Consider the following 41,612-nt stretch of genomic DNA (forward strand, 5'->3'; position numbering starts at 1 on the left):
GCGCTTGTCGACGGCGAGTCTGCGCAGAACGTCGCGTACCACGGCGGTACCGACCCCGAAGCGCGCTGCGGCGTCGTCGAGGGTGAACGGTCCGTGGGTCCGGGCGTACCTGCTGATCAGGTCGACCAGCGGATCGTCGACGGGTTCGATGAAGGCAGCCGGAGTTCCGATGGGAAGAGGGACGCCCAATGCGTCGCGCAGCCGAGCAGCGTCCTCGATCGCCGTCCACCAGTTCTTGCCGGCGAACGAGACCTCCATCGCCCGCTTGGCATCGGCGAGCTCGGCGAGCCACTGCGGGTACTCGTCGCCGTCGGTTCGAAGGCCGACTTCCTCGACGGTCAGCGGACCGAGCAGCCGCAGCAGGTCCGCGACGCCTTCGATGTCCTTGGCGTGGCGGTCCTCGGGGAGGCGCTGCAGTTCGAGTTCGGTGGTGGTGATGACGCTGTCGTCGAGGAGCTCTCGCAGTTCGACGCGTCCGAGCAGCTCGGCGAGGAGCGCCGAGTCGAGTGACAGTGCGGCGGCACGGCGTTCGGCCAACGGGCTGTCGCCCTCGTACATGAATGCGCCGACGTAGTTGAACAGCAGCGAGTTGGCGAACGGCGACGGCGACGGCGTCTCGACGTCGACGATTCTGATCTGGCGTCTGCCGATTCTGGCCAGGATGTCTTCGAGGGCGGGTAGGTCGTAGACGTCCTGGAGGCACTCGCGAACGGTCTCGAGCAGGATCGGGAACGTCGGGTACTTGCGTGCCACGTCGAGCAGCTGAGCCGAACGCTGGCGCTGCTGCCACAGCGGCGCACGCTTGCCCGGATTTCGGCGGGGGAGAAGCAGTGCGCGAGCGGCACATTCGCGGAATCTCGATGCGAACAGAGCCGATCCGCCGACCTGCTCGGTGACGATGTCGGCGATCTCGTCGCGCTCGAACACGAACAGTTCTGCGCCCGGTGGCTGGTCGTCGGTGTCGGGAAGCCGAACGATGATGCCGTCGTCGGACGCGGTGGGGGCGGCGTCGATGCCGTATCGCTCGATCAGCCTCGCGCCGACTGCGAGCGCCCACGGCGCGTGCACCTGCTGACCGTAGGTGGAATGCAGGACCAGCCGCCAGTCGCCCAGTTCGTCGCGGAACCGCTCGACGATCATCGTCTTGTCGGTGGGGAGTTGGCCGGTGGCCTCGAGTTGCTCGTCGAGCAACGCAATGAGGTTGTTGACCGCGTTGGCGTCGAGACCGTCGGAGCTCAGTCGCTCGGCCAAGTTGCTGCGATCGGTGGTGCTACGCAGGAACTCACCCAGGGCCTGGCCCAGCTCGGCGGGCCGACCCAGGCCGTCGCCGTGCCAGAAGGGGAGTCGACCTGGTTGGCCGTACGCCGGGCTGACGAGCACCCGATCGTGGGTGATCTCCTCGATGCGCCAGCTGGTGGCACCGAGGGCGAACACGTCACCGACTCGCGATTCGTAGACCATCTCCTCGTCGAGTTCGCCTACCCTGGACTGCTTTTCGCCCACCATGTACACGGTGAACAGGCCGCGGTCCGGGATGGTGCCACCGGAGGTGACCGCCAGTCGCTGCGACCCGGGGCGGCCGGTGAGAGTGTTGGCGTCGCGGTCCCATACGAGCCGTGGCCGTAGTTCGGCGAACTCGTCCGAGGGGTAGCGGCCAGAGAGCAGGTCGAGAGTCGACTCGTAGGCAGATCTGGGCAGGGTGGCGAAACTGCCTGTGCGACGGACCGAATCGAACCAGTCCTCGGCGTCGATCGGTTCGAGAGCGCAGGCCGCCACGGTCTGCTGTGCCAGCACGTCGAGTGGGTTGGCGGGAACGAACAACGCCTCGATCTTGCCCGACGTCATGCGTTCGACGGTGACGGCGCAGTGGATCAGGTCGGTGCGGTGCTTGGGGAACAGCACACCCTTGGAGATCTCGCCGACCTGGTGACCCGCGCGTCCGACTCGTTGCAACCCGCTCGCCACCGAGGGCGGCGCTTCGACCTGGACCACCAGATCGACTGCGCCCATGTCGATTCCGAGTTCGAGGCTGCTGGTGGCGACGACGCAGCGCAGCCTGCCGGTCTTGAGATCGTCTTCGATCAGCGCGCGCTGATCCTTGCTGACACTGCCGTGGTGGGCTCGGGCCAACAACGGATCGGCACCGTGATTCACGTCGTTGGGGGTGCCGACCTGCGAGGGCGGTTTGTGCTGTGTCTCCACGCCGTCGCCGATCCGTTCGGCATACACCTCGTTGAGCCGCGCGGTGAGTCGTTCCGCGAGCCGTCGCGAGTTGGCGAAGACGATGCAGGATTTGTGCTCGAGGATGAGATCGACCATCTTCTCCTCGACGTGCGGCCAGATCGATCCCTGAGCCGGGGGAGCGGCGGAGGTGTCCGCATTCGGGTCGGTGACGCCCAGTTCGGTCATGTCCTCCACGGGCACCTGAACCGTCAGGTCGAAGGTCTTCGGGGCGGGTGGAGCGACGATCTCGATGGGAGCGGCACCGGCGAGGAACCGGCCCACTTCTTCGTGGGGTCGCACCGTCGCGGACAGGCCGATGCGTTGCGCAGGCTTGTCCAGCATCGCGTCGAGTCGTTCGAGAGACACCGCGAGGTGCGCGCCACGTTTGGTGCCTGCGACGGCGTGCACCTCGTCGACGATCACGGTGTCGACCTCGGCGAGGATGTCTCGCGCGGCGGAGGTGAGCATGAGGAACAGCGATTCCGGGGTGGTGATCAGAATGTCCGGCGGCGTCTTGATCATGTTCCTGCGGTCGGCGGCGCTGGTGTCACCGGATCGCACGCCGACCGAGATCTCCGGCGGGTTCAGGCCGAGTCGCTTGGCGGTCTGGGTGATGCCGACCAGCGGCGCGCGCAGGTTGCGCTCGACGTCGACGGCGAGGGCCTTGAGCGGCGAGATGTAGAGGACCTTGGTCTTGCGGGTGCTGTCCGCACCCAGTTGCGCCAGCTCGTCCAAGGCCCAGAGGAACGCCGAAAGCGTCTTGCCCGAGCCCGTCGGAGCAACCACCAGGGTGTGCGAACCACTCGAGATCGACGACCATGCGCCCAACTGCGCGGACGTGGGAGCAGGAAAAGCGCCGGTGAACCATTCACGGGTCGGCCGCGACAACTTCTCCATCACCGACAGCTCGCTCGCTGTCTCGGTGCCCGTACTGTGCCTGGCCATCCCATCATCATGCCCCCGGGCGCCGACAGATAATCCTCACGCAGTTCCCCGATCGCGCGGCGGTGTCGATTCGAGCGATTCGGGTACACCGCTTCCATGACCGACGACCTAGAGACCATGCAGAAGATTTCCGCGAAACTCGACGCTCTGCTCGGCAGCAAGACCAACGGCCTGCAGAACGAGGTGCCGCCGGGTGCGAGCATCCAATCGGACGAGGACGATGCCGAGCACGGCCCACTCGGTCGCGACTACCACCTGGCGAGCAAGTACGCGCAGGCTCTGGCCATCAACGAGCCCCAGGTCATCGACCGCGAAGAATTCGATCGCCTGGTCGCCGAATACGGCTGACCAGCATCGCTGTGTGACACCAGCCCCGGCCCGCGTATCGGGTCGGGGCTTCGTCGTGCTCGCCGGCCGCACCCGACCGTTCACGATCGAGCAGAACCGGCAGAATCCCGCGCTCGGCGTCCGATGGTGAACGCTTCGGTGCGGAAGACGTGGCGCGGAGCCCGGCTCCGGATCTACAGTCGACGGGGTGACCGAACGCAAGAAACCAGGAGTCACGTTCGAGTCCTGGGTGGACAAGCAGATTCGTGAGGCGCAGGACAACGGTGCGTTCGAGGGGCTCGAGGGCACCGGTAAGCCGATTCCGGTCGGCGATCCCGGCGACGAGCTGTGGTGGGTGCGCGGCTACCTGAAACGGGAGAACCTGCCCGCCGATGCGTTGCTGCCCACCGCATTGCAGTTGCGCAAGGAGATCGAGCGGTTGCCGTCGACACTGATCGGCATTCGGCGTGAGGATTCGGCGCGAGACGTGTTGGACGAGTTGAACGCTCGCATCGTCGACTGGATCCGGTTCCCGACGCCTCCGGTCGTGCCGCTGGCACCGGTCGACGTCGAGACCTGGATGGAGAGCTGGCGAACCAACCGAGCCGAGGTGGACCGACTCGAGCGCGAGCATCGCTCCCAGTCGGCCGAACCCCCGACTGCAGGACTCGATACAGCGGGAGCGTCGTGGTGGACGCGCGTCCGTCGGACATTCACCCGGCGACGCTGAGCCCCGTCGTCGCTGTGCACTGGGCCAACGCATCGGCGGCCGTCGACACGAACCGAATGCCGGCTGTTCCGTCGACCCGGATCTTCGACGGCAGCAGCGCGTCGGGCCGGGTCGGTTCTTCCATCGTCTTCCAGCCGGTGGCCCGCCTGAGAATGCCTCCGACCAGAGTGTCCGCCGCATGACGGGTTCCGCTACGTACAGCGATCGGCGCGGTATCGAGTTCGATTCGAGCGAATCGTAGTGCTGCATCCACGGCCTCGGTGGTCTGCGCTGCCGACGATCGCCCGCGCGGACCGGTGCTCAAGCCGTGCCCGGGTAGATCGAGCACCACAGTGTGGGCACCCCCGGCGGCGATGTCCGAGGCCAGCGACGTGAGATAGCGCGCATGCAGACCGGCGTCGGCGACGAGTACCACCGACTGTCCGGATCCGACGGATGCTCGATGGATCTCCACGTGCACGCTTCCGTGGCCGGTGTCGAGCTGCCGATGTTCGACCCGCAGTGCTGCGACATCCTCGCGGCTCAGCGCAACGGCCTCCGATGCCGGGCGCAGCGCCGCCTCGCAGGCGATGCCGCGAGCCAGGGCGTCGCCGCGTCGCACGAGCGACTTGCCTTGCAGCAGAATCATCACCGCCGCGCTCTCGTGTGCCGTGAGCGTCGGTGCCCAGCCGGTGGCTCGGCCGAGAGCAGAGGAATCGACGATGGGTTCCCCTGGTGTGACCCACTGCCCGGAGAAGGGTGTCAGGCCGAGTCTGAACGCGACGTTCGCGACGCGGGTTGCGGCCTTCTGCGGTACGTCGAACATCAACTGGCCCTGCATCGCAGCGAGTTCGCGCACACCGACCCAGTCCACCGGACCCAGGTTGTACGGGCCGATCAGGTCGGTCTTGACCGCGCGGTGGAAGGCGTCGGCCATGTCGTCCTGGTACAGGAATTGGTACGACGCCCGATCCGCCTCCGGGAATGCACCGATCGGCCCGGTGAACTGGTCGATTCCGTCGTTGGCGAAGTCGGGTCCGATGATGTACGTGCACCGCAACATGGAGATGGTCATCTCGCCGGGGTGCCTACGGAGCCACCACTCCGCGTAGTGCTCCACCTCGGCCTTGTCGTAGAAGTAATAGCGGTTGGGATCGCCTGCGGGATAACTGTTCTCGGTGAGCGGCTCGGGAGCGATGTCGGCACCGTATGCGTTGATGCTCGACGCGATCACCACTCGCGCCACGCCCGCTCGATATGCCGAATCGATGACGTTGCGTGAGCCGCGGAGGTTGATGTCGTGAGTCTCGGCCTTGTCTTTGAGCTCCTCGACCACGAACGCGAGATGCATGACGACGTCGCAACCGGTGAAGATGACCTCGAGGTCCGGTGACCTGATATCGGACCGGAGCGAGGCGAACTTGGGGTGTTCGAGTCGAGCTGGGCGACGAGAGATACCGACTACCGAATCCACCTCGGGATCATCGAACAACCGCGGCAGTATCGCGGCCGCGAAATCGCTCGTTGCCCCGGTGACCGCAATGCGCAGGCCACGAGTGTGCTCACTCATTCGGGCAGCCCTGCCACGGCCTCGATGATCTGCTCCGTGGCGGTCGCCAGCTGCTGTTCGGTGTGGGTGGCCATCGCGCACAGGCGAAGAATCGCACCGGACTTCGGCACGGCGGGATGCAGGGCGGCGCTGGTGAAGATGCCACGGTCGTACAGGTTCTTCCACAGATTCATGGCTACGAGATCGTCGCCGACGTGGAGAGAGACGATGGGGGAGGCGGTATCTCCGTGCGGGGTGGCGGAGCGGCCTGCCACGTCGAGCCCAGCCGATTGCAATCCGCCGCGAAGGATCTCGGCATTGTCGAGTACGCGCCGAGCTCGATCCTTACCCTCGTCGCTTCGGATCAGACGGACGGATGCCAACGCGGCACCCACTGCAGCAGGCACGCCGGAGGTCGTGAACAGGAAGGCGCGGGCCTTGACTCGGAGGGTGTCGATCAAATCGCTCGAACCGGTGACGAACCCGCCGGTGGAGCTGGGGCTCTTCGACAGCGATGCCATCGTGACGTCGACGTCCTTGGTGATGCCGAAGAGTTCGGCGGCTCCGGTGAGTTCCGGCCCGTAGATGCCGAGGCTGTGTGCTTCGTCGACCATCAGTGCCGAGTGATAGCGGATACACAGCTCGGACACCACATCGAGCGGTGCAAGGTCGCCCTCCATGGAATAGAGGCCGTCGACGATGACCAGCACGGCTCCGTCGTCGACGACGGGCTGTTGAAGTTTGGCTTCGAGATCGGCCATGTCGTTGTGCTTGAACTTGACCACCGAAGCGCCGGAGAGAGTGCTGCCGTCGCGAATGGATGCATGTGCCGCCGAGTCGACGATGATGGTGTCGCCGGGTCCGACGATCGCACTGATGGTTCCGAGGTTGGTCTGATATCCGGTGGTGAAGACCAGCGCGTCGTCGGTTCCGTGCCACTGGGCAATTTCGTTCTCCAGCTCGAGATGCAGATCCATCGTTCCGTTGAGCAGCCGGCTACCGGTCACCGCGCTTCCGAAGGTGTCCAACGCATGCTGAGCTCCCTCGACGACCTTGGGGTGGTCTGCGATCCCGAGGTAATTGTTGGAGCCGAGCATGAGCTTGTCTTTGCCCTCGACTCGGACGACCGGCGCCACGGCGGACTCCATCCTGCGAAAGTACGGAGCCACGTCTGCTTCCCGAACGGCGCGCAGCAAGTCCACACGCTCGTCACCGCCGAGTCTTTTCATCAATCTGTTGACAGCCATTATCGACCAGAACTCCTCACAGAGTCGGATTTGGTTTTGTCTTCAATCTGTCGCGAATTCATCAGTCATTCGGCGCGGTCGACAAACGCGATGGGTTTACAGGCGAAGAATAATCATCGAATGTTTCGGTCGAACAAATCAGGAAGCGCTGTCAGGAAAATTCCTCGAAAAGTGATCGAAGTATCTTTTCGGCTCAGGCGATTCTCAGAAAAAGGGTGTTTGTATCCGCAGGTCGAGGGGTATCGTCGACGATCAGCGCGAATTCGACTTCTGCATTTCTTCATCCGCCAATTTGTATCCGTGACCGTTATGTCGCGATCAAACTATGGCACAACCGTAACAATCGATGACACAGGAGATTAGCTATGACCGGCCTGATGGTGCGCGAAAGAGAAACTCTCGAAAAGTACATTCCGGGTTTGTTGGCATATCTGGACGAGGCACCGCTTGCACAATTGGAAGCGCGCGATTCCAACGCTGTCGACAAATTTCGCGAATTCGGCGGCACCGGTTTGGTGGTCCCGGCCGAACTGGGCGGTCTCGGCGCTCCGGCCATCGACGCGGTCCGGGCACAGAGGGCCATCGGGTCTCGCTCGCCCTCGCTGGGCGCGGGAACCACGATGCACCATCTCTCGCTGGCCTCGCTGACGGAGTTCGCTCGCGGTGCCACCGAGGACGACCGCGCGTTGATCAAGGGATTGGTCGAGCAGAAGGCGATCGTCGCGTCCGGATTCTCCGAGGGCGTCACCGGTGGCAGTGTGTTCATTCCGACGATGACAGCCGTGAAGAAGGGTGACAACTACATAGTCAACGGAAGCAAGAAGCCCTGCAGCCTGGCTCGTTCGATGGATCTGCTGACCTGCAGTGTCGAGATCGACTCCGGCGACCGCGCCGTCGCTCTGATTCCGGCAAGCCTTCCCGGTATCAGCGTGAAGCCGTTCTGGACCACCGACATCCTGGCCGGCGCGCAAAGCGAGGAAGTCGTGCTCGACGACGTCGAAGTGCCCGCGAGCCTGGTCCTACCCAACAAGGACGACGATCCCGATGGCGTGCACGAGATGACCGGTTACCTCTGGTTCGGCATGTTGATCTCGGCGAACTACATCGGTGCAGCGACATCACTGCTGGAACGCATGATCGAGCAGGACAAGGGCGACCACGAGGGCTACGTTCGCGCAGCGGCCGAACTCGAGACATCGATGGCGGCCATCGAGAACGTGGCTCGCGCCTTCGACGAAGGCGAACGCGGACAGGACATCTCGGTGAGGTTGTTGTTCAACCGCATCGCAATTCGCGACGCTCTGGTGCGGAGCAGTTCGGCTGCGATCGAATCGCTCGGCGGAATCGGCTTCATCAAGTCTCCCGAAATCGCGTACGTCGCAGCGGCATTGCACGCCTTCGCATTTCATCCGCCGTCACGGCGGTCCATCTCGGAGACCCTGGCCCGCTTCCACGCCGGAGACGAGTTCGCATTCGTGAAGTAGGGACTACCGCTCTTCGTCTCGCAACTCGTCGTTGAGCTTGTCCTCGCCGCGATTGCGGAAGAACTTGAACCCTGGAATGCCGATGACCGCGCGTCGAACGTCCTTGGTGACTCCGAGGAGCTCGTGAATCTCGGGGGACACCGTGTCGAGCGTGGCGAGAATGGGAAGCAACGCTTCCATGTGATCGAGGAGCCCGGGCAGTTGATCGACCATGGCGATCGCGGCGTCGACTTCCTCCTCGGAGAGGTTGTCGACGAACTTTCGCGCCATGGGTTCGGATTTCTTGGCGATGGGATCGAACAACTCGATCAGCTCCAGCGCGGTGTGCGAGGCGACCGACGCCGACGCGACCACCTCGTCCGCGGCACCGGTTGTCCGCTGCACGCTGGCGACCACGGCGTCGGCGGAGTCGATCACGTGATCGATGCGTGTCATCAACATCTCAATACGCGTCAACAGTGCTTCGATTCGGCCGGGCAGGGTAAGCGCGAAAGCGGTCGTGGTGAGCATCCAGCCCGCACCGGCCCGAGCGACCGCGACTCCTCGTCGGAGCACCGTTTCGGTACCGAGGGGATCGGGGAGAACCACACCTGCCAAGACCAGAGCCATAGGAGCGACAATGCCACACCGACACAACGCCTCGAGTGCCGTTAGCCTCGAAGCATGAGAGCTCTCGTCACCGGTGCCAGCGGGTACATCGGGTCGCGGTTGGTGGCAGCTCTGTTGGCCGACGAGGCCGAGGTCGTGGTCGGCTCCCGAACGCCGGACAACCTGCGGACCTTCGACTTCTTCGACTCCGTCACCGCAGTATCGCTCGATGTGACCGACGACCGGTCCTGCGCTGCCGCGTTCGCGGAATCCGGCGACATCGATGTGGCCTATTACCTCGTGCACGCGATCGGCGAGTCCGATTACCGCGCGCAGGACCGACGTTCCGCCGAGCAGTTCGCCGCAGCGGCCGCGCGGGCGGGAGTACGCCGAATCGTCTACCTCGGCGGTTTCGTACCCGACGACGACCAGCTGTCGGAGCACCTCGCCAGCCGGGCGGACGTCGGCGAGGCTCTGACGGTGGACGGTGTCGAGCTGGTCTGGCTCAGAGCGGCCATCGTTCTGGGTGCAGGTTCGACGTCGTACGAGATGTTGCGCTACCTCGCCGACCGCTTGCCGGTGCTGCCGCTGCCCAGTTGGCTCGCCGAGCCCGTGCAGCCCATCGCCGTCGACGACGTGCTGCACTACCTGGTGGCATCCGCCGACGCCGAGGAAGTTCCCGCGGGTTCCTACGACATCGGTGGGCCGGATGTGGTGCCGTATCGAGATCTCGTGTTCGCGTACGTCGAAGCTGCAGGTCTCCAGCGCATCGGCGTTCCGGTGCCGCTGGTGCCGACCTCGCTCGCAGGCAAGGTCATCGGAAAGATCATTCCGGTTCCCGCCGGACTCGCCGAGGATCTCGTCGGGTCGCTGCACAACACGATGACGACGTCGGAGAGCCGGATTCGTGAGCTCGTTCCCGACCCTCCCCGAGGTCTGACCACGATTGCCGATGCCATGGCCCGTAGTGTGCGGGGAATGGTCGGTGACCCTCCCGGTGTGTGTGCGCTGAAGGATCCGCTTCGGCTCGCGAGCACCGATGCGGCGTGGAGCGGCGGTGACGCTCTGGGGATCAGGCGTCGGGGTGTCGCGGCGTCCTCGGACCGCACCTGGGGGTTGATCGAAGCTCTCGGTGGGCGACGGTTGCTGTACTCGAAGCCCGTTGCGGCAGCGGTGCGTACCAATCTCGACGTGATGGCCGACGTGAATCGACGCGCGAGGTCGGCCGTACGCCGACTGACCGATACCGAGGAGGCGTGATGGGAACGTGGTCCACGACCGCGCTCAACGTGATGAAGTCCGCTCTGGTCGACCCGGTCGAGCGCGATCACAAGGAGTCCGACGCGGCGTTCCGCAAGCGGCGGATCATCGTGCTGATCACACTGGTGATCGGTGCCACCGTGCTCTACTTCTCGCTCAAGGTCGAGCCGGGTGATCCGGCGTTCTACGCACTGACCCTGGTATTGGCGGCAGTGTGGACGGTCGGTGGATTCCTGTCGGGCCCACTGCATCTCGGACGCATTCAGGTCGGGGGATCGATCAGGCGACCGATCGTCACGCCCATCCTGATCGGTCTCGCCGTCGGCGGGGTGTTCATGCTCGGCGGTCTCGTGGTGCGGCAGATTCCGCCGCTCGCCGATTTCACCGAGAACGTATTGGCTCACGCCCGGGTGGGTTCGCTGGTGCTCATCGTGTTCATCGCGCTGCTCAACGGCGTGGCGGAGGAGATCTTCTTCCGAGGAGCGCTGTACTCGGCCATCGGCGTCAAGCATCCGGTGATCATCTCGACGGTCGTCTACGCGATCGCCACCCTCGCGTCGGGCAACCCGATGCTCGGCTTCGCCGCAGTGCTTCTGGGCTACGTGATGGGCCTGCAGCGGCGCGCGTCCGGCGGAATACTGGCGCCGATCCTGACGCACGTCAGTTGGTCGGCGGTCATGGTTCTCGCCCTGCCGCCGCTGTTCGTGTGATCTCTGCCGGCCGGGCAGAAAGAGGCACAAGCACCGATTCGACCAGCAGAAACTGATGTGGGCGCTGATTCGTCTCGGATCTGGGCTACATTGCGCAGGTGAGTGAAAATCTCGATCGCGTCGATCGCTTGATCATCGACGAGCTTGTCTCCGATGGCCGCGCCACTTTGGCGACGTTGGCGGAGAAAGCTTCCCTGTCCGTCTCGGCCGTTCAATCCAGAGTCCGGCGGCTGGAGTCCCGACGTGTCATCCGTGGGTACACGGCGCAGGTCGACCCGGAGGCCCTCGGCCGGCCGCTGTCGGCGTTCGTGGCCATCACTCCGATCGATCCGGCGCAACCGGACGATGCCCCCGCCCGGTTGAAGCATCTGTCGGCCATCGAGTCGTGCCACTCGGTTGCCGGTGAGGAAAGCTACGTTCTGCTCGTGCGGGTCGAGTCGCCGAGGGCGCTCGAGCGCTTGCTGCAGGAGATCCGCGCCACCGCCAACGTGCAGACGCGCAGCACGATCATTCTGCAGACGTTCTACGACCGCTGACCGCCCGCCACACCCGGTCCGACGACATGGGTAGGTCGTACAGTCGAGCGCCGACGGCGTCACGAATGGCGTTGGCCAGGGCCGGTGCCACGGGATTGTACGGAGACTCGCTCATCGACTTCGCACCGAACGGGCCCAGACGGTCGTAGGTGTCGGCGAACAGAACTTCGGTGCGAGGTATGTCCGCGAACTGCGGAACGTGGTAGCTACGAATCGAATCGGTGGTGACGAGACCGGCACCGTCGGTGCGGATCTCCTCGTACAGCGCGCTCCCGATCGCCTGGGCGACGCCGCCCTCGACCTGCCCACGGCACTGCTGCGGGTTCATCACGGTTCCGGCGTCGGCGCTCTGTACCGACTGCAGTATTTTCACGGTCCCGGTGTCCTCCTGGACCGCCACCCGGAACGCGTGCACATTGAACGCCAGCGAACGCGGCAGCCCGCCACTGTTGCCCTCGGTGACGAGGGAGCCTCCCGCCACCGCCAGAATGTCGTCGAGGGTGACGAAGCGATCTCCGCAGCGCACGCCCTCCGGTCCGAGTGTGCAGTCCGAATTTCGGTGCCCGGTCGCGGTGGCGGCCAGATCCAGAATGCGAGCCGACATCGCGCGAACCGCCGCATACAGGGCCTTGCCTGCCACCACAGTGCCCGCCGATCCGAAGGCACCCGTGTCGTACGTGACCGAGTCGGTATCGGATTGATCGACTTCGATGCGGTCGACGGACGTGCCGAGTTCACTCGCCGCGATCTGAGTGTGGACGGTGGTGGTTCCGTTGCCGAATTCCGCAGTCCCGACTCGTATCTCGTACCGACCCTCGGGCAGCAGTGCGACCGAGGTCTCGGCTCGGTGACCACGCGGCGGAATGGTCGCGATCATGGCCACCGCCATTCCTTCGCCGACCTTCCAGCCCGCCGGGGCGTGCTCGCCGTTGCCCCGTCGCAGAGCGGCTTCGGCCAGGTCGATGCACTGATCGAGGCCGTAACTGCCGAACTGCAGGTCGTCTTCTTCGTGATGGGCGGCCACGATGTCGTCGCCGGGGACGATCACGTTGCGTCTGCGGAACTCGAACGGGTCGACGTCGATCTCTCGCGCCAGATCGTCCATCGCCGATTCGATCGCGAACATCACCTGTCCCAATCCGTAGCCTCGGAACGCTCCGGACGGAATGTTGTTGGTGTACACGGTTTTTGCGTCGACTCGCTTGTTGGCGCACCGGTAGATCGCCACCGACTCGCCGCAACCGTGGAACATCACACCGGCACTGTGGTTCCCATAGGCACCGGCGTCGGTGAGAACGTCGATCGACAGGGCGGTCAGCGTACCGTCGGCGCTCGCGGCGGCCGTGACGTCGACGCGGAACGGATGGCGGCACGGCGACACGGTGAACTCGTCCGTGCGGGTGAACTCGAACTGCACCGGTCGACCGGTACGCAGTACCGCCAGAGCCACCACGTCTTCGGTGAGCAACTCCTGCTTGCCGCCGAATCCGCCGCCGACGCGCGCAGTGAACACGCGGACGCGGTCGCGTGCCAAACCGAAGATCTCGCAGATCTCGTCGCGCACCAGAAACGGAACCTGAGTGCTGGTGCGCAGATTCAGTTTTCCGGTCTCGTCCAACCAGCCGATGGTGCCGTGGGTTTCCAGGTGTACGTGCTGAATCCGTTGAGTGGTCCAGCGGCCGGTGACGACCGCCGCTGCGCTGCGAACGGCAGCGTCGACGTCCCCGGTACTGCCGTGCAGCTCGGCCACCAGATTGCGAGACGGATCCGCGATCCGAGCCGTGGCGTCCTTGTCGCCGTGGATCTTCGGCGCATCCGGTGCGAGCGAGGATTCCGGATCGAACACGGCGGGCAGCACGTCGTACTCGACGACAAGAGCGCGGCACCCCTCCTCGGCCGCTGCAACCGATTCTGCGACCACGATCGCCACTCGCTGGCCGATGAAGCGCACGACGGTGTCGAGAACATGGGTGTCGTCCGGATCGTCGACGCGGCGGTCGTGGCGGGCCGTCGAGAAGGCTGTCGCCGGGCTGTCTTTCGCAGTCAGGATCAGGTGCACCCCCGGTACCTGCTCCGCTGCGGTGGTATCGACGGAGACGATCCGGGCATGCGCGTGTGGACTCCCGAGAACACTGGCGTGCAGCAACCCGGGAGGGGTGTGGTCGAGTGTGTAGGGCTCGGTTCCGGTGACGATGCGCGTGCTGGCGGGTGCCGCGAGGGATCGTCCACACGCCGGGCCGTCGACGGACTTCTCGGTGTTGACCACCCCGCAGACGGCGTCGGACACGGCGCGATACCCGGTGCAGCGACACAGGTTTCCCTTCAGCCGTTCGGGAAGCTCGTCCAGATCTTCCTCGGTCAGCGTCGAGGCGGTGACGACCATTCCGGCAGTGCAGAACCCGCACTGGAAACCGGCGGCGTCGACGAATCGCCTCTGCATCGGATGGAGGTCGTCCGGTGTACCGAGCCCCGCGACGGTGGTGACGGACCGGTTGGCGGCACGGAACGCGGGAAAGATGCACGAGTGCACCGGTTCGCCGTCGACGAGCACCGAGCATGCGCCGCAGTCGCCCGCGTCGCATCCTTTCTTCACCTCGAAGTGGTCGTGTTCACGGAGCATGGTGCGCAGGCACTGACCGGGCCGCGGAGTGACATCGGTCGGTACACCGTTGATGTCTACGATCATGACAACTCCTCGCGAATCTGCTGCGCTGCAGTGCAACTGATGTGACGGCGCCAGTCCGGAGCCCCGTGGGGGTCGTCGTACCAGTGCTGGGGACCGATGGTGGCGGCGAGCGCGTCGTCGAGTTCGCCCGCCGTCGGCAGGCTCGGGAAGCGCAGAACGAACGGACGGACGGTCGACGCGCTGACGGTCAGAACGAATTCGCCGCCGTCGTCGACTCGCCCGATCACCACGGCGGCCGATCGCCCGAGCGGTGACAGTGCGAGCTTGCGCATCGCCGTTCTGGACCGGAGCGCGTGCAATGGAATATCGATGCTGCGCAGCACGTCTCCCGATCGAAGTGCGTTGGCGTGCGGGCCCGTGACCAGATCAGCGATCGCGATGCGGTAGTCGTGATCGGGCCCGTCACCCGACCACACCTGCCCGACACCGTCGAGGGCGGCGGTCAACGAGATCATCGCTCCGGCAGGCAGGGCCAGCGCGATGTTGCCGCCGACGGTGGCGGTCTTCCAGATCTTGAACGAGGCCAACAACGCTGCTGCGCAGCGGGGAAACAATGCGGTGGCCGGCCACGGAGAGGTGTAGCGCGCCAAAGTCTCGATGGTGCAGGTCGCCGCGATCTCGAGCCCGGTCTCGGTGACGGTCAACGGCTCCCAGCCCAGGGCAGTGACATCGACGAGGGTGGCCAAGTGGTCCTGCTTCTCCGAGAACAGCCAGGTACCGCCGGCAAGGACCGCGGTGTCCGCGCGTCCGGGCGGAAGGTCCGCGCGGGAGCCGGGAAGCAGAATGTCGTCGACAGTGCCGAGATCCATGGCCTTCGTTCACCTCGTTCTCGCCGGCAGATCCACCACGCCGGCAGATCGACCACCCGATGTGTCATCTCGAACTGTAGTGAGTATCTGTTACCGATCTTCGGTCGTCCGGCGATACGCCCGAAACTCGGAGGAAACAACCCACACATACTGTTTCTTCCTACGAGCTCAGCTGTTTCGAGCACGCTCAGCGAGGGCCGGGGCCGGGGGAGGAACAGCACAGTGCAGGTCAAGGACTTGCTCGACGCCACGCAGCTCGGCATTCGATTGCTCACCTCCGATCCGGACGCCCTGGGTCGCACGCTGCGATGGACGTACACGACCGACCTGCCGGACCCGTCGCGCTACATCGCGGGTGGCGAACTGGTGATCACCGGCCTCGTGTGGCATCGGACGGCCGCAGACAGCGAGGTGTTCGTCCGGGCCGTCACCGAATCAGGGGCCTCGGCACTGGCCGCCGGTGAAGGGCTGCTCGGTCACATTCCACCGGACCTGGTCGACGCATGCGAGCGGCACGGACTACCCCTGCTCGCGGTACCCGACACCGTCTCGTTCGGTGAGGTGACCGAGTTTCTCGTCGGCCGTGTCACCGGAGATCGCATCGCCTCGCTGAACACCTCGCTCGTCCGGCAACGCCAGCTGCTCACCGCGATCGCGGACGGCAGAGCCCTCGACGAGTTGGCGCTGCACACCTCGAGGGAAACCGGGATGGCGTGTCTGATCTTCACGGCGACCGGACGTCGGCTCGTGGCCGAGGTCTCGGCGTTCTCCGACGCCGACGTGGACACGCTGACCCACGCTGCGCTGTCCTCCGAAAGACTGCCCACGACAACCACTCTCAGTGACGGCGATGTGTACAGCATCTTCGGAATCGGGCCGTCGCTCGTGCAGCGGACCACGCGATGGTTTCTCGCGGTCGCCGGAGACATGGCGACGTTCCCACCCGCCATCGCCGATGCGTTCGGCCAGCTCGCCGCCATCGCCGCGCTCGATCGTGCTCGACGCGAGGAGGGACGGCTGGTCCGACGCGAAATAGCCGACCAGGCAGTGGCGTTGATCGAAGCCGACAGCACCAGACCCGAAGCCCTGACGCGGCTGCGCCAGGCAGGAGTCGACCCGGACCGCTCGCTGGTCGTCGTCAGGGTCGTCCACAGCGGACGGATCGACCTGCGCGAGATGCTGCGTACGGTTCTCAGCGACACTCTGACCTCCTTCGGTGGGGGTTGTGTCGGGTGCAGCACGCACGGGGACATCGTCGCTGTCGTGAACACCGACGATCCGAACTTCACACAGACACTACGAACCCGATTGACTCGCTTGGGTTCCGGCATCGGGCACAGCCGGCTGCTGGTGGGGGTAAGTTCCGAAGCGACCGGGATCACCATCGACGGCGCGCTGCGATCGGCCCGTCACGCACTCGAAGTCAGCAGGCAAGGGTCCAGCCCGGTGACCGTCACCGCGGGGGCCCAGCTGACATCGGCTGTGTCGATGCTCTCGGCTCTGCCGGACGACGTCCGTCGGTCCTTCGTCGAACACGTTCTCGCTCCGCTGCTCGACTACGACCGGCGCACCGATGCCGGACTCACGGACACCCTCCGCGAGTTCCTGGCCACCGGTGGATCGTGGAATCGAACAGCCGAGTCGTTGCACGTCCACCTCAACACCGTGCGGTACCGAATCAAGCGCGTCGAGGAATTGCTGGGCCGCGATCTGAGTTCCACCTCGGACCGGCTCGATGTCTACCTCGCGCTTCAATCCATCCCGCGTTCGTCGGCCACCGGGGCCGCATAGGATCGAACGATGACTGGCTTCACCGGAATACCCTTCGCGGCCCTGGACTTCTACGAGGACCTCGAAGCCGACAACAGCAAGCTCTGGTGGAGCGAGCACAAGGATGTCTACGACAATGCGGTCAAGGGACCGATGACCGCGTTGCTCGCGACACTCGAACCGGAGTTCGGTACTGCCAAGGTCTTCCGCCCCTACCGTGACGTTCGCTTCTCGAAGGACAAAACCCCGTACAAGACCCATCAGGGCGGATTCGTCGCTCGCGGCGACAGCCTGGGCTACTACGTCCAGATCGACCCCGCCGGATTGTTCGTCGCAGGCGGCTTCTACAACTCCTCGACCGACGGCGTTGCCCGCTACCGCCGCACCGTCGACGACGACGTCCGCGGAGCCGAGCTCGAGCGGATATTGGCGACGTTGACCAAGGCCGGATACGAGATCGGCGGCGACAAGCTCAAGACCAAGCCGCGGGGATACGAGCTCGACCACCCGCGCATCGACCTCTTGCGCCACAAGTCACTCACCGCGGGCAAGCATTTCGGCTCACCCGCGTGGCTCGAGACACCCAAGGCCGCGACGAAGGTGCGCGATGCCTGGCGAGCTCTCGCACCGTTGGTGGAGTGGACTGCGGCACTGCACACATGAGCTGAGCGCACTATCCGACGACAGAGTATGTCCGCCAAGCACTTCCAGCGTCCGGGGCATCCTCGCGTTCGACGGTTGCCTGAATCAGACCGTACGGCCGATCGTCCGCGTTGAACACCTCGAGATTGTTCTCGATGCCGAACTTGCCCAGGTCGTAGACGAAGTGATGCTTGTTCGGTGCGGACATGGTGATCTCGGCGATGAACGGATACTTCTCCAGCACCGCCTCGCCCATGGCGTAGAGGGTCTGCTGGAGGGCCAGCGACTGTAGATTGGCGAACCGCTCGATCATCGCCGCCTTCACGCCCGCGTAGACGGCGTCCCACTCGACGTCGGTGGTGGTGTATCGCCACTGCGCTGTCAGCGATGTCGCCATCACCCGGTCGGTCGTGGGCTCGAGAATCGTCAGGTCGTCCTCGAGGAATCCGTGGAACTCCGAGCCCGTGGACTTGAGGATCACCATCTCCTTGAAGCCGCTGATCACCCACGTCTGCTGCGCGTCACCCTTGCCCTCGACGGTCACCGCCGACGTACGGATCTCCTCACCCTTGCGTGTCCACGTGTGATCGTGCTCGACGCCGTCGATCACCGCCCGAGCCCAGGCGTATTCCTCGAGTTCGATGCGGGCACCGTCGACGGGCTCCACGTCGTCGACGTAGTGACGAGCCAGATCGAGGCCGTAACTCTCCAGGTGCAGTAGGCCCTTGGTCTTGGCGTACGCATAGGCGGTCTGCTTCTGGGTGTCGGTGGGAAGCACATTGGACTGATCGCCCACCAGGTGCGCGGGAGAGAAATCGCCACGCAGAGCGCTCGACACGTTGATGTCATGGATCTCGTGCCGGGGCGAGTCCCGATAGATCCGCACCACGCGGTTCTCCGCCTTGCCGTACTGATTGGATCCGAGGACGATCTTTCCGGTCAGGTCGGTCATGTCAGCTCCCGCGATAGGTCGAATAAGCGAAGGGGGACAACAGCAATGGGACGTGATAGTGAGCATCGGGATCGGCGACGGTGAAGGAGATCGACACTTCGGGGTAGAAGCTCGGTGTCTTCGTCGCCTCGAAGTAGTCGCCGGTGTCGAACGAGAGTCGGTAGATGCCCGGATCGATCGGCCCCGGTACGACTTCCCCGATGCGTCCGTCCCCGTCCGTGGTGGCGGTGGAGATCTCGCCCTTCTCGGGGTGGAACAGCCGCACCCGCATTCCCACCGCGGGTGTTCCCGAGGTGGCGTCGAGTACGTGCGTCGACAGCCCGGTCACTGCTCCGGACCCAGCATGCGGCCGAGGCGAATTCGATTGATCTTGGCCAGTTCCACGCGGAGCACCCGTCTTTCGGTTTCGGCATCGTTGTCGAGCCTCTCCTCGAGGATAGCGAGCAGGTCCTCCGCGGATCTGCCGGTGGCGCACACCAGGTAGACGTGCCCGAACTTCTCCTCGTACGCACGGTTTCCCGCCGCCAACTTCTCGCGTACCTCGGTACCCGCAGTCGTCACCGCAGCCTGCTCACGTTTCGACGACGGGTTGTCGGCCTTACCGCCGATCCGTGGATGGCCGTCGAGCGCGTGGTCGATCTCCGCCTCGGGTAGCTCGGCGAGCACTCGATCTGCTCTGTCCAACAGCAGGTCTCGACTGTCGAAGGGGCGACCCTGGGCCACTCGACGGGCCCAGATCGACGATGCGCAGCACTCGTAGAGAGCATGCATCGCCTGCCGATCACTGAGTCGATTGAACCCGTCGAGCCCTATCCATTCGTGCAGCACATCTCGCTCGCTATCTGAAGTCGTTGATGCGCCCGAACCGCGCGGCGGCGATCGGGTTGGCATCGGCCACGAGATCGTCGAATCGGTAGTTCGCGATCTTGGCAATCTCGATCATCGCGAACGACCGCTCCGCCGACGGTGCGTTCTCGACGCGCGACCACCCGTTGGCCAGGACTCGATCGTAACGCTCCGTCTCCCGTGCACAGATCACCAGCGGGAAGCCGAAGTGCTCGCGGTATTCGGCGGCGAGTTGGACGATGTTGTCGTGCTCGTCCTCCTCCAGGTTGGACAGGCCGACGTGGTCCGCTGCGTTGAGGGTGCCGGTGGCGTCCTCGCTACCGAGATCGGGGTAGCTGTTGATCAGCTCGATCTGTTCCTCGGTGGTGCCGGCCAACAGTGCCTCCTGGAACGCCTCGCGCAGACCGTGTGCATCGGCGAAAGGCCGCTGCTGGTAGGCGCGTTCGACCACCCACGGCGTGCCCTGCACCAAGCCCCCGAACGTGGCAGCGAAGTCCTCGGAGGACATCTCGTTGACCTTGTCGAGGGTGATGCCCTTACCCGGACCACCGGCGACGGCCTGCCCACGATTGCCGATGTGGAAGAACAAGACGTTGAGCACGATTGCCGAGACCGCGCCGAGAACGATGCCACTGCCGAACAACATTTCGAGCCAGGCGGGCACACCCTCGGAGACCGTCGGTTGAATGGTCACGAGCATCGCGAGACCGAGGCTCGTGGCGACGATGATCAGGTTGCGGTGATCGGTGAAGTCCACCTTCGACAGGGTCTGGATTCCGACCACGGCGACGGTCGCGAACAGGGCGAGCGCGGCTCCGCCGAGCACCGGCGGCGGAATGGATGCCACGACGGCTGCCGTCTTGGGTAGCAGGCCCAGAAGAATCATGATGCCGCCTGCCGTGGCCACCACCCAACGGCTGCGCACGCCGGTCAGGCGCACCAGGCCGACGTTCTCGGAGAAGGCCGTGTACGGGAACGAGTTGAACGTACCGCCGATGACGGTGGCCACTCCGTCCGCGCGCAGGGTTGCTGCGATGTCGTCCTTCTTGATGCGCTTGCCGACGATCTCACCCGTCGCGTACACACTGCCGGTGGTTTCCACGGCGATGATCAGCATGACGACGATCATCGAAATGATCGCGATGACACTGAATTTGGGCACACCGAACAGGAAGGGCTGCGTGAAGCCGATCCAGGACGCGTCGGAGGTGCCGTCGAAGTTCATGTCTCCCAACGCGAATGCGACGGCGCTGCCGATCACCAGGCCCAGAAGCACGGCGATGGTGGCCATGAAGCCCTTGAAGAATCGTTGGATCAGCACGATGATCAGCAGCGTGCCGATCGCGTACGCCATCCACCGTCCGTTTGTCGGATCCTGTTCGTGAGTAGCAGGATTGGTCACCGCATCGTTGACGGCGACCGGGAGCAACGCCACACCGATGATCGTGATGACGGTGCCGGTCACCACCGGTGGGAAGAAGCGCAGCAGCCTACTGAAGTACGGTGCCATGAAGAACGTGACGAGCCCGGCGACGATGACGGCACCGTAGACGTACAGCAACCCCTCGGTGCCGCCGCCGTTCGCCATCGCGATCGCGATCACCGGAGAGACACCGGCGAACGTCACGCCCTGCAGGAGCGGCAGACGGACACCGATCTTCCAGAATCCGACCGATTGAATGATCGACGCGATGCCGCAGGTGAACAGATCCGCATTGATCAGGTGAATCAACTGCTCGTTGGTCAGTCCGATCGCGCTGCCGATGATGATCGGCACCAAGACAGCGCCTGCGTAGAACGCGACGACATGTTGAAACCCGTAGGCGGCAAGTTTCGGAACGGGGAGCACTTCGTCGACAGGATGGACACGTTTGCGTGTGGTGGGCTTGACGGACATGGGTGGGCACCTCGCGGAAGCAACAGGGCAGGATTCCTGCGACGCTGCAGGAGAAGTGCACTAAGAATCAGCCATCACGCCTATCCTCGCTAGTCGAGCGAGCACAAACTTCGGGGCGGACTCGACGTGGACGTTGTGCGAACATCCAAGACTCCACCCACCAGTGAAAGGAGCGACCGTGTCGGACCTTGCCGTCGGAGTGCTACTCGCCGCCGGTGCCGGAACGCGATACGGATCGCCCAAAGTGCTCGCCCACGACGGGCTGTGGCTGAGGACGGCGGTGCAGGCATTGCGCGACGGCGGCTGTGATCGCGTGGTCGTGGTGCTGGGCGCGGCGGATGCGCCCGTGCCCGACGGCGTGATCGCGGTGCACACACCCGACTGGCACCAGGGCATGAGCGCCTCCTTCATCACCGGGCTGTCGGCGGCATCGGACGCGGAGTACGCGGTGGTGCACGTGGTCGATACGCCGGACGTGGGACCCGAGGTGGTGCAGGCAGTACTCGCCGCAGCGCGGGAAACAGGTCTTGCCAGGGCCGTGTTCGACGGCCGTCCCGGACATCCGGTCGTTCTGGCGCGTCGACATGTCGACGCAGCCGTGGCATCGGCGTCGGGAGACGCCGGTGCCCGGGACTTCCTGCGGGGAAGAGACGACGTGATTGCCGTCGAATGTTCGCAATGGGCAACGGGAATCGACCACGACTATCGGTGAGCGGCACCGTCGGCGGTAGCGTGAAAGTCATGGAGCGGCGCATTCCCGATCGCACAGTGGATGCCATCCGCGCCGCGGTCGTGCTCGAAGACTTGATCGGCGAGCGGACGCCACTCGTCCGCACGGGACTGGACTCGATGAAGGCCCTGTGTCCGGTGCACGGTGAGCGGACACCCAGTCTGCATGTGCGACCGAGCCGGCAACGTTTTCACTGTTTCGGGTGCGGAGCAGGAGGCGACGTGTTCGATTTCATCCAGGCGGTCGACGGGGTCAGCAGGATCGAATCGGTCGAACTTCTGGCGAACCGAGTCGGCCTCGTCATCGACTTCGAGGATCGGGGCCAGTAGAAGCGTCCCCGCGGGGACGCTTCCGTCCGAGAATTCGGGCGGCAACGGCGTCGATCATGCCGTCGAACTGGTGACCACCGGTTGGTAACTCGATCACTGTCGCCGACGGGAGAGCCGTCGAGTTCAGCGCGAGGTGAGAAACGGGAACTACGTCGTCGTCCCGGCAGTGGACAAGCGTCAGGTCGGTCTCGGGTTCCGGGTCGGTGAACGCGTAGTCGGCGACGTCCCACCCACACGGAGTCCAGTCCGGCATCGCCAGCAGAGTGGCCTGCATGGGCCATCGGCGGCGATGTTCTGCCAGGACCCTGACGAGGATCGATGCGCCGAAGGAATGCGCCACCACCGAATCCTCCGGTCCGAGCCGGTCCAGGTGTTGCCGAACCGGTCCGGCCCAGTCCTCGAAACCCATGGCGGTGTCGGACAGCTCCGGCATCCGAACGTCGAGACGCAGAGCCCTGGCCAGCCCGTGCGCCAGCTCCGCGTCGTCGAAAAATCTGCCGGCACCGTGAACGAACAGAAGTCGACCGACCATGCTGGGGTCCTTTCCGCGGCAATGCTGTCATCGGAGAAGACCGAATCGCGGTCGTGAAATCACCGGTTGACTCGGATTCGGGCGCCGTGCAAGCACCGACCACGGAGGCCGCGGAGTGTATTTCCGCGACCCGACCGGGCACTTCTTCGAGATGCTGACGCACTCGTACTTGCCGACGCCGGGTGAGCCGGTACCGTAGCCACTGTGGCCGAGCACCAGCATGTTTCGATGACGAGAGCCGCCTACGACACCGTTGCCGAGAGCTACGCAGACATCGTTCGCGACGAACTCGACGGCCGACATCTCGAGCACGGATTGTTGGCTACGTTCGCAGCCCGGGTTACGAGCGGACAGGTGCTGGAGGTGGGGTGTGGATCCGGCCGCATCACCGAGCAGCTGTACCGCCTCGGCCTCGACGTAGCGGGGATGGATTTGTCGCCCAACATGATCGAGGTCGCTCGGCGCGAACATCCGCACCTGCGATTCGGTGTCGGGTCGATGGAGGCACTGGACGCGGGGGAGAGTTCCGTTGCCGGGATCGTCGCCTGGTACTCGATCATCCACACTCCTCCCACGCAGCTGCCTGCGGTGTTCGCCGAACTGCATCGAGCGCTGACGCCGAACGGTCCACTGCTACTGGCGTTTCAAGCCGGCAACGAGCGAGTGCGACTCGAACATGTTTATGGACACTCGGTCTCGTACGACGCGTACCGACTCGACCCCGACGCGGTCGCGGGCATGCTCGTCGAGGCCGACTTCGAGGTGGACGTGCGCGTGCATCGTGCTCCGATGGGATACGAGTCGACATCGCAGGCATTTCTGATAGCACGTAAAAGGAACACCATCGGACCCGACGACCGGTAGCGTCGGTCGGGCGAAAGGTGGCTGTCGATGTCGATCACGGTGACCCACACGTCGGCCGCAGTGCTGTCCGTTCTGGTCGGAGCAGTGGTTCTGTTCGCCCGCAAAGGCACCGTTTTTCATCGGGCGTGTGGACGCACGTACGTCGTAGCGATTCTGGTGATGATCGTGGCGTCCTTCTTCGTCACCGAGATCGGTGACGGATGGAGCGTGTTCCACGCGGTCTCGATCCTGACAGCCGCGCTGGTGCTGTTCGGCTGGTGCCAGCCCTTGTTCGGGCGCTCTCGTACGGGTTGGGTGCGGCGGCACATGCTGTCGATGCAACTGTCCTATCTGGTGCTGATCGTGACCGGAACGGCCCAGTTCTTCGACCGTCTGCCTCTACCGAACGACGCACTCAACGCCATCGTCTTTCTGCAGTTGCCCCTGATGGTCGGGATCGTGGCTATCGTCCGACGTAGTCGACGACCGACCGGCTTCCACGATTCGCTACCGTCGTCTCCGTGATTCTCGGACCGAACGATGCAGTGTCCCGTCGCCCCGCGAGGATCGTCGTTGCTGGGACATCCGGTTCCGGGAAAACGACGCTGTCTGCCCGTCTCGGATCGATTCTGGGAATCGAACACATCGAGATCGACAGCCTCTATCACGGGCCGAATTGGACGCCGCGTGCGACGTTCGAGTCCGACGTGGAGGAGTTCATCGCACGCCCGTCGTGGGTCACCGAGTGGCAGTACGGCGTTGTGCGCGATCGCCTCGCAGATCGTGCGGATCTGCTCTTGTGGCTCGACTTGCCACGTCGAACAGTCATGCGGCAGGTGATGTTTCGGACGCTACGCCGCAGACTCGGTAGGCGCGAGCTGTGGAACGGCAACTTCGAACCGTCACTGCACCGCATCTTCTTCGACCGCGACCACGTCGTTCGATGGGCATGGAACACGTACCGGTCGACTGCCGAGCGAGTGCAGCGACTGAGTGTGCGCCGCCCGGAGCTGACGATCGTTCGCTTCCGTTCGCATAGGGACGTGGACGCGTGGATTGCGCACCAGCTGATTCCTCTGACCCGATAACTGTCGTCAGCAGCCCAATTGTGTTGCGAAAGAATCGATCGAGTCGGCGCTGTGAGTCCAGTCGGATTCCGCGGCGAGGTCGGTGGTCTGACTCGGCCCGTGTTCGAGCGGACGGGCGACGAATGCCGTTGCGAAGCCGCAGTCGGCAGCGGCAGCGAGGTCACTGTTGTGTGCGGCGACCATCATGCATTCGCTCGGCTCGAGACCCAGAATGTCCGCGGTGCGGAGATACGCGTCGGGCAGGGGCTTGTACGTCTGTACCGGTTCTGCGCCGAGGATCGCGTCCCATGGCAGTCCGGCATTCTTGGCCATGTCCAACAGCAACGAGATGTTGCCGTTGGAGAGCGGGGCGATGATGAAATCGGTACGCAGTCGCGTGAGCCCTGGCACCGAGTCCGGCCACGGATCCAATCGATGCCACGCGTGATTCAAGGACGCGACATCACTCTCGTCGAGCCTAATGTCGAACTCCGACAGTACGACTCGAAGCGACTCGAGATGGAGTACATCGAGCCGGGTGAACGGTCGACTGCCCGATCGAACCTGTTCCATCGCCGGTTGATACAGGCTGCGCCAGCGGTCGGCGAATGCATGACTGTCGACGTCGGGACCACACACGGATTCGACCTCGCGGGCCACGCTGGTGCGCCAATCGACCACTGTGCCGAACACATCGAACAGAAGCGCCTTCAACGATCCCTCTTCTTTTTCTTCTTTTTCTCGTCCTTGGAATGGCCGCCTGCCGACAGCAGCGCACCCGCCAGTGGAATGAGAAGGAAGAAGAGCCACTTCTGATCGAAGTCGGTGAGGAAGAACAATGCCAGTGAACCGAAGATGACCAGGGGCATCACCACTGCGCGCCAATCGATTCCGGCACCGCCCTCGGTCGGTGCCGGAGACTTCCCGAGCTGGGCGGGCGTGTGCGACGTCGAAGCAGCGGGGAGATCGACGAAGACCTTGTCGATCTCCCCACGCGTCGTCGCCGACGCAACGACGGCGCTGCGCTCGTCGAATTCGGGCACAGTCAGCCGACCCTCACTGAAGTGCAGACTCAGTGCCTCGAGGGCCTTCTCCCGATCGGCCGTACCGATCCGAATTTCCGGAAGCTCGGACATCGCTACGTCATTTGATCTCTGCGAGGACGGTGCCTTGGGTGATGGCGTCGCCTGCGGTGACGGTCAGGCCGGTGATGGTGCCTGCTTTGTGGGCGTTGACGGGGTTTTCCATTTTCATCGCTTCGAGGACGGCGATGAGGTCACCGGCGTCGACGGTTTGGCCTTCGTCGACGGCGACTTTGACCACGGTGCCCTGCATCGGTGCGGTCACCGAGTCTCCGGATGCCGCTCCTGCTCCGGCTCCGCCGCGGGTGCGGGCTTTGGGTTTGCGGCGCACCGCTCCTGCAGGTCCGCCGCCGTTACCGCCGAGGGACAGTTCCCCGGGCAGGGACACCTCGACACGGCGGCCGCCGACCTCGACGACCACGGACTGCCTCGGCAGGACCTCGTCCTCGTCGATGGGTTGCCCGGCGGTGAACGGGGGGACCTGGTTGTCCCATTCGGTTTCGATCCAGCGGGTGTGCACCGAGAACGACTCCCCGTCGCCGATGAACGCCGGATCGGAGACCACGGCGGCATGGAACGGAATCACCGTGGCAAGTCCTTCGACGGTGAACTCCGCGAGCGCCCGACGCGACCGCGCGAGCGCTTCCTCGCGGGTCGCTCCGGTGACGATGAGCTTGGCGAGCATCGAGTCGAACTGGCCTCCGATCACACTGCCGGATTCGACACCGGAATCGACGCGAACACCGGGTCCCGACGGGGCGGTGAAGGTGGTGACCGGTCCGGGGGCGGGCAGGAAGCCGCGTCCGGCGTCTTCGCCGTTGATCCGGAACTCGAACGAGTGGCCTCGCGGCTCGGGGTCTTCGGTGATGGACAGTTCTTCGCCGTTGGCGATGCGGAACTGCTGCAGCACCAGGTCGATGCCGGAGGTTTCCTCGGTGACGGGATGCTCGACCTGCAGGCGGGTGTTGACCTCCAAGAAGCTCACGAGCCCGTCCTGGCCGACGAGGTACTCCACCGTGCCGGCACCGTAGTAGCCGGCTTCGAGGCAGATGGCCTTCGCCGACGAATGGATCTCCTTGCGTTGGGCGTCGGTGAGGAACGGGGCCGGTGCTTCCTCGACGAGTTTCTGGAAGCGGCGTTGCAGGGAGCAGTCGCGGGTGCCGGCGACGACGACGTTGCCGTGGGTGTCGGCGATGACCTGCGCTTCGACGTGGCGCGGCTTGTCGAGGTACCGCTCGACGAAGCATTCCCCGCGCCCGAACGCGGCGACGGCTTCGCGGGTGGCGGAGTCGAACAGTTCGGGGATTTCCTCGCGGGTGCGGGCCACTTTCATGCCGCGGCCGCCGCCACCGAACGCGGCCTTGATCGCGATCGGCAGACCGTGTTCGTCGGCGAAGGCGAGGATCTCGTCGGCGTCCTTGACCGGCTCGGACGTGCCGGGGACCGAGGGAGCTTTGGCGCGGGCGGCGATGTGGCGGGCGGTGACCTTGTCGCCGAGGTCGCGGATCGACTGCGGGGACGGGCCGATCCAGATCAGGCCGGCATCGATCACGGCCTGCGCGAACTCGGCGTTCTCGGAGAGGAATCCGTAGCCGGGGTGGATGGCGTCGGCCCCGGACTTGGCGGCGGCGTCGAGGATCTTGTCGATCACCAGATACGACTCCGCCGAGGTCTGCCCGCCGAGCGCGAACGCTTCGTCGGCAAGGCGTACGAACGGGGCATCGGCATCGGGCTCGGCATACACAGCGACACTGGCCAACCCGGCATCGGCGGCCGCCCGGATCACCCGCACCGCGATCTCACCACGATTGGCGACAAGAACCTTGGTGATCTGAGCACTGGCATGGCTGGGCACTGAGCCTCCTACAGATGTATTTCTCGCGTGCTTCGTTACGAACGTCACGTCGGAGTCTAAGCACCGGCGCTGTCATCGCTGCAATCGGTCCGCACAGCTGCAGCGGATCGGCGGCGAGCCGCAGTGAGCTACTGATTGGTAGCGATCTGTCCGGTGTCGGTATGTCCGATTTCGGATCGGTCGTCGTCCGCACGAGGGATTCGAGCGGTGCCGGTGTCCGCCACATCGGTCAACAGCTTCCGGAAGGCACCTATGTACTCGTGAACCCGCGCGGTCGCCTGCTCGGTGTTTGGATAGCGAGCCGCGATGTTGATTCCCTGCGGAGTTCGGTTGATCCAGATGTACACGTCGTGCTGGTACTGCTTGCTGCGCAGCGCTCGGGCGTTCCAGTCCGGCCAGTGTTCGGCGGCAGGCGCGAACCGTACATCCATGAACGAGACGACGAAACGCGGGCGGGCGGAATAACCGAGAGTGGTGAACACACGATCGAGAGGAACGCGGGCGATCGGTTTGGTCTTCTTCACCTCGGCCGAGGCCGCCGCGACCACCGAGCCGAACGAATCCGCACCGGCGATGTCGAAAGAGATAGGACACAGTCCGACGAACCAGCCCAGTGCGGAGGCCCACTGGGGCTCGTCGCGAGTGTGGACCGGAGTCACCGTGCGAAAACGAGTGCCGCCGCCCAGTTCGGAGCCGGTGAGGGCGAGCACTGCGAGCAACCCGGCGAACAGGCTGTGTCCGGTCTTGCGGCACGCGACCGAGAACGAGTCGGCTTGATCGGGATCGAGCACCCACGCGGACAATCCGCCCTGCGGCAGATCGTCCGGGCTCGGATCGCCGATGTCGAGTGGAAAGGCCGGTAGCTCACCTTCGCCGTCGAAGAGGAAATCCCGCCATATCCTCACTGCGTCGTGCGAGTGCTCCAGCTCTGCGTTCCTCTCGCGTTCGGAGGACCCGAAGTCGAGGTAGCTGCCGGCCTCGAACAGGCCGGCAGGCGCGCCACCGAGTTCTTCTCCGTACAGCGCAGCAATCTCGTGGGCGACCAGAACCGTGGACAGACCGTCGATGATCGAGTGATCCGCTGCGAAGAACACGGTGACCGGACGCGTCTCGTCCACCGGTTCGAGAGTCACGAATGCGTAGGCGGGCCAGATCAGCGGTGAGGTGAACTCGTCGAACAGATACTGCAGATGCTCGAACACCTCGCTCGATTGCGCGCACCGTTCCTGCTCGACCTGCCAGATGTCGATGGCACCCTGCGCGGCCGTCACCCGCGTCATCTCGCCCGTCACCTCGTCGATCGACGCGCTCGAACGCATCGCCTCGTGCCGGTCGATCCAGTTCAGAACTGCCTGGCGAAACGCCGGCTTGTTCAGGGGGCCTGCGATCTCGAAGGCCGCACCGAGCCATGATTCACGACCGCGACGAGGACTGCTCAGGCTCGTACGAAGGTGCGCCTCGTGGACGTAGGACGTCGGCCTGGCGTCGGGATGCCACCCTGCGGCCTCGGGAGTGCGGGCCTGCGGGCCGACGCTGGGTATCCACTCGGTGAGCGTGCCCGCGGGAACCGCGTAGTCCGCCAACTCCGTGAACTCCATATCGGCAGCAACCAACCTTCGTCGTACGCATCGGGGGGGACAGGGCCCTTGCGGCCCTGCCGCGGAGTCTAACGACGACCCGTTGTATCGATCAAGACGACGGCGCGCTACCGGCGCCGTCGCCCGTCAACGCAGGTGACGCTTGATCCGCGCCAACATCGCCGACATTCCGCGCAGTCGCAACGGACTGACCGCGTCGCTCAGCCCGAGAGCCGAGTAGAAGTCGTCCGGTACGTCGAGGATCTCCTGAGCGCCGAGACCGTCGAGACCCTGCGCCAGGATCGAGGCGAATCCCCGCGTGGTCGGAGCTTCCGGCGGGGCGCTGAAGTACAGCCGGACCCGCGCCGGATCGCCTGCATCCACCGACAGGAACAAGGGAGACTGGCACTCCGGCACCGGTTCCATCGCGTCCTGCGCAAGGTGGTCCGGCAGTGGAGGCAGTTCGCGACTGAACTCCAGCAGTAGCTGCAGCTTGTCCTGACCCTCCACCGCTGCGAAGTCTTCGACGATCTCGGCCAGGGATTCCGGCAGGGCGCTCATCGAGCGGCCGGAGCCGATCCGGGCTCCTCGCCCTTGGCGATCGGAACGCGAACGGCGTTGCCCCATTCGGTCCACGAGCCGTCGTAGTTGCGAACCGACTGGTACCCGAGCAGATGGGTCAACACGAACCAGGTGTGGCTCGAACGCTCACCGATGCGGCAGTACGCGATCACGTCGTCGGTGGCGGAGGTGTCGGAGTAGATCTCGTCCAGCTCGGCCCGAGAACGGAAGCGTCCGTCCGGTGCGGCTGCCTTGGCCCAGGGAATGCTCACGGCGGTGGGGATATGACCTCCGCGCAATGCACCTTCCTCCGGGTAGTCCGGCATGTGGGTGCGCTCGCCGGTGTACTCGGCGGGGGAGCGAACGTCGATCAACGGCACCGTTCCGAGCGAGCCGAGGACGTCGGAGGCGAACGCGCGGATGGGCGCGTCGTCGCGTTCGATCACCGGGTAGTCGGTTGCGGGGAACTCGGGCACGTCGAGGGTGGTGTCGCGGTTCTCCGACAGCCAGGCGTCGCGACCGCCGTCGAGGAGACGGACGTCCTGATGTCCGAACAGAGTGAAGACCCACAGTGCGTACGCGGCCCACCAGTTGCTCTTGTCGCCGTACACGACGATGGTGTCTTCTCTGGAGATGCCTTTGCGGCTCATCAGCTTCGAGAACTGCTCGCCGTCGATGTAGTCGCGGGTGACCGGATCGTTGAGGTCGAGATGCCAATCGATCTTGACCGCGCCGGGAATGTGGCCGACGTCGTAGAGCAACACGTCCTCATCGGATTCGACGACGCGAAGGCCGGGGGTACCGAGATGAGCGGACAGCCATTCGGTCGATACGAGACGATCCGGATGCGCGTAGTCGGCGAACGTTGCGTTGGAATCGGTTGGTACAGGCACGTATCGGCTCCTACGGAAGATATTCGGCTGGCGGCCCGCCCGGGGGTGAACGGTCTGCACTGTCGATCCTATGCGGAACCTCTGTCGCGGGGCGGGAGTGGAGCCTGCGGAATGGGTTTGTCAGAGCGTCAGTGCAGCGTTCTCGGCCTTCGCTGCCGAGGTCCGCATGAGAGCGACGAGTTCCGCGGTGAACGCATCCATCACCGAGTGTGCCGTTGCAGTGTCGGGGAATCGTGACCGCAGTGCCAGGCCCGATGCGGTGCGGGAGACCCAGAACTGCGCGTCGTCGGACACCGTGGCATTGCTGATGTGGTGTGCATCGGTTCGGTCGAAGCGTTCGTGGCCACCGATCTTGGTGTAGTCGATGTAGGACACCATGAACACGTCTCGACGCGACAGGGTGAACGCGTCACCGAGGTTGTTCAGTACCTGGGGGATCGGAACGCCGCTCAACGGTAGTGCCGCGCGAAACGCGGTGTGGGCCGCGGTGATCGTGTCGGCGAGGTCGCGTTCGACCTCCACGGTCATGGGAGCGTTGGTGGTGAACCAGCCCAGTGCACGCGAGAATTGCTGCTGATGGCGGGTGTGCAACGGGAACAGGAACGGCACGCGGCTCGGTCCGCCGATGCCGGCGCAGGCCTGTGCGATCGCAGCGACGACACCGGCGAACATTCCGGCTCCGGAACGGGCGCAGAGCTGCTCGAAGTCGAGGGTGTGCTGCGCGTCGAGCAAGCGGGTGACAGTCGTTGCCTGAGGCGCGGTTTCACCTTCGGCGACGCCGAGGTCGAGTGGGAAACGCGGTGTGGTGCCCCCGCACTCGGTGAGAAAGTTCGACCACCGCACCATGCGCTCGTCCGTGGCATCGACGAGCGGCCGGGTTGCTTCGACGCGGCAGTATTCGACGAACCCACCGACCGGAGGCAGGTCCGTCTCCGGGTTCGGCGGGCAGCGGCGGTAGGCGTCGTACAGGGTGTGGATCTCGTCGACAACGACTGCGATCGACATGGCGTCGACGTTGGAGTGGTCGAAGGCGCACAGGATCGTCGAGGTATCCGGCCGATCGATTCCGAAGCAGGTGTACGACGGGAATCGTCGTGCATCGCAATGTAGTTCGAGCGTGCTTCGGAGGTGATTCCGGAGCGTCGACGCCGACGAGAAGGCGGTTCGAGTGGATTGCCTCATCTCGACTGCACCCGGTTCGTAGAGCGTTCTCGCTACTCCGTCCACCCCGCGAACGAAGGAACTGCGCAGAGTGTCGTGGCGGTCGATCAGGTGCTCGAAGGCCCACCCGAGTGCTCGGGTATCGAGGTTGCCCTGCACTTCGAAGGCTCCGGCTATCCAGACACGCTCGGCCTCGTCCAGATCACCGAGGTGGAACTGCTGGTTGAACGACGGCGGAACCGGTGACGGCTGTGGATTCCCGGTGACGACGGCGGTGAACTCGACGACTGCACCCGCGCGTGGGGTGTACTCAGTGATCGAGGTGACCCGCACCGGCCGCCTCCTGAACGAGATCGCCGGGCGTCAGGCTGTAATCACCTTCGCGAGCAATGGTTTCCAGGACGTGTGCCAGATGATCGTGGTACCGCTTCACCGCTGCGGCGGCAACGTCGGTGTCGGGGGTCTGGGCCACCAGATACAGGTGTTCACCGTCTCGGTTGATCCACATCGACGCGTTCGAAGTCGAACCCTCGCCGGTGAAATGTTCGGCGCGTGTGTCCGCATCTCGCCCGACGCCGGGGAACCAGCGAAAGTCGATGTACGAGAGCATGTTCGGACTCACTGCCAACTCGCTACCGAGAGTGCCGTCGGCGGCCAGAGCGCCCAGTACGGCGTGCACCGGGGCCTCCGCGATCTGCTTGGCCTGCTCGAATCCTCGGTGGGCTGCGGCCGCGACGTCGGAGAACCTGTCGTTTCCTGCCACCTCGAACGCGACCGGAGCGAAATTGACGAACCACCCCTGGGATTGTCCGTAGTCACCGTGGTGCCGGGTACTGAGCACGGTGATCCCGAAGTAGTCGGTGGTTCCGGCCAATTCGAAGTCGGTGATCCCGACGGCGGCGAAGATGCCGCTGCTCATCCGGGCCCCGGCGGCCTTGCATGCGGCGTCGAATGCAGCAGTCGGTTCCTTGCTCAACAGGTGGCGTTCGACGATGCGAACCGGAGCTTTCTCGCCGGGCGCGAGTCCGAGGCCGAGTGGGAACCGAGGCATGCGGCCGTCGTGTCGGGTGAAAATGTCTCGCCAGGCCGCGATTTCGGGAGAATCGGCCGTGAACGTCGCGGCGCGAGCCCGCTCGTCGGCGGCGTAGGTCAGATGGCTACCTGCCTGTGCGGGAGCCGGTACGTCCGCGCCGGTCTCGAGTGCGTACAGATCGGCCAACTCGCTGATCACCAACGCCTGCGAGCCACCGTCGGTGAATGCGTGATCTGCGCCGTAGTACAAGGTGAAGCTGCCGGGCCTGGCCACGACACCGACGACGAATCCGGGCCAGACGTCGGCCGTTGCCTCGGACGAGAAGCGCCCACGTACGTAGCGTTGGAATTCGTCGTCGTCCGTGGTTTCTCCGGCGTCGGTCACCTCGAACGCTGCGACCTCGGGTGGGGCGAGACGCCGAACGACGTCGTTTCCCTCGACCTCGAACCAGCATCGAAGACCCTCGTGGCGCAATACGTAGGCGGCCAGTGCGCGGCTCATCGCATCGGTGTCCACGTCACCGTCGATCTCGGTTGCTACCCCGGTGTACGCGGTATGAAGGTCGCCGCGTTCGCGGGCCGCCCACGCAGCCTTGAGATGGTCCTCCTGGAGGAACGAGGCAGGAGTCGAATCGACAGGTGCCGCTTCGGCACTCGCCCGGGCCGCCGAAGTGGGGTGCCACTCCAACAGCCGGCCGGGAGCGGGATTCCATCTACCCATGGCGGTGATGATCATCGTCGCTTCATCCTCCTCGATACGGGCCGCGGGCCGATTCCATCGCTCACTCTGCGGCGACTGTCACCGACCGAGCGGCCGACGTGAGCACCGTATCGGTACCGCGGTCGGAGTCGATCACTGCCGTCAACACCGCGACGAACTCGGTGATGAAACGGTGGACGTTGGTGGATGCGACGTCCGAGCTGGGGAATCGTGCGGAGATGTTGAGCCCTTGCAGCGTCCGGTTGACCCAGAAGTAGACCTCGTCGTCGGCGTGGCAGTTGCTCCGCAGAGCCCTACCCTTGCGGTCCTGCCACTGCTCGGCGTCCGGGAGGAATCGAAGATCGATGTAGGACACCACGAATCGGGGAATTTCCGTCGACTCGAGGATCTGGGCGATCTTGGAGTACGGCATCCGGGCCAACCCCTTGTTGGCTGCGCCTGCAGTCGCCGCGGCCTCGAGCGCCTCCCCGAACGTGCGTGCGTTGTCGAGCTGAATCTCCATCGGCAGAATTCCGACGTACCAGCCGACTGCCGCGGCCCACTTCTGTTCGTCCCTGGTGTGCATCGGCATCACGGTGCGCAACGTCGTGCGGCCGGACAGGCGGACGTTCGTCAGCGCCAGAGCGGCGAGTATTCCGGCCTGCATGTTGTACCCGCCTGCGCGGCATGCGGTGTTGAAGGCGTCCGATTGATCGGAGGTCAGCAGCCAGGACGAGATGCTGCTCTGCGCGGCCGGGTCGGTGTCGGTGAGCGCGCGGTCGACCGACACCGGAAGCGGAAACGCGGGAAAGCGTCCGTCCTCGACTGCCAGGAAGTCCTGCCACGTCCGTACGGCGCTGTGGTCACCGGTCAGCGTCTCGCCGAGGGTCCTCTCGGACTGGCTGAAGTCGACGTAGCTGCCTACCTCGGGCAACTCCGGGTCGATGCCTTCGAGGGCGTGTGCGTAGAGCCGGTCGATCTCGTTGATGGCATAGATCTGGCTGTAGGCGTCCATCACCGAATGGTCGGCGGCGAACGCGAGCAGGAACGACTCTCCTGGACCGTTCGAGAGAGCGCGTGAGGCATCGTCCGGTTCGATGGTGGCGAGGACGAAGTGCGGCCATGCGGTCGGGGACACGGTTTCGCCGAACCAGGAGTGCAGATGGCTGAAGACCTGAGTCTCGGTCCGGGGTTCGGTGTGCGCCCGGTCGATCACCTGCACCGCATCTGTCGGTGCGGTGTAGCGCAGCCAGGAACCGGATTCCTCGTCGCGCCGAACCTTTGTGCGAAATGCCTCGTGACGGCCTATGTATGCGGTGATCGTTGCGCGCACCGCCTCGACGTCGTAGCGGCGATGAATCTCGAACACCGTGCCGATCCACGAGCCCGGTGCGCTGCGCTCGCAATGGTCCTGGTGTGTGAACGACAGCCCACGGGGGTCCGGTGCCCAACGGTCGTCGTCGACGCGGGGGACCCACTCGGTCAGGCGACCGGCGGGGAGGGGGTAGTCGGCGAGTTCGGTGTATTCCATGGGAGTCCTCTTCCGTTCCGGGCTCGGTCAGCGGTGTGCGGCGTCGGTTCGTATTCGCACGTTCGATTACGGTCGAGTCGATCGTGTAAACCTGTCAGCGGTGCTCGTGCAGCGGACCGGTCGTTTATCTGCTTGCTGTTGGATTGCTGCTTTCCGCATTGAAAGAACAACGTCATTGCCGTCGACCCGAAGTGAGTTCAGCACACACGATAGGGCGTAAGTGAAATTATTTCGCGACGCGTAAAAGTAATTCTTCTCACTGCCGAACGTCTTGACCCACCGGGCTCCGATCAGCAGTCGGCGGTGTGTCCGATTGTCGTATCCTACGATCGGATCACTGATTTTGCTGGTCATAGTGATGACAGATCACAGTCGGAGTGTGGTGCGATCGGTGTCGGAGGTCCACACACGACCCACGCCACTGAACGGCCCGAACATGGTGCGGGACACAATCGGGACCCTTTTCTGTGCATCCGACCCCTTTTCCGTACATGTATTGCCGAATGTGAATGCATTGATGGTGGCGAATTGACACCACCGCCCCTGTTTCCTCGATGTAGTAGGTTCGGCGCGTGACTCGAATTGGATTTGCCGATCACCTATTCTTGCGAATGCATCACGGCATCGGATATCCCGTCTACAACCAGTTCCTGTGGTGGTTCGACGAATCCGTCCAGCGAGTGGACCTGGAAAAACTACGGGACAACCTGTCCGACGGTCTGCTCGCGCGCCGAGTGGTCGCGTCGACGGTGCCTACTGCCCGCGATCGATGGGTGGCATCGAACGTCTCCCATTCACTGGATTTTCATCCAGACTTCATCGAATCCACCGAAGTGTCGGCCTGGGCCGACGGTCGCATCGATCGAGACATCGATCCCGAGACCGGTCTCGGTTGGCGGCTGTCGGCGGCACCGTTGACGAACGGTGGGACGGTGCTGTCGTTGGTCGCTTCGCACATGGTCGCCGACGGCGGCGCTCTGATCGCCGCGTTCGTTGCTGCGAATTCTCCGTCCGAACAATCTCGGCCGGTTCCGAGCGCGGGCGGCATCGCGGCCATCGCCTCGGACCTGCGAGACGCCGCGGACCAGGTGCGGTCCGTTGCAGGCTGGTTGGTGAACACCGCTGCGTCCGCGCTCCCGATTCCCGCCCGATCCGGTCCGGACGCAGCTGTCCCGCGCTCGCGGCCGACTCGCTCGCAGCTGACGGCCGGGGCGGTGGACGCCGCCTGGGTATCGCCTCACGCGGTGGCGGAGGTGGATGCAGGTGCCTGGAAGGCAGCCGCCCAGCGATGGGGTGGCACGTCGAATTCCCTGTTCATAGCGGTCCTCACGGCGGCCTCGTTGCAGGCCGGGCGAGCCTCGATCGGAGACTCGGTGCAGTGGTCGTTGCCGGTCAGTGACCGCACCGTCGACGACACTCGATCCAACGCCACCAAGATCGTCAAGATCGAGGTCCCCGTCACCGACGCGGCCGACCGCGATCTGTCGACGATCCGGGCAGCCAGCAAGGCGGCGTTCACCGCCTTCGCCGCGAGGCAGGCTGCCGGTCTACCACCCGCAGGCATCTCGCAGGCTCTCGTGCAGATGCTGCCCGACGCCGTGGTCGCGCGAGTTCCGCAACCGCGTGACGGCGCGGAAGGACTGGCCTCGAACCTGGGTGTTCTGCCCGAGGTCTTCACCACGGTGGCCGGCATTCGAGCTCGGGCCGTGTCGGGCAGAGCGACCTTCGCGGGTGCCGACGCCGCGTTCGCGCGATCGTTGGACGGTGGCCTGACTGCGTGGGTATGCGAGACGGACGCGAGCGTCACCGTGACCGTCCACGCCATGGATCCCGATCGATTCGTCGATGACCAGGCGCTGCGTGACCACCTGGCGGAGGCCCTGGATCGTTGGGAACTGACCGCGCGCTTCTGGTGAGTGCCTCAGCGGTTCCGCGCAGCCGCCTCGGTGATGTCGGCAGCTGCGGCCACCGCTGTTGCGGTCGGGGCAACGGCGTCTGCGAGTCGGCGTGCCGCCTGCCTGGCACGGTCGGTAGTGATATCGGCAATGCCTTGCTGCAGAACGGATTCGGTCAACGTCGAGAACTTCGTGCTGGTTCCGGCTCCGATCCGGCGCAGCGCGGCTCCCCAGAACGGCTGATCGGCGCTGAACCAGCAGGCGAGTGTCGGCAGTCCGGCCCGCGCCGTTGCAGCCGTCGTACCCGCGCCACCGTGGTGGACCGCAGCCAGGCATCGCGGGAGAATGCTCGTGTGATCGACTGATTCGACGATCATGATGTTCGAGTTCGACTGGGCAGCAACAGAATCGGCACCGACCAGGTCGCTCCAGCCGGCACAGACGAGAGCGCGCACGCCCAGCCGTCCGGTCACGTTCTCGATCATGCGCAACAGTGCCGTCGGATCGGGCACGGGCATACTGCCGAATCCGAAGTACACCGGCGCGGACCCTGCCTGCAGCCATGTCTCCAGTGCTGGATCGACGTCGACGCGAGCGCCGCTCAGCCCCAGGAATCCGACGAACGGCCTCTGCGGGCCCCACTGTTCGGCGAGCCCGGGGAACAGTGCCGACTCGTAGGCCTGAATCTCCACTCCGCCGTAGCGTTCGGATCGAACGGGCAGCGAACTGCGGGTCGGTGCCAGGCCCAGGGACACTCTCTGCGCGTTCTCGCGAGCCTTCATGGACTTCCAGCGCATCGATTCCGCCAGCGCCCACATCGATCGGTTGACGTATCCCGGCAACGTGGCCCCCGGGGTCACGGGCACGACGTCGTTGCGTCGAAGCGGGCAATAGTGCAGTGCCACAAAGGTATTGCCTGCAGACTCCGCCATGTTGAACGCCATCTCCTGCCCCAGCGAACCGGTGACGATCGCGTGGCAATCCTGGGCCATCTGCTCGAGTTCGGCGGTCATCTGATCCCAGCCGTGATTGGCCAGTTCCGCGAGTGCCGCCATCCTGGTCCGCGGGTTACGCGACTTGATGCGCACTCTGATCAACTCCGACTCCAACAGGCGCTGGGTGTCGGGCCCGAACGAGACCACGCTGACTCGTTCGGACTCAGCCGTTTTCGCGCGAGCGAAGTCCAGCAGGTTGGGCGGTGCGCCGAACACCACGTCGTGTCCGCGATCCGCGAGTTCGACGCCGAGTGCGATACCCGGCGTCACGTCACCGCGACTGCCGTTGAATGGCATCACGAACTTCATAGGGTCACTCGCAGTCGCGTCGGCGTGGAAAACGTCCTCAACCTATCAGTCCTGCCCGTTCCAGTCCGGTTCGGAAAACATATGGCGGGAAACACATTTGCGGCCCACCTGCGTCCGCACTCGTGCAGCGATAGTCTCGCGTAGTGGAAAGACTGACGTACGACGACGACCTGTTCCTCCGCATGGAATGCGTTCTCGGGGTACCCGTGGTGAACCAGATCGTCTGGCGGTTCGACCGCGCCGTCGCACCGGACGCGCTCCGATCCATGTGGCGATTGCTCGCCGCAGGCCCCATCGATCGATCGGTTCGGCGGGCCTGGGTGCCCGGAGCCCGTGACAGTTGGACAGCAGCGCGTCGACCCGCCGATCCCGTGGTCAGCGGATCACCGATCGCCCGCGCGGCGGTCGACAGGTGGATCGAGGACGAGGCCGCGGTGACGCTGGACCCGATCGGGGGACCGGCGTGGCGGTTGTCGGCCACCTCGGTGGCAGAAGGCGGGACGGTCGTATCGCTGGTCGGCTCTCACGTCGTCGGCGACGGCGGTGCCCTCACCTCCGCGGCTGCGGCCGCACTGGCCGGACACGCAGTGCCCGACGATTTCGCACGCGTCGGGCTCGATCACGGTTCCGAGTCCGCGGCGGCGGTCACCCGCGCCGATCTGTCCGATGGTCTCGGCCGCGTCGGTGCGGCGCTCTCGGGTGCGGCCCGAGTGCTCGGCCGCACCGCGGTGGAGGCGATACGGGCACGGACCACGGCGTCCGCCGAGCCGAGCGAGGGAACACCGGACGGCACGGGTGCAGGCCCTGACCGTCCGCGTGTGATCGTCGCCCCTGCGGAAGGGGCGTGGAGGCCGAGCACCGTCGTCGTCGATTGCCTGTCCGCCGAGTGGTCTGCTGCCGCGGCGAACAAGGGCGGCAGTTCCAACAGCCTTCTGGTCGCGGTGGTGCTCGGGATCCTGACCGGGAGCGGCCGAGTCGGGGTGGAGGACCGCGTACGCGTCGCCCTCCCGGTCAGCACCAGGACCGTGGGAGATCGGCGGGCCAACGCGACGTCCGGGGTCTCGATCCACGTCGACCCGGGAGCGGCGTATCTCGACGATCTCGGAGCAATTCGAGCGTCGAGCAAGCAGGCATTCAGAACCCAGGCCGATCGCACGGTCACGACGACGTTCGAGCTCCTCAAACCGCTGATGCAGTTGCTGCCCGACGCGATCGTGGCCAAACTCGCCGCGTCGGGCTCGGCACCGCTGTGCCTGTGCTCGAATCTCGGTGCCAGAGGTGTCGCACTGCGCACCATCGGTGGCGTCGACGCCACCGCGGTGGCGATGAGGTCGATCACGCAGAACACCGATGTGGCCTTGCTGCGCCGCACCGGCGGTGGCGTCAGTGCCTGGTGGAACGAATCGGGCGAACGCGCAACCCTGTGCGTCACCGGGCTCGATCCGGACAGCTTTCCCAGCAAGGAACACCTGAGAGGGCTGGTCGAGGCGGAGTTCGATCGATGGGGCCTGACGCCGGAATTCTGGTGACCTCGAGACAAGTCACAACTGCGGGCGAGGACGGATTTTCGACCGGATCGCCCGTGAGGCTATGCTTTCCGACTGTTCGAGTGTTCGGGCAGGTGTGAGAAAGGGGAGCGATCCATGGCAGTGGTCGTGTTGTTCGGGTCCGAGACCGGTACGGCCGAGGAGGTCGCCGACAAGATTGCGGACGTCCTCAGCGATCATGACGCCGAGGTACGCGACATGCTCGAGTACGAGGTGTCCGATATCGACACCGACGACTTCCACGTGGTCATCTGCTCCACCTACGGAGACGGAGAGCTTCCCACCGGTGCAGAACCGTTCTTTGAAGCCCTCGTCGAGGACGCGCCGGACCTGGCCGGACTGCAGTTCGCGGTGTTCGGTCTCGGCGACCGGGTCTACGAGGACACCTTCAACCGCGGCGGCGAGATCATCGCAGAGAAGCTCACCGAGCTCGGCGGCAAGCAGGTGGGTACTCATGCTCGGCACGACAGCTCGTCGAACATCAGGCCGAAGACCATGGCCGAGGAGTGGGCTCGCGAACTGATCGACCTGCTGCCCTGAGAACAGGAATCGGCTCCGGCGGCCCTGCGGTCGGCGGAGCCGCAAGGGTCAGGACGGGCTTCTGTCCCACAGCGCGGCCAGGGACGTACCCACACGAGTGAGCAGGGTGCGCACCAGCGGTAGGCCTATCCCGATCACCGACGACGGATCGCCCTCGATGCGGTCGACGAACCAGCCGCCGAGCCCGTCCAGCGTGAACGCCCCCGCCACCGACAACGGTTCACCGGAGTCGAGGTAGGCCTCGAGGTCGACCGAAGACGGCGTCGCGAAATGCACGACTGTCGAACTGTGCGCTGCAGCCTGCGCCACGACCACCCCGTCGGTCACTCGGAGCACAGCGTGGCCGGTCAGCAATTCGCCGCTGTTCCCCGCCATGGACTGCCATCTCTCGCGCGCCACCTCGACCGAATGCGGCTTTCCGTGCAGCTCCCCGCCGATGGCCAGCATCGAATCGCAGCCGACGATCACCAGATCCTCGGTCGAATCCGTGAACGTCTCGGCCACCGCCGCAGCCTTGGCTCGAGCCAATTCCGTGACCACCGTTTCCGGAGACGCCGAAGGTCCGAGCTCTGCAGTCAACGCATCCTCGTCGACACCCGACACCCGAACGATCGGCTCCACCCCGGCACCACGCAGTACCGACAGGCGCGCAGGCGACGCCGACGCCAGGACCAGACGAACAGGCCCCGGCGCAGCGTCGGAGGACTGCACCGTCACCGTGGGTGACGGCCCGATGCGGCATACGAATACGCCGATTGAGGTGCGAATCGGCGATGCAGCAACTCCGGCGAACCCCAGAGCTCGCGAGGACGAGAATCGCCCGCCGACTCCGATCCGCCCTGCGCAGCGGTCAGAACAGCCACCAACGCGGCGAGTTCCTCGTCGCTCGGATTGCCCTTCACCACACGAACGGCTGCGGGAGTTGCGGAGACCGCCTCGTCGTTCGCTTCGTCATGATTCGCTTCTGCGCTCACTGCAACATGATTCGCTTCGCTCATAGGGGGATGTTTCCGTGTTTCTTGGGTGGGAGGGTGACTTGTTTGCGTTCGAGCAGTCGTAGGGCGGTGACGATCTGGCCGCGGGTGTGGCTGGGGGGTATGACGGCGTCGAGGTAGCCGCGTTCGGCGGCGATGTACGGGTTGACGAGGGTGTCTTCGTATTCCTGCTGCAGTGTCAGGCGGAGAGCGTCGACGTCTTCACCGTTCTTCGCTGCCTCGAGCAGTTGTTTGCGGTAGACGAACCCGACGGCACCG

At 64.8% G+C, this 41,612-nt stretch carries 40 protein-coding genes (1 of these 40 cut by a window edge); 16 read left to right on the top strand and 24 right to left on the bottom strand.

Going from position 1 to position 41,612, the window contains the following annotated elements:
• On the bottom strand, window positions 1-3,168 hold the 5' portion of the coding sequence (locus tag CH302_RS22190) for an ATP-dependent helicase (RefSeq protein WP_052047359.1). The gene continues 1,410 nt to the left of window position 1, outside the view; 3,168 of the gene's 4,578 nt are visible here — the first part of the coding sequence; its start codon is at window positions 3,166-3,168; the stop codon falls past the left edge of the window.
• A 96-nt stretch (window positions 3,169-3,264) separates the two neighbouring features.
• Here CH302_RS22190 and CH302_RS22195 point away from each other — a divergent pair, with 96 nt between their 5' ends.
• Together CH302_RS22195 and CH302_RS22200 are read left to right on the top strand one after the other, a co-directional pair.
• A complete protein-coding gene (locus CH302_RS22195) occupies window positions 3,265-3,516 on the top strand; it encodes a hypothetical protein (RefSeq protein ID WP_037188110.1) in 252 nt (83 codons plus the stop codon).
• 187 nt (window positions 3,517-3,703) lie between these two features.
• On the top strand, window positions 3,704-4,225 hold the full coding sequence (locus tag CH302_RS22200) for a J-domain-containing protein (RefSeq protein WP_037188109.1): 522 nt from the start codon (window positions 3,704-3,706) through the stop codon (window positions 4,223-4,225).
• Here CH302_RS22200 and CH302_RS22205 read toward each other — a convergent pair.
• Window positions 4,209-5,774, bottom strand: a complete 1,566-nt coding sequence (locus tag CH302_RS22205; RefSeq protein WP_037188107.1) for an NAD-dependent epimerase/dehydratase family protein — start codon at window positions 5,772-5,774, stop codon at window positions 4,209-4,211. The two genes, CH302_RS22200 and CH302_RS22205, sit on opposite strands and share 17 nt — an antisense overlap.
• Complete coding sequence (locus CH302_RS22210) at window positions 5,771-7,000, bottom strand: aminotransferase class I/II-fold pyridoxal phosphate-dependent enzyme (RefSeq protein WP_037188104.1); 1,230 nt, start codon at window positions 6,998-7,000, stop codon at window positions 5,771-5,773. Before CH302_RS22210 ends, CH302_RS22205 begins: the two co-directional genes overlap by 4 nt.
• A 365-nt stretch (window positions 7,001-7,365) precedes the next feature.
• On the opposite strand from CH302_RS22210, the gene CH302_RS22215 reads away from it, so the two are divergent.
• Complete coding sequence (locus CH302_RS22215) at window positions 7,366-8,484, top strand: acyl-CoA dehydrogenase family protein (protein WP_037188101.1); 1,119 nt, start codon at window positions 7,366-7,368, stop codon at window positions 8,482-8,484.
• Between the two features lie 3 nt (window positions 8,485-8,487).
• On the opposite strand, the gene CH302_RS22220 is transcribed toward CH302_RS22215, so the two are convergent.
• Window positions 8,488-9,093, bottom strand: a complete 606-nt coding sequence (locus CH302_RS22220) for a hypothetical protein (protein ID WP_037188097.1) — start codon at window positions 9,091-9,093, stop codon at window positions 8,488-8,490.
• A 54-nt stretch (window positions 9,094-9,147) separates the two neighbouring features.
• On the opposite strand from CH302_RS22220, the gene CH302_RS22225 reads away from it, so the two are divergent.
• The 3 genes from CH302_RS22225 to CH302_RS22235 all read left to right on the top strand — a co-directional run bounded on the left by CH302_RS22225 (window position 9,148) and on the right by CH302_RS22235 (window position 11,578).
• Window positions 9,148-10,332, top strand: coding sequence for an NAD(P)H-binding protein (locus tag CH302_RS22225; protein WP_037188096.1), 1,185 nt, complete (start codon window positions 9,148-9,150; stop codon window positions 10,330-10,332).
• Complete coding sequence (locus tag CH302_RS22230) at window positions 10,332-11,042, top strand: CPBP family intramembrane glutamic endopeptidase (RefSeq protein ID WP_037188095.1); 711 nt, start codon at window positions 10,332-10,334, stop codon at window positions 11,040-11,042. The genes CH302_RS22225 and CH302_RS22230 overlap by 1 nt, the downstream gene beginning before the upstream one ends.
• Before the next feature lie 98 nt (window positions 11,043-11,140).
• Window positions 11,141-11,578 (top strand): Lrp/AsnC family transcriptional regulator, encoded by a 438-nt coding sequence (locus CH302_RS22235; protein ID WP_032376860.1) that lies wholly within the window; start codon window positions 11,141-11,143, stop codon window positions 11,576-11,578.
• Here the strand turns inward: CH302_RS22235 and CH302_RS22240 are convergent.
• Window positions 11,550-14,264 (bottom strand): molybdopterin-dependent oxidoreductase, encoded by a 2,715-nt coding sequence (locus CH302_RS22240; protein WP_037188094.1) that lies wholly within the window; start codon window positions 14,262-14,264, stop codon window positions 11,550-11,552. The two genes, CH302_RS22235 and CH302_RS22240, sit on opposite strands and share 29 nt — an antisense overlap.
• Window positions 14,261-15,073 (bottom strand): FAD binding domain-containing protein, encoded by an 813-nt coding sequence (locus tag CH302_RS22245; RefSeq protein ID WP_037188091.1) that lies wholly within the window; start codon window positions 15,071-15,073, stop codon window positions 14,261-14,263. The genes CH302_RS22240 and CH302_RS22245 overlap by 4 nt, the downstream gene beginning before the upstream one ends.
• A gap of 222 nt (window positions 15,074-15,295) precedes the next feature.
• On the opposite strand from CH302_RS22245, the gene CH302_RS22250 reads away from it, so the two are divergent.
• Together CH302_RS22250 and CH302_RS22255 are read left to right on the top strand one after the other, a co-directional pair.
• Entirely contained in the window at window positions 15,296-16,864 is a 1,569-nt protein-coding gene (locus CH302_RS22250; protein WP_037188089.1) for a PucR family transcriptional regulator, read from the top strand.
• Window positions 16,865-16,873: 9 nt separating this feature from the next.
• Window positions 16,874-17,506, top strand: a complete 633-nt coding sequence (locus tag CH302_RS22255) for a DUF2461 domain-containing protein (RefSeq protein ID WP_037188088.1) — start codon at window positions 16,874-16,876, stop codon at window positions 17,504-17,506.
• Window positions 17,507-17,516: 10 nt separating this feature from the next.
• On the opposite strand, the gene pucL is transcribed toward CH302_RS22255, so the two are convergent.
• From pucL to uraD (CH302_RS22275), 4 genes are read right to left on the bottom strand one after another with little or no spacing between them, the layout of a single operon-like run.
• The gene (gene pucL, locus CH302_RS22260; RefSeq protein WP_037188086.1) at window positions 17,517-18,437 is read right to left on the bottom strand and encodes a factor-independent urate hydroxylase; all 921 of its coding nucleotides are present in this window, start codon (window positions 18,435-18,437) and stop codon (window positions 17,517-17,519) included.
• Window position 18,438: 1 nt separating this feature from the next.
• Entirely contained in the window at window positions 18,439-18,765 is a 327-nt protein-coding gene (gene uraH / locus CH302_RS22265; protein WP_037188084.1) for a hydroxyisourate hydrolase, read from the bottom strand.
• On the bottom strand, window positions 18,762-19,265 hold the full coding sequence (uraD, locus tag CH302_RS22270; protein WP_037188083.1) for a 2-oxo-4-hydroxy-4-carboxy-5-ureidoimidazoline decarboxylase: 504 nt from the start codon (window positions 19,263-19,265) through the stop codon (window positions 18,762-18,764). The genes uraH and uraD (CH302_RS22270) overlap by 4 nt, the downstream gene beginning before the upstream one ends.
• A gap of 10 nt (window positions 19,266-19,275) precedes the next feature.
• Window positions 19,276-21,180 (bottom strand): 2-oxo-4-hydroxy-4-carboxy-5-ureidoimidazoline decarboxylase, encoded by a 1,905-nt coding sequence (gene uraD / locus CH302_RS22275; RefSeq protein WP_037188082.1) that lies wholly within the window; start codon window positions 21,178-21,180, stop codon window positions 19,276-19,278.
• Window positions 21,181-21,358: 178 nt separating this feature from the next.
• Between uraD (CH302_RS22275) and CH302_RS22280 the strand changes: the two genes are divergently transcribed.
• Together CH302_RS22280 and CH302_RS22285 are read left to right on the top strand one after the other, a co-directional pair.
• Window positions 21,359-21,892 carry a nucleotidyltransferase family protein gene (locus tag CH302_RS22280; RefSeq protein ID WP_037188951.1) on the top strand — a complete coding sequence of 178 codons (534 nt, stop codon included), beginning with the start codon at window positions 21,359-21,361 and terminating at the stop codon, window positions 21,890-21,892.
• Complete coding sequence (locus CH302_RS22285) at window positions 21,889-22,239, top strand: CHC2 zinc finger domain-containing protein (protein ID WP_037188079.1); 351 nt, start codon at window positions 21,889-21,891, stop codon at window positions 22,237-22,239. Before CH302_RS22280 ends, CH302_RS22285 begins: the two co-directional genes overlap by 4 nt.
• On the opposite strand, the gene CH302_RS22290 is transcribed toward CH302_RS22285, so the two are convergent.
• Window positions 22,211-22,771, bottom strand: a complete 561-nt coding sequence (locus CH302_RS22290) for an alpha/beta fold hydrolase (protein ID WP_037188078.1) — start codon at window positions 22,769-22,771, stop codon at window positions 22,211-22,213. The two genes, CH302_RS22285 and CH302_RS22290, sit on opposite strands and share 29 nt — an antisense overlap.
• A 228-nt stretch (window positions 22,772-22,999) precedes the next feature.
• Here CH302_RS22290 and CH302_RS22300 point away from each other — a divergent pair, with 228 nt between their 5' ends.
• From CH302_RS22300 to CH302_RS22310, 3 genes are read left to right on the top strand one after another with little or no spacing between them, the layout of a single operon-like run.
• Window positions 23,000-23,635, top strand: a complete 636-nt coding sequence (locus CH302_RS22300) for a class I SAM-dependent DNA methyltransferase (RefSeq protein ID WP_037188948.1) — start codon at window positions 23,000-23,002, stop codon at window positions 23,633-23,635.
• A gap of 27 nt (window positions 23,636-23,662) precedes the next feature.
• On the top strand, window positions 23,663-24,139 hold the full coding sequence (locus tag CH302_RS22305) for a DUF2306 domain-containing protein (protein ID WP_052047357.1): 477 nt from the start codon (window positions 23,663-23,665) through the stop codon (window positions 24,137-24,139).
• Window positions 24,136-24,702, top strand: a complete 567-nt coding sequence (locus tag CH302_RS22310) for an ATPase AAA (protein WP_037188074.1) — start codon at window positions 24,136-24,138, stop codon at window positions 24,700-24,702. Before CH302_RS22305 ends, CH302_RS22310 begins: the two co-directional genes overlap by 4 nt.
• A gap of 6 nt (window positions 24,703-24,708) precedes the next feature.
• Here the strand turns inward: CH302_RS22310 and CH302_RS22315 are convergent, their stop codons facing one another.
• The 9 genes from CH302_RS22315 to CH302_RS22355 all read right to left on the bottom strand — a co-directional run bounded on the left by CH302_RS22315 (window position 24,709) and on the right by CH302_RS22355 (window position 35,073).
• Window positions 24,709-25,395 carry a haloacid dehalogenase type II gene (locus tag CH302_RS22315; RefSeq protein ID WP_037188072.1) on the bottom strand — a complete coding sequence of 229 codons (687 nt, stop codon included), beginning with the start codon at window positions 25,393-25,395 and terminating at the stop codon, window positions 24,709-24,711.
• Window positions 25,392-25,817 (bottom strand): DUF1707 SHOCT-like domain-containing protein, encoded by a 426-nt coding sequence (locus tag CH302_RS22320; protein ID WP_037188069.1) that lies wholly within the window; start codon window positions 25,815-25,817, stop codon window positions 25,392-25,394. Before CH302_RS22320 ends, CH302_RS22315 begins: the two co-directional genes overlap by 4 nt.
• Window positions 25,818-25,824: 7 nt before the next feature.
• Window positions 25,825-27,618 (bottom strand): acetyl/propionyl/methylcrotonyl-CoA carboxylase subunit alpha, encoded by a 1,794-nt coding sequence (locus CH302_RS22325; RefSeq protein WP_094650037.1) that lies wholly within the window; start codon window positions 27,616-27,618, stop codon window positions 25,825-25,827.
• Between the two features lie 128 nt (window positions 27,619-27,746).
• Complete coding sequence (locus tag CH302_RS22330) at window positions 27,747-29,216, bottom strand: condensation domain-containing protein (RefSeq protein ID WP_037188064.1); 1,470 nt, start codon at window positions 29,214-29,216, stop codon at window positions 27,747-27,749.
• Window positions 29,217-29,342: 126 nt separating this feature from the next.
• A complete protein-coding gene (locus CH302_RS22335) occupies window positions 29,343-29,756 on the bottom strand; it encodes a SufE family protein (RefSeq protein WP_037188062.1) in 414 nt (137 codons plus the stop codon).
• Window positions 29,753-30,649 (bottom strand): sulfurtransferase, encoded by an 897-nt coding sequence (locus CH302_RS22340; protein WP_037188058.1) that lies wholly within the window; start codon window positions 30,647-30,649, stop codon window positions 29,753-29,755. Before CH302_RS22340 ends, CH302_RS22335 begins: the two co-directional genes overlap by 4 nt.
• Before the next feature lie 120 nt (window positions 30,650-30,769).
• Window positions 30,770-32,143 carry a condensation domain-containing protein gene (locus CH302_RS22345; protein WP_037188057.1) on the bottom strand — a complete coding sequence of 458 codons (1,374 nt, stop codon included), beginning with the start codon at window positions 32,141-32,143 and terminating at the stop codon, window positions 30,770-30,772.
• Window positions 32,121-33,578: a condensation domain-containing protein gene (locus tag CH302_RS22350; protein ID WP_037188056.1), complete on the bottom strand. Its 1,458-nt coding sequence runs from the start codon at window positions 33,576-33,578 to the stop codon at window positions 32,121-32,123. The genes CH302_RS22345 and CH302_RS22350 overlap by 23 nt, the downstream gene beginning before the upstream one ends.
• Before the next feature lie 46 nt (window positions 33,579-33,624).
• The gene (locus CH302_RS22355; RefSeq protein ID WP_037188055.1) at window positions 33,625-35,073 is read right to left on the bottom strand and encodes a condensation domain-containing protein; all 1,449 of its coding nucleotides are present in this window, start codon (window positions 35,071-35,073) and stop codon (window positions 33,625-33,627) included.
• A 611-nt stretch (window positions 35,074-35,684) separates the two neighbouring features.
• Here CH302_RS22355 and CH302_RS22360 point away from each other — a divergent pair.
• Window positions 35,685-36,989 (top strand): hypothetical protein, encoded by a 1,305-nt coding sequence (locus tag CH302_RS22360; RefSeq protein ID WP_037188054.1) that lies wholly within the window; start codon window positions 35,685-35,687, stop codon window positions 36,987-36,989.
• Between the two features lie 5 nt (window positions 36,990-36,994).
• Here the strand turns inward: CH302_RS22360 and CH302_RS22365 are convergent, their stop codons facing one another.
• Complete coding sequence (locus CH302_RS22365; protein ID WP_176460750.1) at window positions 36,995-38,260, bottom strand: glycosyltransferase; 1,266 nt, start codon at window positions 38,258-38,260, stop codon at window positions 36,995-36,997.
• Between the two features lie 155 nt (window positions 38,261-38,415).
• Here CH302_RS22365 and CH302_RS22370 point away from each other — a divergent pair, with 155 nt between their 5' ends.
• Together CH302_RS22370 and CH302_RS22375 are read left to right on the top strand one after the other, a co-directional pair.
• Window positions 38,416-39,801, top strand: a complete 1,386-nt coding sequence (locus CH302_RS22370) for a hypothetical protein (protein ID WP_037188051.1) — start codon at window positions 38,416-38,418, stop codon at window positions 39,799-39,801.
• Window positions 39,802-39,915: 114 nt separating this feature from the next.
• Window positions 39,916-40,359 carry a flavodoxin domain-containing protein gene (locus CH302_RS22375; protein WP_032397647.1) on the top strand — a complete coding sequence of 148 codons (444 nt, stop codon included), beginning with the start codon at window positions 39,916-39,918 and terminating at the stop codon, window positions 40,357-40,359.
• Between the two features lie 48 nt (window positions 40,360-40,407).
• Here CH302_RS22375 and CH302_RS22380 read toward each other — a convergent pair whose 3' ends face one another.
• The 3 genes from CH302_RS22380 to CH302_RS22390 form a co-directional block, all read right to left on the bottom strand.
• Complete coding sequence (locus CH302_RS22380; protein ID WP_230596158.1) at window positions 40,408-41,070, bottom strand: Maf family protein; 663 nt, start codon at window positions 41,068-41,070, stop codon at window positions 40,408-40,410.
• 2 nt (window positions 41,071-41,072) lie between these two features.
• Window positions 41,073-41,357 carry an acyl-CoA carboxylase epsilon subunit gene (locus tag CH302_RS22385; RefSeq protein WP_052047356.1) on the bottom strand — a complete coding sequence of 95 codons (285 nt, stop codon included), beginning with the start codon at window positions 41,355-41,357 and terminating at the stop codon, window positions 41,073-41,075.
• A partial coding sequence (locus CH302_RS22390) for a carboxyl transferase domain-containing protein (protein ID WP_303396304.1) occupies window positions 41,354-41,612 on the bottom strand: 259 nt, incomplete at its 5' end. The genes CH302_RS22385 and CH302_RS22390, both read right to left, overlap by 4 nt.

Origin of the sequence: Rhodococcus sp. 15-2388-1-1a, from assembly GCF_002259145.1 — a bacterium.
Classification (GTDB): Bacteria; Actinomycetota; Actinomycetes; order Mycobacteriales; family Mycobacteriaceae; genus Rhodococcoides.

Bases quoted from the DNA above. Each gene is read 5' to 3' on its own strand.
- CH302_RS22360 (WP_037188054.1), top strand. From the start codon at position 35,685: ATGCATCACGGCATCGGATATCCCGTCTACAACCAGTTCCTGTGGTGG.
- CH302_RS22350 (WP_037188056.1), bottom strand. From the start codon at position 33,578: ATGATCATCACCGCCATGGGTAGATGGAATCCCGCTCCCGGCCGGCTG.
- CH302_RS22335 (WP_037188062.1), bottom strand. From the start codon at position 29,756: ATGAGCGCCCTGCCGGAATCCCTGGCCGAGATCGTCGAAGACTTCGCA.
- CH302_RS22240 (WP_037188094.1), bottom strand. From the start codon at position 14,264: ATGATCGTAGACATCAACGGTGTACCGACCGATGTCACTCCGCGGCCC.
- CH302_RS22225 (WP_037188096.1), top strand. From the start codon at position 9,148: ATGAGAGCTCTCGTCACCGGTGCCAGCGGGTACATCGGGTCGCGGTTG.
- CH302_RS22330 (WP_037188064.1), bottom strand. From the start codon at position 29,216: ATGGAGTTCACGGAGTTGGCGGACTACGCGGTTCCCGCGGGCACGCTC.
- CH302_RS22220 (WP_037188097.1), bottom strand. From the start codon at position 9,093: ATGGCTCTGGTCTTGGCAGGTGTGGTTCTCCCCGATCCCCTCGGTACC.
- CH302_RS22320 (WP_037188069.1), bottom strand. From the start codon at position 25,817: ATGTCCGAGCTTCCGGAAATTCGGATCGGTACGGCCGATCGGGAGAAG.
- CH302_RS22300 (WP_037188948.1), top strand. From the start codon at position 23,000: ATGACGAGAGCCGCCTACGACACCGTTGCCGAGAGCTACGCAGACATC.
- uraD (WP_037188082.1), bottom strand. From the start codon at position 21,180: ATGTCCGTCAAGCCCACCACACGCAAACGTGTCCATCCTGTCGACGAA.
- CH302_RS22255 (WP_037188088.1), top strand. From the start codon at position 16,874: ATGACTGGCTTCACCGGAATACCCTTCGCGGCCCTGGACTTCTACGAG.
- CH302_RS22230 (WP_037188095.1), top strand. From the start codon at position 10,332: ATGGGAACGTGGTCCACGACCGCGCTCAACGTGATGAAGTCCGCTCTG.
- CH302_RS22365 (WP_176460750.1), bottom strand. From the start codon at position 38,260: ATGCCATTCAACGGCAGTCGCGGTGACGTGACGCCGGGTATCGCACTC.
- CH302_RS22290 (WP_037188078.1), bottom strand. From the start codon at position 22,771: ATGGTCGGTCGACTTCTGTTCGTTCACGGTGCCGGCAGATTTTTCGAC.
- CH302_RS22215 (WP_037188101.1), top strand. From the start codon at position 7,366: ATGACCGGCCTGATGGTGCGCGAAAGAGAAACTCTCGAAAAGTACATT.
- pucL (WP_037188086.1), bottom strand. From the start codon at position 18,437: ATGACCGACCTGACCGGAAAGATCGTCCTCGGATCCAATCAGTACGGC.
- CH302_RS22355 (WP_037188055.1), bottom strand. From the start codon at position 35,073: ATGGAATACACCGAACTCGCCGACTACCCCCTCCCCGCCGGTCGCCTG.
- CH302_RS22385 (WP_052047356.1), bottom strand. From the start codon at position 41,357: ATGAGCGAAGCGAATCATGTTGCAGTGAGCGCAGAAGCGAATCATGAC.
- CH302_RS22205 (WP_037188107.1), bottom strand. From the start codon at position 5,774: ATGAGTGAGCACACTCGTGGCCTGCGCATTGCGGTCACCGGGGCAACG.
- CH302_RS22245 (WP_037188091.1), bottom strand. From the start codon at position 15,073: ATGGATCTCGGCACTGTCGACGACATTCTGCTTCCCGGCTCCCGCGCG.
- CH302_RS22305 (WP_052047357.1), top strand. From the start codon at position 23,663: ATGTCGATCACGGTGACCCACACGTCGGCCGCAGTGCTGTCCGTTCTG.
- CH302_RS22195 (WP_037188110.1), top strand. From the start codon at position 3,265: ATGACCGACGACCTAGAGACCATGCAGAAGATTTCCGCGAAACTCGAC.
- CH302_RS22210 (WP_037188104.1), bottom strand. From the start codon at position 7,000: ATGGCTGTCAACAGATTGATGAAAAGACTCGGCGGTGACGAGCGTGTG.
- CH302_RS22375 (WP_032397647.1), top strand. From the start codon at position 39,916: ATGGCAGTGGTCGTGTTGTTCGGGTCCGAGACCGGTACGGCCGAGGAG.